Raw genomic sequence first — 55,304 nt, 5'->3', positions numbered from 1 at the left:
GCGACCCCAAGGTGTCGCGGCGTATCTACGAGCTCTCCCGCGAGGTCATCGAGTTCCAACGGGCGGCGCGGCCGTTACTGGACATCCTGGACGGCCTGGTCGCCGGCTTCGACAAGTACGGCACCAGCGAAGAACTACAGCGCTACCTGCGCGACGTCGCCGACCACGCCACCATCGTCGCCGAGCGGGTGGACGGGTTTCGCCAGATGCTCGGTTCGATCCTCACCGTCAACGCCACCCTGGTCAGCCAGGCCCAGAACGAGGAGATGAAGCACCTCACCGAGGCCAGCTATGCGCAGAGCGAGGAGGTCAAGAAGATCTCGTCATGGGCCGCAATATTATTCGCCCCGACGGTGGTCGGCGGCGTCTACGGAATGAACTTCGACGCGATGCCCGAGCTGCACTGGAAATTGGGCTACCCGATGGCCGTGGCACTGATGGTGGGCGTCAGCGTCGTCCTCTACACGCTCTTCAAGCGCCGCGGCTGGTTGTGAAACAGCCTGTGTCGTCCGCGTATCCGCCGCACCCCCGGGCATAGGGTCTGGCACGGACGCGGTGTCCACGAGGAGAGCGAGGCGTTGGGCGATGGCAGAGCACGAATTCGACCTGGTGGTCATCGGAGGCGGCCCCACAGGGGAGAACGTGGCCGACCGCGCGGTCGCGGGAGGACTGTCGGTGGCCCTGGTCGAGGCCGGGCTCGTGGGCGGGGAGTGCTCCTACTGGGCGTGCATCCCCAGCAAGACGCTGTTGCGCCCGGCCGCAGCCCTGGGCCAGGCCAAGGCGGTGCAGGGCAGCGCCCAGGCGGTCACCGGCGTCATCGACGCCCGTGCCGTCCTGCGGCGCCGCGACGAGATGGTCGCCGGCTTCGACGACTCCGGACAGGCCGACTGGTTGAAGGGGGCGGGGGTGACCCTGGTGCGTGGACGGGGACGCATCACCGCGCCGCGCATCGTGGAGGCCACCGGCCCCGACGGCGCGACCGTGACGCTCACCGCACGCCTGGCCGTCGCAGTGTGCACGGGGTCCGTGCCGGTCCTGCCCCCGATCCCAGGGTTGGCCCAGGCGCAGCCCTGGACCAACCGGGAGGCTACGGCGGCGGAGTCGGTGCCAGACAGCCTCGTCGTGGTGGGGGGCGGCGTCGTCGCCTGCGAACTCGCCTGGGCCTGGCGCTCCCTTGGCGCGCGGGTGCACCAACTGGTGCGCGGGCCGCGGCTTCTCGCCGGCAACGAGCCGTTCGCCGGCGAACTGGTGGCCGCCGCACTGCGTGAGGCGGGTGTGGACCTACGCATGGAGACCGAAACGGTCGAGGTGTCGCGTGTCCCGGGCGGAGAACGCACCGTCCGTTTCACCACCGGCGGCCGTTCGGAGAGCGTGACCGCTGCGGAACTGCTGATGGCCACCGGGCGGCGTCCTGCCACCGACGGGCTCGGCCTGGAAGCGCTGGGCCTCGGCACAGCGGCGCTCGCCGACGTCGACGACGACTGCCGGGTCCGTGGAGTGGCCGGTGGCTGGCTGTACTCCGTGGGCGACGTCAACGGTCGGGCCGCTCTCACCCACATGGGCAAGTACCAGGCCAGGGCGGTGGGTGACACCATTGCGGCCCGTTCCCGGGGAGAGGCCGCCGAGCCCAGGCCCTGGACCAGGTGGGCGGCTACGGCCGACCACCGCGCGGTGCCCCAAGTGATCTTCACCGAACCGGAGGTCGCGGCGGTGGGTCTGACGGAGCACGCCGCACGAGAGGCCGGTCTGCGCGTGCGCGCGGTCGAGTACGACCTGGGGTCGGTGTCGGGGGCGACGTTGTTCGATCCCGGGTACAGGGGGCGCGCCAAGATGGTGGTGGACGAGGACCGTCAGGTCGTTGTCGGAGCCACTCTGGTCGGCCCCGGAGTGGGCGAACTCATCCACGCCGCGACCGTTGCCGTGGTGGGGGAAGTGCCTTTGGAGCGACTATGGCACGCCGTACCGTCGTTTCCCACGGTCAGCGAGGTCTGGTTGCGTCTGTTGGAGACGTACGGTCGGTGAAGCCGCGGCGGCAAAGCCGAGTGATTCGGGCGTTCGCGTCCGAGGGCGCTGCCCGGATCGATATCATCGGTGTATACGGGGGGAACTGCCGAAGCGTTGTCAAGGGAGGCGTAGCGGCATGTCCGGACAGAACCGGGAGTCCTTTCCGTGCGGTGAGGCGGTGGTGTTCTCCGTGCGCGGAGAAATCGACATCGCAAACGCCGCGCAGTTGTGCGCGAGTCTGCTGCACGCCACCGACCGGGACCGGTGCCAGTGCCTGGTGGTCGATCTCTCCACCGTCGCCTTCATGGACCTCAGCGGGGTGCGTGCCCTGATGGAGTGCTATCGGATCCTGACCGGGGAGGGGCGGCACATGGTGCTGGCCGAGCCCTCCGGTCCGGCCCAGCGGGTCCTGTACGCACTGCACCTGGAGCGGACCTTCGAGATCTACCCGATCGTGGAGGCCGCCCTCACCCACACCTCGCGCCAGCGCTACGAGGAAGGTCCGGTCACCGGAGTAACCGGGACGGACCAGTAGCCATGACGCAGGGGTGCCCCGGCCGTCCCCGAGGCACCCCCGCCACCGCCCGACGGTCCCGTCGGGTGCGGTCGACGGGAACCGTGAGCGGGAGCAGAACCGTCTATGCTCCCGACAGTTCGAGTTCCAGTACGTGCGAGACCAGTTCGATCATGACGCGTTTGACGGATTCGCGTTCGCGGGCGTCGCACAGCATCACCGGGACGCCGGAGTCCACGTCCAAGGCGATGCGCACGTCGCCCGGAAGGTGCGAGCGCACGCCGTTGAAACAGTTCACGGCGACGATGAACGGAACCTGGCGCTGTTCGAAGAAGTCGATGGTCTCGAAGCAGTCCTCCAGCCGGCGGGTGTCGGCGAGCACGATCGCGCCCAGCGCACCCTCGGCTAGTTCCTCCCACATGAACGAGAACCGCCGTTGTCCGGGAGTGCCGAACATGTAGATGACGGTGCGCTCGTCCAGGCTGATGCGGCCGAAGTCCAGGGCGACGGTGGTGGTGGTCTTGGCCTCGACCCCGAGAAGGTCGTCCACGCCGATGCTCTCGGCGGTGATGAGCTCCTCGGTGTGCAGGGACTCCACTTCGCTCAGGGCCGCCACCAGCGTGGTCTTTCCGGCGCCGAACCCACCGGCGACCAGGATTTTCAACGCGTCGGGGAGTACCCCGGCGGTGTCGGACATATCGTGTCGTCTCCTTCTCAGAGAGCGCGGATGCGGTCGATCACGGAACGCAGGGTCTGAGCGTCGGGCCGCTCGCGCTGCCAGGTCGACTCATGAACCATCACGTGCCCGCCGTCGAGAAGATCGGCGAGCAGGATGCGCAAGACGCCCAGCGGCAGGCGAACCCGGGCTGATATCTCGGCCACGGAGGCGGGCCGCGCGCACTCGACCAGGATCGCACGGTGTTCGGGCTCCAACTCCACCGCGCGGCGCATCATCGGAACCGCCACCACCTGAGAGGTCATGGCGAAATCCGACCGGGACGGTCGGGTGCGCCCGCCGGTCAGCGAGTAGGGCCTGATCAGTCGGCCCCCTCCGTCGCCGAAGCCGTCTCCGGGTGTGACGCTCAACCGTTCTCCCCGCCCGAAAATCCTGGTGCTGCCGGGCGACGGTTGCGCGGCAGCGCGGACAGGTGCGGGCCGACCTGGCGCACGAGCCGGTTGATCTCGTAGGCGACCAGGCCGACGTCGGCCTCGGCGTCGGAGACCAGGCTCAGGCACGCCCCGTTCCCGGCCGCGATCACGAAGAGAAAGGCGTTGTCCATCTCGACCACGGTCTGGCGGACCTCGTTGGCGGCGAGCTGGCGAGCGGCCCCGCGCGCCAGGCTGGAGAAGCCCGAGGCGATGGCGCTGATGCGCTCGGCCCGTTCCTGCCCGGTGTGGCTGGAAGCGGACAGCAGCAGGCCGTCGGACGAGAGCAGGACCGCTTCGCGTGCACCGGGCAGCCGCTCCACCAGCTCGTTGAGCAGCCAGTCCAGTTGTGCCGTGGTCGGAGCGGTGGTTGTGGGATCGGTCATCGGCCCTCCGTGGTGTGGTGGTCGCTTCCGCTGCCGGTGCGCCCGTGCCGGGTGCCCTGTTGGAAGGAACTCATCATGGCCCGGATCTCCTCCAGCGACCGCTCTCGCGCCGGCGGGTGGGGGCGCACGGGTGCGCGCTCCACCACGGGGTCCGGCTGCGGAGCGGGGGCTGAATCCGGGGTGCCTTTGGTGCCGCGGACCCTGCGGGGCAAGCCCTTGTAGGTGGATTCCGCGGTCGTGCGCGGTGCCGGGGCGCTTCGGCGCGGTGCGGGGGTTGCCGGGCGCGCAGGCATGAGCGCCGTCGGCGCGGGGGGCGGCGGTCCGGTGGGGGACTCGGTCAGGCGGGCCGGCAGCGCAGGTGCGGCGGTGGCCGTACCCGGCTCGGCGATGACCTCGGGGGGAAGCACCACGATGGCCTGCGTCCCGTTGTAGGGGGAGGGGCGCAGCGTCACCTTCAGGCGGTGGCGTTGGGCCAGGGTCGCGATCACGATCAGTCCCAGGCGGGAGTCCTCGCGCATGTCGGCCAGGCTGAACCCCTCCGAGGTGCCTTTCAGGAGCTCGTTCGCCTCGGTGTAGCCCTCGGCGGTCATGCCCAGCCCGCGGTCCTCGACCTCCAGGGAGTAGTAGCCGTTGGACAATGCCTCGGCGCGCACCATCACCGGGGTGTGCGGAGGGGAGAAGACGGTTGCGTTGTCCAGAAGCTCTGCCAGCAGGCGCACCACGTCCGCGGCTACCGGCCCCCGCAGCGCGGCCTCGGTGGTGGTCAGCAGTTTGACCCGGGCGTACGCCTCGATCTCGCTGGAGGCCGCGCGCACCGCGTGCCCCAGGGGGAGCGGTTCCTCGCTGCGCCGGACCAGGGTGCGGTCGTCGGTGAGCAGCATCAGGTTGTCGGCGTTGCGGCGCATCTGGGTGCTCAGGTGGTCGATCTTGAACAGCGACTCAAGTACCGCGGGCTGGGTCTCTGACTGCTCCAGGGTGTCCAGCAGGCCCAGTTGGCGGTGCAGCAGGGTCTGGGCGCGGCGTGCGACATTGCGGAAGACGTTGCGCACGCCCGCGCGAAGCCGGGCCTCTTCGGCCGCTGACTCCACCGCGGCCCGCTGCGCCAGGTTGAATGCCTCGGTCACCTGGCCGATCTCGTCCCGGGGGCCTGTGCTGAGCATCGGGGCGTCGGCGACGATGTCCACCTGCTCGCCCGCTCTGAGCCGCCGGGTGATGTCGGGAAGCCGGGTGTGGGCGTAGTCCAGGGTGGCGTCGCGCAGAGTGTTCAGCCGCTGTCCCAGGGCCCGGACCACGCGCAGGGAGAACAGCAGCGAGGCCACGACCACGGCCAGCGCCATCGTGCTGACGGCGACGACGCCGATCATGAGTTCGACGGACGCCTGGCGGCCCTGCTCCAGGACCGCGTCGGTCTGGTCGCGCTCCACCCGCTGGAAGTCCAGGTCCACCGATACCCGGGCGTTCTTCCACACCTGGCTGTTGACGGGCAGTCCTGTCTGGAGGGGACCGCCGGTGATCACGTCGTTCTCCAGTTCGCGCACGGTTCGGTAGAAGGCCGTGCCGGTCACCTCGTCGTATGCCGCGCGTTCCTGCGGGCTGAGTTCGGGGGCGATCTGGGTGTAGAGGTAGCGCTGTGCCCCGACCGCGCGGGAGAAGTCGGCGTGGTCGGTGATGGTGAAGGAGTCCGCGGTCACCGCGTGGACGATCAGGGCGTCCTCCTGCGAGAGCAGTTCGCGGGCGCGCATCAGCGAGGTCAGACTGCGAGCCTGCTGGGACAGCGCGGGGTCGGAGATCTCCACCTGCACGTCCCAGATGAGCAGCCCGGCCTCGATCGCCATGTCGAAGGGGTGGCTGCCGCCGGCGCGGCTCGGGGCGATGGCGTCCATCGCGGCACGGTGCAATGGGAGCGACGCGAGGTAGTCCTCGAACGTCTCGATCCGGCTGTGCGCGGTGGAGGGCAGCGCACGATCGGGGACCCGTCCCAGCGCGCCGGCGAAGTCGTCGATGGTCTGGTCCGTTCGGTCACGGGCCTCCTGCACACCCGCGCGGTAGTCGACGCGTCCGGTCCGGTCACCGGCGATGTACTCCATGGTGGCGCGCCGTTCGGCCTGGAGATCGGTGATGACGCTGAGCACCGGCATGCCGATGGTGTCGGTGAAGGCCGCGCTCCGTCGGAGGTCGACCATGTCGCCCACCAGGACGCTGGTGATGGCGATCCACAGGGCAAGCAGGGCGGTGCTCGGGATGAGCGCCAGCGCTACGAGGCGTGCGCGGATCGACCGGCGCTGCTCTTTCTTCATGGGCTCGCTCTTGGACGTATGGGCGGGGGGATTCGGGCGGGACGAAACGGCGTCGGCCAGCGACGTCTGCTGGCCGGCCCGGTGCGGCTGCAGGAAAAACCGAGCTAACCGCGCCAGAGCCGATATAGCAACCCTTAACGGCAGCAAGGGTGCACGTGATCGGCCGTATCCCGGTCGATCGGGCCACCAGAATGTACTGTTTCATTGCTAAATGTTGCCAAATGTCATGGTTGGCGAAATCGTCCCCACTAAGTTCTCCAAGCCGTTGCCAAAATGCGATGACCGCCATGGGATCGTGTCAACGCACCGGCCGTACCCGGCCGTAACCCCTGGCCCGGTACCCAGCCGGAGCGGGTGTGCCTCCCCTGGCCGCGCAGAAAACGGAATGGTAAGCGCCATGCGAAACCGATCTGACCGACCCGTCGCGCTCTGGAAGCCGACCGCAGCCGCACTGAGCGGACTGCTGCTCCTGAGTGCCTGCGGTGCGCCCCCGGCGCCCTCGGGGGACGGCGCCGACCGCGGGGAGGCGGCCGGCGCGACCTCGGCGGCCGACCTCGGCGGCCTGGAGGGGCTGATCGAAGCCGCTCAGGAGGAGGGCGAGCTCAACGTCATCGCACTGCCGCCGGACTGGGCCAACTACGGCGAGATGATCTCCACCTTCGAAGAGAAGTACGACATCACCGTCAACTCCGCCGCCTCCGACGCCACCAGCCAGGAGGAGATCAACGCCGCCGAGCAGAACGCCGGCACCGACCGCGCCCCCGACGTGTTCGACCTCGGCCAAGCCGTCGCCCTGGCAAACGCCGACAAGCACTTCGCCCCCTACCAGGTCGAGACCTGGGACGACATCGACGACTCGATCAAGCACCCCGAGGGCAAGTACGTCGGCGACTACACGGGATTCATGTCCGTGGGCTACAACGCCGACGAGGTCCCCGCCCCCACCAGCCTCGACGACCTGCTGGGCGAGGAGTACCGGGGCAAGGTCGCGTTGAACGGCGACCCCACCCAGGCGGGCGCTGCCTTCTCCGGGGTGGTCATGGCCGCCCTGGGCAACGGGGGCAGCGTCGACGACATCGCCCCGGGCGTGGAGTTCTTCGCCGAACTCAAGGAAGCCGGCAACTTCCTGCCGGTGGACCCGACTCCGGCCACCATCGCCTCGGGCGAGACCCCCGTGGTCATCGACTGGGACTACACCAACGCCCAGCAGACCCTCGACCTCGAAGGCCAGGTCGACTGGCAGGTGTTCGTGCCCGAGGACGCAGTGGTGAGCTCCTACTACTACCAGGCCGTCAACCTCGACGCCCCCCACCCGGCCGCCGCCCGGCTGTGGCAGGAGTTCGTGTTCTCCGACGAGGGCCAGAACATCTACCTCAACGGCTTCGCCCGCCCCGCGCGCGCCGAGGCGATGGAGTCCGCGGGAACCATCGACACCGATGCCTTCGGCCGCCTGCCCGCCAGCGACGGGGAGCCCGTCTCCCTGACCCAGGAGCAAAGCGACGCGGCCGCCGAGTACCTGACACAGAACTGGGCCGACGCGGTGGCCTGACCGGCCCAGCCGCTCCCCTCCAGGTAGGGTTCCGGGGCCGGAACCACCGTCCGCGCCCCGGATCCCGCTCCCACCAGTCAGGAAAAACACGCCTACGCCATGACCCCCGAGACAGATCTCGCCGCAGAGGCCCCCACGCCAACGGCCCCCGCCCCGCCCCGACCGCACCGCTCCCGTGCCGTGCTGCGCTGCGCACTCGACCACGCAGGCGCGCTGCCCTTCTTCGCCTTCATCGCGGTCTTCCTTCTCTGGCCGACGCTCATCGTCGTCTCCGGTGCCTTCACTGACAGCAACGGCGCCTTCTCCCTGGACAACCTCACCGCCATCACCGGCCCCCGCTTTATGGACGCCTTCGGCCGCTCCATCTGGTTGTCCCTGGTCACCGCGCTGCTCGGTGCGGTTCTGGGCGCCCTGTTGGCCTGGGCCGTCTCAGCCGCCGGCCGCTCGGGCGGCGACGGTGTCACCCGCCGCCTCGTCACCGCACTGTCCAGCGTGCTCGCCCAGTTCGGCGGCGTCATGCTCGCCTTCGCGTTCCTGGCGACGGTGGGCCTCAACGGCTGGTTGACCATCATGCTGCGCGACGCCTTCGGACTGGACCTCTTCGCCGGCGGCAACTGGCTCTACGACATGCCCGGCCTGATCCTGGTCTACTGCTACTTCCAGATCCCGCTGATGTTCATCGTGTTCCTGCCCGCCATGGACGGACTGCGCGTGCAGTGGGGCGAGGCCAACGCGAGCCTGGGCGGCACCGGTTGGCACTATTGGCGCCACATCGCCGGCCCGATCCTCGCCCCCGCCTTCGCGGGCTCGGCGCTGCTGCTCTTCGCCAATTCCTTCTCCTCCTACGCCACGGCCGCGGCCCTGGTCTCCCAGGGCGATCCGATCGTCCCGCTGCAGATCCGCAACGTCCTCACCAGTGAGGTCTCCCTCGGCCAAGAGGGAGTGGGCTACGCGCTCGCCTTCGGCATGGTGGTCGTGGTCGCCGTGGTGATGTCCCTGTACGCCCTGCTGCAAAGGCGGACCTCCCGATGGCTGCGCTGACCCCCGCCGAGGCCGCCGTGCCCGATCCCAGGCCGAGCCGTCGCCGCCGAGCGGGCGGACCGGCCGCGCTGCGCTGGGCGGTCCTGTTCGTGGTCGGCGCCTATTTGTTGTTCCCGCTGCTGGCGATGCTGGAGTTCTCGACCCGCGGGGCACAAGGACGCACCGCCGACGCCTGGCTGGCCATCGGCCAGGACCGCGCGCTGGTGGACGCCATCTGGGTGTCGCTGCGCCTGGCAGCGCTCACCGTCTTCGGGATGCTGGTCCTGTTGCTGCCCACCATGGTGTGGGTGCAGTTGCGGCTGCCGCGCCTGCGCCGCGTCCTGGAGTTCGTCTGCCTGTTGCCGCTGACCATCCCGGCCATCGTCATCGTGGTGGGACTGTCCCCGATCTATGCCTGGGTCGGCTACCTCCTGGGCGACTCGCCCCTGAACCTGGCCCTGGTCTATGTGGTGCTGGTGCTGCCCTACTCCTATCGGGCGCTGGACGCGGGACTGCGCTCCATCGACCTCAAGACGCTGGCCGAGGCGGCGCTCAGCCTGGGGGCCTCCTGGTGGTCGGTGATCCTGCGGGTGGTGGTGCCCAACGTACGAGCCGCCATCCTCTCCGCGGCGCTCATCTCGGTCGCGCTGGTCCTGGGAGAGTTCACGATCGCCTCCCTGCTCAACTACGACACCCTGCAGGTCAGGGTTTTCGAGATCGGTAAGCGCAGCGCGAGCCTGTCCGTGGCGGTCTCGCTGGCCGCGCTGATGTTCGGGTTCGTCCTGCTGGCGCTGCTGTCCTTCGTGGGGCAGCGGCGCGGGTCGCGGCAGGGATCGTGACCGTGACGACGGAAGAGAAGACGCACATGACGACGACCCCCGATGCGGCCAAGCACCTCAACGCCCAGGGTGTGCGCGTACACCTGGCCGAGCTGACCCGTACCTTCGGCTCCGTGCGCGCCCTCGACGGGCTCGACCTGGAGCTGTCGCCCGGCGAGCTGGTGGCCCTGCTCGGCCCTTCGGGCTGCGGCAAGACCACCGCCCTGCGCGTGCTCGCCGGACTGGAGCAGGTGGACTCCGGCCGGGTCCTGGTGGACGGCACCGACATCACGCACCGTCCCGCCAACAAGCGCGACATGGGTATGGTCTTCCAGGCGTACAGCCTGTTCCCCAACATGACCGCGCTGGACAATGTGGCCTTCGGGCTGCGGCTGCGCGGCAGGGCCACCGCGCAGCGGCGGACCCGGGCTGGAGAACTGCTGGAACTGGTGGGGTTGGGGTCGCACACCGCGCACTATCCGCACCAGCTCTCCGGCGGCCAGCAGCAGCGGGTGGCGATCGCCCGGGCCCTGGCCATCGAACCGCAGGTGTTGCTGCTGGACGAACCGTTGTCGGCGCTGGACGCCAAGGTCCGCGCCCAGTTGCGCGACGAGATCCGGCGCATCCAACTGGAGGTCGGCATCACCACCCTCTTCGTCACACACGACCAGGAGGAGGCGCTGGCCATGGCCGACCGGGTCGGTGTGATGCGTGCGGGGCGCCTGGAGCAGATAGCCGACCCCGCCACCATCTACGCCCGCCCCTCCAGCGAGTTCGTCGCCGACTTCGTGGGGCTCACCAACAAGGTCCCCGGCCATGCCGTCGACGGCCACGCCGAGGTGCTGGGGGCCAGGGTTCCGTTGTTGGAGGGGTCGGCGCAGGGGGACGTCACCGTTTTGCTGCGCCCTGAGGCACTTGAGGTGACCCCGGACGAGGCCGGTGCCGCCCGGGTGGTGGCCGCCAGCTTCCTGGGGTCGTTGGCCCGGGTCCAGGTGCGACTCGCCGACGACCAGGTGGTGATCGCACAGGTCGCCAGCTCCAGCATCGGTGACCTCACCCCGGGCACGGCCGTCACGGTGACCCCGCGCCCCCATCCGGTGCTCGCCGCCGGCGCCTGAGGGGCGGTCCGGGGCCGTGCGGCGAGCAGAAGACGCCCGACGAACGGCCCCGGACCAGGCGGTGTTCTTGGTGGAGAGCGGGGCCTGATCCCTGCGTGCGAAGAGACCCGCCGAGTGCACCGAACACGCCCTTGTGCGTGCGACCGCAGCGCAAGCCCTGCCTCCGCGAGGTCCGGATCGCGCGCCGTTGCCCCGGTGAGCCGAGGAAACTCTTTTTGCTCGGCCACGGGCAACGTGTCCTATGCGTCGCGGCGTGCCTGGACGGCGAACGCCGCGCCCAGGGCCACCGCCGGCCATGCCGCGGCCAGCAGCGCTGCCGCCCAGGGCGCCAGGTACAACGGGGACCCCTCTGGCAGGCCGCCGACCAGGCTGTCGACCGCGGTGGTGGGCAGATAGCGCAGCACGTTCTCCTGGGCCCACTGCGGCAGCAGGGCGCCGAAGACCATCGGTGCCCACATCAGGGCCAGGGCAGTGGTGATCGCGCCGGCCGTGCTGCGCAGCAGCACGCCCAGCGCCAGCAGCACGCTGAACCCGGTACCGGTCAGCAGTGTCAGTGCGAGAAGGACGAAGGTCGAGCGCAGCGACCACAGTTTGGCTCACTCGGGGCGAACCGCCGCGACCGCTCGCGGCGGGGCCGTAGGAGACGGGGTGCTGGGAACGGGAACGGTTGTGGTCATGACTGGCCTGCTCCTTCGGGATCGCGGGCGGTGGCCAGGGCGTCGCCGTAGCGCTTGGTGAGTCCGCTTGCTTCGATCATCAGAATCCTCTCGTCCCGTTCGCTTAAAAAAGTGATATCACAATGCTAGGCTTAAGGCATCACTTCGCGAACGGAAGGAATTTTCAGGTGCACACCAAAGAAGGCACTGTCACCGGGGTCGAGATGCCCACCCCCCAGGTCAGAGAGAAGCTCGCCGACGGCCGCGCCGGGCTCCCCGTCTTCGGCCTCGCCCTGCTCCTGTTCCTGGCCGGTCTCGGAGTGGGGGCCTGGGGAATCTTCGGCCTCCAGGGCGTGCTGCCGACCGTGCTCACGGTCGTGGGCGGTTCACTGCTCGTCATCATCGGCCTCGTGGTCTGTGCCGGTCTGACGGTCGTCGCCCCCAACGAGGCCCGTGTGCTGCAGTTCCTGGGCCGCTACACCGGCACCATCCGTACCGACGGTCTGCGCTGGGTCAACCCGCTGACCACGCGGCACCCCATCTCCACCCGCATCCGCAACCACGAGACCACCGTCATGAAGGTCAACGACTCCGGCGGTAGCCCCATCGAGATCGCCGCCGTCGTGGTCTGGCAGGTCAAGGACACCGCGAGGGCCATGTTCGAGGTGGACGACTTCGTCAGGTTCGTCAGCATCCAGACCGAGGCGGCCGTGCGCCACATCGCCAACAACTACCCCTACGACACCCACGAAGAGGCAGCCCGGTTGTCCCTGCGCGACAACGCCGACGAGATCACCGAGAAGCTGTCGGAGGAGATCGCCGAGCGCGTCGATTCGGCCGGCGTCAAGATCATCGAGTCGCGCTTCACCCACCTGGCCTACGCCCCCGAGATCGCCCAGTCCATGCTCCAGCGCCAGCAGGCCGGTGCCATCGTGGCCGCTCGCAAGTACATCGTCGAAGGCGCGGTGGGCATGGTGGATTTGGCGCTCCAGCGCCTCGCGGAAGAGGATGTGGTGGAACTGGACGAGGAGCGGAAGGCGGCGATGGTGAGCAACCTGTTGGTCGTGTTGTGCGCGGACCGTGCCACCCAGCCGGTCGTGAACACCGGGTCGCTCTACTCGTGACGGTGATCGTGGCGTGAGTGAACGCAAGAAGATCCTGCTCCGGCTGGACCCGGCGGTGCACGACGCGCTGACCCGCTGGGCCGGTGACGAACTGCGCAGTACCAACGCGCAGATCGAGTTCTTGCTGCGCAGGGCGCTGGACGGGGCCGGACGGATGCCCAAGAAGACCGGCGAGATCCCGCGTCGGGGGCGGCCGCGCAAGCCTTCCGCCGACGACGGGTGACCGTCTGCCGATCGTGTCGAGGGGGCGCTCCCCGCCGTTCCAACGGCCCGGAGCGACCCCTCGACTGTGCGTCGGGCGAGGTGGCTGCCGGCCGCGGGCCCAACCGGCCTCGTCGCGCAGACGCTTCTTCAGTCGTTTGCCCGTGGCGTTGCTCGGCCGATCCTCGGCACTGACCCGCACGTGACCGGGGACCTTGAACGCGACCAGCCGGCCGACCAGAAAGGCGCGCAGCGTCTTCGCGTCCAGTTCCGATCCAGCGACCGTGCGCACCACCGCGCCCACCTCCGCGTGGGGGACGCCCAGCAACCATGAACGACTTCGCGGCGCCGCCCGTCCCTGGCCGGCCCAGGCCATCCATGGCCGCGGCCCCCTCGGTTCCCGAACGCCGCGCCCCGGCTTCTGCTCAGGACGCCGCCCGCAGTCTCCGCAAGGGTTCGGCGAGCTCGGCGGTGAAGAAGTCGAAGAACCCGTCCGGATCGGGGCCGGCGTTGACCAGCGCCAGGTTGTCGAACCCCGCGTCGGCGAACTGGCGTGCCACCGCCAGATGACTCGCCGGATCGGGTCCGTAGCCGAAGGTCGCGCGCATGTCCTCTTCGCGGATGTGGGCGGTGGCGGCCTCGAAGTTGACCGGGTTGGGAAGCTCGGACTGCACCTTCCAGCCGGTCAGCCCGAAGCGGAATTTCTCGTGTGCCGACTGGAGCGCACTCGCCTCGTCGGGCGCCCAGGACAGCGGGACCTCGCCGTAGGCCGCTCCGGAGCCTCCGGCATCGGAGTAGGCACCGACCAGTTCGGGTTTGGGTTCGGTGGTGAAGATCCCGTCGCCGAACTCGGCGGCGATCCGCGCCGATGCGGGGCCGCTGATCGCCACGATGATGGGTGGTGCCGTCTCGGGAAGGTCGAACACACGGGCGTCCTCCAGAGAGAGGTGCTCGCCCTCGAAGGAGTGGTAGCCCCCCGACCACAGCAGCCGGATGATTTCCAGTGACTCCCGCAGCATCGCGTGGCGGTGGTGGACGGCCGGCCATCCCCGGCCCACCACGTGCTCGTTCAGCCGTTCCCCCGCTCCCACGCCCAACACGAATCGGCCGCCGCTGAGCAGCGCGGTCGTGGCCGCCGCCTGCGCCACCACCGCGGGGTGGTACCGGATGAAGGGGCACGTCACCCCGGTGGCCAGCTCGATGCCTTCGGTGCGGGTGGCAGCGGCCGCCAGGATCGACCAGGCGTAGCCGGAGTGCCCATGGCTGTAGAGCCAGGGGTGGAAGTGGTCGCTGATCTCGACGAAGTCGAATCCGGCCACTTCGGCCCGGATGGTCTGGCGCACCATTTCCTGTGGCGAGTACGCCTCGGCGAAGAGCTTGTACCCGATTCTCATGTGCGTCGTTCCCCTCGTCCGGTGTACGGATCAAGGGGCCGCTGCCCAGACCGGAGGGGGCATGCACATCGCTCTGCTCCGGTGAGGCGTCCGTCCGGTCGAACCGTGGCGTCATCGCGCCGCCGGTCGGGGTGCATGCGCCCCTGAGAAACAGATTCCGGGGTTCGTGGGCCGTTGGGCCGGGTCGGGGTAGGCCCGAGCCCCACCCAGCGGCCCACGGGGATCTGACCGCTCTTGTCGGCTACTCCGAGGGCTGGGGCAACTCGGGGCAGTCGATGCTGGGGTTGAGGCCGACGTAGTTCAAGGGACCGGCCAGCACGGTCACCAGGGTGCTGCCGATCGTGGCGCAGTTCTGCTCGGATTCGTTGAAGTACCCGCGCTGCACCGCCGCGAGCACCCCGATGAGCAGCCAGACGACGATGATTACCGGAAGTACCGTTCTGCTGCGCACTGCTGCCTCCAGGGGGCAACGGCCGTACGGACGGCCTGTTCATGGTCGCGGTAGCACTACCCCGACCAGGGCAGGAGATTCCACTGAAACGTCCGCGTTCATCCGCTTCGCTCCGTGAACAGGGATCCGTGTCGCGTTCCGGGCTGCCGCCCGGTGGCCGGTGCAGGTCGCCGCGCTGAAAAGCCTTGTGCGCAGGCGATGCGGAAGGGGGGCGTTACCGAACCGGAATGCAAAAACCCCGCGGATGTGCGTAGGCCGCCGACACGCCGGGTAGCGGGCTGCCGCCGTACCAATCACACGACCCCCGAATCACCGATCCCCTCGGAGGACTCCATGTTCGCCATTGCAGCCGCAGTTCTCTTCGGTCTCGCCCTGCTGTTCGAGATCGCCATCGGTTCCGTCGCCGAGATCATCACCCCCACCAGCCTGGCGCTTGCCGGGCTGCTCTGCGTCGCGCTGCACCTCTCCGGAATCGCCACTGCGCTGCCGCGCGGTCGGCGCCGCTGAGGTGGCCCGGTCCGATCAGTGATCAACGCCCAGCCCCGGTCTCCGGGCCGGGGACGGGCGTGTCCTTGATCTCCACGACTCCGGAAGTCTTTTGCGCGACGCCCGTGGCGTTGCCCGGTCGCCCCGGCGGTATGGTCCCGCCTTCGTTCTTCGCGGTGTCGGACGAGTGGAAAAGGGTACCGTTGCCAGAGATTTCATCATTATTGGCCGTGTTGCCGGCTCGGTGATCATGAAATCGTCGGTTGGGGGCCGGTTCCTTTTCCAGCTGTTGTGCTGGGAACCGAGCGGAGGGCGACAGACAACCCGGGGTGGAGAACGTGGACTGGAGCGACCTCGATGACGAGGAGATGTTGGCAGCCGCGTACGCACTCATCGACGAAGAGAAGCCGGGCTCCGGCCTGCTCGCACTGCTCGATGCCTTGGCGAGTCCCCAGGACAGCCCGAAAAACGGTCCGCCCGGGCACTGAGCCCGAGGCGGCGGCCTCCCGTCTCCGCTCGGGCAGCCGCCGGGCGGCGCGATCAGTCGCCGGCGTCCTGGTCGGGCAGGCAGGCCGGCTTCCGGCGCGGTTGACTCGTGATGATGGCCAGGGCATGGCGTACCGGCCTGGCCGTCTCGGGGGGCAGCGCGCCGAACGCGGTGGCCGTCAGGGCCGACGCGATCTCCCTGACCTTGGTGTTGGTGCGTTGGGACGCGGTGGACAGGATCGTCCACGCACGCTCTGAATCGCAGGAGCGCACCGCCATGATCACGCCTATCGCCTGGTCGATGACCGCACGCGACTCCAGCGCGTGCGTGAGATTACGTACCTTCTCCTCCAGTTCCTGGTTGCGGTGGACGAGTGCTTCGGGGAGCACGTACTGCGGTTTCGAGTCAACGGTCATGGAGTCCTCCACAAGCCCGGAGGGAGCATCCGACTGGTCGCAGATGCGGCATCCCTCGCGGCATGGCGGGTTCCGGGGGTGTCGTGAATCTGAATGCCCTCTTTACGTTCGGCCACACGTTGCGGCCCGAACGTGTGTTCCCGGGCACCGTGATGAGCTGGCAGATCACCGGACCTCGGTTTCTCGCTGACGGCTCGTGTCCCGCAGCGGCCGGTTTGCGACATGCCTAAAACCATGGCGCGCACCACACCGGATTGTGAAAGGGGAGAGGGCCCATGCCCTGAACGGGCATGGGCCCCGGCGGCGAGCTGTTTTTTCAACCCGGCCCAGCCCGGCGGGCGCGATGCGCGCGCTCGGACGCTCCACGATTCGCCGCCTACCCAGCGTCGCCACGCATACTCGCGTCTGCTCAGCCGAGATGACCAGGGCACATGAAACCGGGGAAAAAGTCCTCCGGAATCCTTTTCTGGCGATGGGTGACACGAGGGACACGCCGTCGGGACTTACAATCGGCAGGTCGCCATGGCCGTCGCCCCGATGAGCCCCACCGCGCCCAAAAACAGGTGCCTCGGTGTCGCAACGGGATCGGACGCAGGAGCGCGACACGCCGTCAACGAGGGTCCCGTGCGCATCTGCCCCGGGACGAGGAGACCGGAGCATGACCCAGAACACGACCGACGACACGACCGGATTTGCTGACCTTGGATTGGGGCCGGAGCTGCTGCGTGCGCTTTCGGGTCTCGGTTACGAGGAGCCCACGCCCATTCAGCGGGAGGCGATCCCCTCACTGCTGGAGGGTCGTGACCTGCTCGGACAGGCCGCAACGGGGACGGGGAAGACGGCCGCGTTCGCTCTTCCGGTCCTCCAGAGGATGCCCGCGGGAGGGAAGGGCAAGGAGCCCACGGCCCTGGTGCTCGTCCCCACCCGAGAGCTGGCCGTCCAGGTCTCGGAGGCATTGCACCGCTATGGACGCGACCTCGGTGCACGCGTCCTCCCCATCTACGGGGGGCAGCCCATCGGACGCCAGTTGCGGGCCCTGGAACGCGGTGTCGACGTCGTCGTCGCCACGCCCGGCCGCGCACTCGACCACATCGGTCGTGGAACGCTGCCCATGGACGCGCTCCAGATGGTCATCCTCGACGAGGCCGACGAGATGCTGGACATGGGATTCGCCGAGGACATCGAGTCGATCCTCCAGGAGACCCCCGAAGACCGCCAGACGGTGCTCTTCTCGGCGACGATGCCCGCGCGCATCAACGTGATCGCCCGTCGCCATCTGCAGGACCCGGTCCGCATCCAGATCGCGCGCGACACCCCCGCACCGGGGGAGGAGCCGCTGGTGCGCCAGAGCGCCTACGTGGTTCCGCGGGCCCACAAGCCGGCGGCGCTGGGACGCGTGCTGGACGTGGAAGCCCCCACCGCCGCACTGGTCTTCTGTCGCACCCGCGAGGAGGTCGACCAGCTGACCGAGACCCTCAACGCCCGCGGCTACCGGGCCGAGGCCCTGCACGGCGGGATGAACCAGGAGCAGCGCGACCGCGTGATGGGGCGGATGCGCAATGGGACGGCCGACCTGCTCATCGCCACCGATGTCGCCGCGCGCGGTCTCGACATCGAGCACCTCACCCACGTGGTGAACTACAACGTGCCCTCGGCGACCGAGTCCTACGTGCACCGGATCGGCCGCGTGGGTCGCGCCGGGCGCGAGGGTGTGGCCATCACTCTCGTCGAGCCGCGCGAGCACCGCATGCTCAAGACCATCGGGCGTGCGACCAAGCGTCAGATCACGGTCGAGAAGATGCCCAGCATCGCCGACCTGCGGGCTCGGCGGCTCGAACTGACCCGGGCCGCGCTCCAGGAAAGCCTCCTGGAGGACAACCTGGACCGGTTCCGCGGCGTGGTCGAGACGCTCGCCGAGGAGTTCGACGTCATGGAGATCGCGCTCGCCGCGGTGAAACTGGCGCACGAGTCCAGTGGCGCGGCCGCCGACGAGGAGGAGATCCCCGAGATCACCATGCGTCCGGAGCGTGACCGTGACGGGCGTGGGGACCGGCGCGAGACATCCGGACGCGGACCGCGGCGGGGGCGCGCGCCTTCGGGCGGGATGACGCGTCTGTTCGTCGGGATCGGCCGCAGTTCCAGGGTTCGGCCCCAGGACCTGGTCGGAGCCATCGCCGGGGAGTCGGGGCTCAGCGGCCGCGACATCGGTGCGATCGAGATCGCCGACCGGTTCTCCCTGGTGGAGGTCCCCGAGGCGTCCGCCGAGGACGTCATCGAGGCCCTGCGCGGCAGCACCGTCAAGGGGAAGAAGACGGTCGTGCGCCGCGAGCGCTACGAAGCGCGCTGACCTTTGCCCGAACCGCCCCTCGATTTCGGTCGGGGGGCGGTTTCTGCTTTCCCGAGCGGTTTAACCGGAGCTGTGCGGTCAGTCTCCCGGAGAGGGGCCCGTCGAGCGCCTCCGGGGTGGGGCCGGTCATCGCGCCGTACTCCGGCAGTCGCGCGAGCACGAGGTTCTTCGATCGTGTCGGCAAGAAAAGAACGAGGAGACCATTTCCGTGACTGAGACGACCCAGGCCCCGGTACTGCGCTCGCTGCTCTCACCGGCCCGTTACGTGCAGGGCCGCGGGGCATTGGGCGAGTTGGGGCGCTACGTCGCCCAGATCGGATCCACACCGCTGATCCTCACCGACGACGTGGTGCGGAAGTTGACCGAGTCGACCGTCACCGAGTCGTTCGAACGGGCCGGCCTGCCGGTGGTGTTCGAGATCTTCGGCGGAGTGCCCACCGCCGCGGAGGCGGAGCGGATCGCGGAACTGATCCGCGGACAGGGCGCCGATGTGGTCATCGGGCTGGGCGGCGGCGCTGCCATCGACACCGCCAAGGCCGCGGGCGACAACGCCGGGGTGCGCTGGGTCAGTGTTCCCACGGCGGCCTCCACCGACGCCCCGACCTCCGCTCTCTCGGTGGTCTACACCGAGGACGGAGCGTTCGATTCCTACCGGTTCTATTCGCGCAACCCGGACCTCGTCCTCGTCGACACCGGCTTTATCGCCAAAGCTCCGGTGCGGTTCCTCATCGCGGGGGTCGGCGACGCCCTGGCGACCTGGATCGAGGCCCGCGCCGTGCAACGTTCCGCTGCCACCACGATGGCGGGCGGCAGCGCGACGCATGCGGGCACGGCACTGGCCCGGCTCTCCTGGGACATCCTCTGGGAGCACGCCCTGCCGGCGATCGACGCGGTGCGCAACGACCTGGTGACGCCCTCGGTCGAGGCGGTCGTCGAAGCCAACACGCTGCTGTCGGGGCTCGGATTCGAGTCGGGCGGTCTGGCCGCCGCACACGCGGTCCACGACGGGCTGACCGCGGTCGCCCAGACGCACGGCCTCGCCCACGGCGAAAAGGTCAACATCGGTTCGATCTGCCAACTGATCCTGGAGGGCGCCGACACCAGCGAGATCAGGGAGTTCGTCGCGTTCACCATGCGGGTCGGGCTGCCGACCAGCCTGACCGAGGTGGGGCTGGGCGACGCCGACGACGACACGCTGCGCGAGGTCGTGCGTGCCGCGATCGTGCCTGAGGAGACGATCCACAATCTCGCGTTCCCCGTTTCCGAGGACGCGTTGCTGGACGCCCTCAAGGCGGTCGAGGTCCTGGGCCGTTCGGTCCGCTCCGAGGCGGGGCTGCCCGCTCCGGAGGCACCGAACAGGCACTGAACGGCGGTCGGGTGAGGCGGGAGCCGGGTTGCTGCGCGGCGTTTCGTTCACTGCGGCCTCCTATGGGTAGCGGGGGGCCATGACTCGACACGACGACCCGCCCATCACCCCCGACCCTCCGCTTCCCCCGGGCTTTCCCGAGGTCCCCGAAATCGACTTCTCCAAGCCGGCAGAGGAGACCGAGGAGCCGGAGCAGAAGTCCCGTCCCGGCCAGGACGAGCGCCCCGACACCGAAGCCGACACCGAGCCTCCCGACTAGCGGTGGACGGCGCGCACCGCCGCCGGAGCGAATCGGCCTGGGGCTGACCGGCCCGGTCCCGCCGACCCATTGGATCGGCGGGACCGGGTATCGGCGCACCGCCGTGCAGGGCGGGACCGTTCTCGGCCCGTACCGTACGAAGAGGCGGCGAGTACGGGCCGCGGTCGGGCATGGCCTTCGTCGCACCGACCGATGGTCCGCTTCCAGGAGTCCGATCCGGTGGGGCTAGCCCGATCGGGTCCCGTCCCACAGCGCGCCTTCCACGGATTCCGCGGTCCGCAGCAGGGACAACCCATCGGCGAACGTCGGCAGATCCGGGTCGTCGCGTCCACTGCGCAGACTCTCGGCGACGGCTGTCAGCAGCCCGCCCAAGGGCGGCACGCCACTGCCGGCGGTCGTTCGGGAGGCCCCCGCGGGGAAGAGCTCCGTGGGCTCTGCCGTATCGTGTCGCGCACCCCGCAGCGTCACCGGAAAATGCCCGGTGTGCCCGGCCGCGCTGGCGTGCAGCATTCCCTCGTCGCCGTAGGCCTCAAGACTCCAGCCACTGCCGTGCCAGGCCACCCACGAGGTGTGCAGCGAGAACACGCCCCCTTGCGGCAACCGTCCGGTCACCGCCGCGGAGTCGACGCTGTCGGCACGCAGCCGGCCCTCGGGCATCGGCCAGGAAGTCCGCGACGTGACCGCGTGCCCGCTCACTGTTTCCGTCGTCCCGAAGACCCAATTGATCAAGTCGAGGGTGTGCAGGCCGTGAACGCGCAACGATCCCGCTCCGGTTGCTGAGTCGGCACACCACAGAGAACCTGGTGCCGCCGCGGGGCGGGTGAAAGTGGGATAGAAGGCGGTGGCGCGGACGTTGGCCACCCGACCGATCCAGCCCTGTGCCACCAGGCGGCGCAAGGTGCGCAGCCCCGGGGAGAACCGCGACTGCATGTTCACGAAGGCGCGGACCCCGGCGTCGTGGACCGCCGCCGACATCTCTTCGGCTTCCCGGGAGTGCACGGCCAGGGGAGCCTCGCACAGAACGTGCCGTCCGGCCGCCGCGGCGGCACGCACCATCGGCGCGTGCAGGCTGGGCCTGGTCACCACGTCGACCAGTTCCACACGGTCGTCCGCGCATAGTTCCCGGTAGTCGCCGTAGGCCCGTTCGATCCCGAACCGGGCAGCCGCGGCTTCGGCGGAGGAGGCGTGGCTGGTCGCCAGGGCGACCACCTCGAACTCGGGCAGTGCGGTGTAAGCGGGCAGGTGCGCGACGGAGCCGTAACCGGCGCCGATCACCCCGACCCGGATCGGTTCACGTACGGACACGGCGAGCTCCTCGGCTGGATTCTCAGAACTGTTTTGCGACCTCGGTGGCGAACAACTCCATGGCGGCCAGGACCTTCGCCTGCCCGGGGCCGGTGGGATGACGAAAGATCAGGAGAAAGTCCTGCACGCCCGCGGTGTCCTGGAAGCCCCTGATGGACTCGGCGCACTCGTCGGGGGTTCCGAAGATGATCCGGTCGCGCACCGCGTCGTCGATGGTGATGTCGGAGGCCGAACGCACCCCGGGCATGTCGCCGATGGCCCCGTACTCCCAGAGCGTGCGCACCATTGCCAGGGCCGTGTCGCCGAAGTCGCGCATTCCTTCCTCGCGGCTGCGCGCGGGCCAGCAGAACCGCACCGCGCTGACGTGGCCCTCCTTGTCGTTTAGAGCGGCCTCGTCGCGATAGGCCGAGGCCATCTGCGCCATGGTGTCCACCGACATCAGGGCGTTGCTGATCCAGCCGTCGCCCAGGCGCGCGGCGCGACGCAGCCCACCAGGGGTCCACGCCCCCAGGTGGAGGGGCGCGTGGGCCTGAAGGGGCTTGGGAATGACCGACACGTCGTCGAACGTGTAGTGCTCGCCGGAGAAGGAGAAACGCTCGTTCGTCCACGCCGACCGGACGATCCGCGCCGTCTCGTCCAGGCGTCCCGCGCGCTCGGTGAAGGGGACCCCCACGGTGGTGAAGTCCTCCTCCAGATAGCCCGCGCCCAGGCCGAGGAACAGTCGTCCGCCGGAAATCTGGTCGAGCATCGCGGCGTCCTGGGCGAGTTCCACCGGGTTGTACAGCGGGCCCAGCGCCACGCTGGTCCCCACTCGCACCCGCTCTGTGCGCGCTGCGATCGCGTACGCCATGGGGAGGGCGGAACCGAAGTACTCGGTGGAGTGCTTGTGCTCGGTGGTCAGAGCGGCGTCGAAGCCGAGTCGGTCGGCCGCCGTGGCCTGCTCCAGTACCTCCTGTCCCACGCGGTAGGGGTCACCGGAAACGACACCCTGCGTGAATACGACTCCGAATCCCATGCTGCTCCCTTTTCGATTTTTCTGCGACAACTTCGCCCCGGGGCGAGCGCAGAGGCAAACGTATACCCAGAGCAGAGGGGGGAAACAACAATCGTTCGTCACAGCTGCGTTTCAAACACCGGAAAATGGCTGTACTAGGATGGCGGACAAGCGTGCCGGCCCATCTCGACAACGCTCCTCTTCCCATCCGGGCCCGCGGTCACGGCAGGGCGCGCAGCGCACGCCCGAGCGCAGGCATGCCCTATCCACACGTAGATTTCAGGAGGCGCAGCATCAGCGCATCGATACCACCGGGGTGGAAGTTCACCGGAGGGGAAGCGCCGTTCTGGCATCCGCCAGAAGTTGATCTGCGAAAGCCCAGTCCAGCGCGCATGTATGACTACTACCTGGGGGGAAAGGACAATTTTCGGGTCGATCGCGAGGCTGCCCGGGAAATTCTCCGGGACGTTCCCGAATTGTTCCAGACGGCCCGGGAGAATCGCTCTTTTCTGCGTCGCGCAGTGCGTGATCTGGCAAAATCGGGAATCGACCAGTTCGTCGATATCGGTGCCGGTCTCCCCACCCAGGGCAATGTCCACGAGGTCGCGGAACGCTACGTCCCCTGCTCCCGCGTGGTCTACGTCGACAACGACCCCACCGTCCTCTCGCACGCCCGGGCACTCCTGGCCCGCGAACGCAAGACTTTGGTGATCAAGGCCGATGCCCGAAGCCCCGATCTCCTGGACCGCGTCCGCCAGCTGCGTCTGATCGACTTCACCCGTCCGGTCGCCGTCCTGCTCGTGGCGGTCCTGCACTTCATCTCCGACGACGAGGATCCGGCCGCCATCATCGGCCGCCTGCGCTCAGTGCTGGCCCCGGGCAGCCACGTCGTCATCGCGCACGGCACCCGCAGCGCCGGCGGCGTGGCCGTCGATGCGATGACCAACACCTACCGCCGTGCCACCGCGCCGGTCTACCTGCGTTATCCGGAGCAGATCGAGGACTTCTTCGCGGGGTTCACCCTCATCGATCCCGGGGCCAGTTATCTGCCCTGGTGGCGCCCCGATCCCGAGAGCGACCTCTCGGACGCCACTCGCTGGCACTTCGGTGGTGTCGCCCGCCTCGACTCCTGACCCTGGAGGACGACGGCCTTCAGGGTCAGGAGCCGAGGGCGGGGGAAACCGCAGGGGCGGACCTCAGAAGCGCCAGCGTGTCTGGCTGGACTCCGTCCCCTTGCCGAAGCCCAGAACCTTGGTGGGGGAGACCCCGTACACCAGGGCTTCCCCGCCCCCCGGGTGGTGGAAGGCGCCGTCGCGGACCTCGAAACTCCAGGCGGTCCCGTATTTGGCGACGTAGAGGCCGGCCAAGCGCTTCAGCAGGTCGTGGTCCTTTGTCCGTACCGCGTCGCCCTCGACCACGAGGTCCAGGCCAGAGGCGAGGGTGTTGTGGCCGGTGGTGAGGATGCAATGCGGATTGCGCGCCAGGTTCTGCGCTTTGCGCTCCTCTGCTCCGGTGCAGAAGTACAGCGCGTCCGCCAGCCAGACCGCCAGCAGCGGAGTGACGTGGGGGCGCCCGTCGGGGCGCACCGTGGACAGCCAGAACACCTCCGCGCTCTCCAGGAGCCCGCGCGCGTGCGCCCACTGTACGGGGGCCGCGCCCTCGCTGCTGTAACGAGCGTCGATCTCTCCGGTCGGGTTCTTGCCCGCCATGGTTTGCCTCCTCAAGGTTCCGGGGCGGAACCGTTGAGAAGTGTGACTTCCCTGCCCCGTGAAACTCATCGCGACGATCGGGTGCGAAGCGGATGTGCAGGACGTGCAAAGTGCCCAACCCCACCTCGTTGCGGGGGTCCCGCCGGGAATGGAATCCGCATGTCGAAGGTTCGAGAAGATAGTTGAAATTGGAACTAAAGCCGGAGGGCGAGAGATGCAGTTCGGGATCTTCACCGTGGGCGATGTGACGTCCGACCCGACCACCAAAACGGTGCCGACCGAAGCCGAGCGGATCAAGGCGATGGTGACGATCGCGGAGAAGGCGGAGGAGGTCGGCCTCGACGTCTTCGCCTCGGGCGAGCACCACAACCGCCCCTTCGTGCCCTCCTCGCCCACGACCATGCTGGGGTACATCGCCGCCCGCACCAGCCGCATCATCCTCTCGACCGCGACCACCCTCATCACCACGAATGACCCGGTCAAGATCGCCGAGGACTACGCGATGCTGCAGCACCTGGCCGACGGCCGGGTCGACCTGATGATGGGGCGCGGCAACACCGGGCCCGTCTACCCCTGGTTCGGCAAGGACATCCGCCAGGGCATCCCGCTGGCCGTGGAGAACTACCAACTGCTGCGCCGCCTGTGGCGCGAGGACGTCGTCGACTGGGAGGGCCGGTTCCGCACGCCCCTGGAGTCCTTCACCTCCACGCCTCGCCCCCTGGACGGTGTCCCCCCGTTCGTCTGGCACGGTTCCATCCGCAGCCCCGAGATCGCCGAACAGGCGGCCTATTACGGCGACGGATTCTTCGCGAACCACATCTTCTGGCCCACGAACCACTTCCAGCGGCTCATCGACCTCTACCGCAGGCGTTTCGAGCACTACGGGCACGGTTCCGCCGACCAGGCCATCGTCGGACTCGGCGGCCAGGTGTTCATGCGCAAGCGTTCCCAGGACGCCGTGGCGGAGTTTCGCCCCTACTTCGACAACGCCCCGGTCTACGGCAACGGTCCGTCACTGGAGGAGTTCACGGAAGGCACCCCGCTCACGGTGGGAAGCCCCCAGGAAGTCATCGACAAGACCCTGACCTTCCGCGAGAAATTCGGCGACTACCAGCGCCAGCTGTTCCTGATGGATCACGCCGGGCTGCCGCTCAAGACGGTCCTGGAACAGCTGGACCTACTGGGTGAAGAGGTCGTCCCGGTACTGCGCGCCGAGTTCGACCGGTTGCGCCCCGCGCACGTCCCCGAGGCACCGACGCACGCCGGCCTGCGCGCGGCGGCCACCGGCACGCTCGAAGAGGGCACCGACCTCGTCGAGGCCGCACGATGACCGCCCGCAGGGTCGTCGTGGTCACGGCCGGGTTGAGCACCCCTTCCTCCACCCGGCTGCTGGCCGACCGGCTCGCCGCATCGGCCGTGCGCTCCCTTCGGGAACAGGGGCACCAGGCCACCGTCGAAACGGTGGAGCTGCGCGACCACGCCCGTGACCTCGCCGACCGGATGCTCACCGGTTTTGCTTCCCCGGGGCTCGCGGAGGTCGTCGACGGTATCGCCGACGCAGACGGGGTAATCGCGGTGACCCCGATCTTCAACGCCTCCTACAGCGGACTGTTCAAGACGTTCTTCGACGCGGTGGAGCCGGACGCACTGACCGACACACCGGTCCTGATCGCAGCGACCGGAGGCACGGCCCGCCATTCGTTGGCCCTTGAGCACGCCGTGCGTCCCTTGTTCGGCTACCTGAGGTCGGTGGTGGCCCCCACCGCCGTCTTCGCCGCCGCCGAGGACTGGGGATCGGGCGGAGACGGTCGGCTCGGTGTCCGTATCGATCGGGCAGCCGACCAGTTCGCCGCCCTGGTGGGGAGCCGCAGCAGGGCCGAACCGCGCGACCCCTTCGACGACCCGGTCCCCTTCGCGACGCTGTTGTCGGGGGAGTAGGCCGGTGTCGTGGCCCTAGCCGTCGGTGTCGCCGGGGACCGCGGTAGGGGCGGCATCGGGAGGTTCCGGCGGGAGGCGCCGCGCCGGCCTGTCGTCTCCGGCCGGCTCTCCGGTGCGCCCCGGTGGATCACCGGGCCGGCTGCCCGGGGTCCCGCGCGCGGCGGCCCGTGCCATGGCGGTCGCCAGCGCTGTGAGGGCCGTCGTGCGGTCACCGCCGCAGACAGGAACCGCGGCGGTCGGCGCGGCCGGGAGCGAATCCGGTGGCTGGGGAGCGGATGTCTCGCGGTGCACCCGCCACACGAAGAACCCCCACACGGTCAGGGACAGTGCCCCGAACGCCCCGAACAGAACAGCGGTGGCCAGCAGCGAGTCCGGGACGGTTTTGCCGGCCGCCTCGTCGGGGTGCATGAGCAGCAGGTAGACGAAGACCAGGGTTGCAGGGAGATAAACGGCCGCCCAGGAGGTCCGTCGCCACGACCACAGTCGGTAGCCGTCGAGGAAGCGCATGGGGAGCAGGCCGAACACCACCGTCTGGATCCCCACCAGAAAGATTGCCAGCAGGGACTTCTCCAGGAGCAGGGCTCCGAACGAGTTGCTGCCGGCGTCGTCCACCAGGGCTGCGACCGAGTTCCACATCAGGTAGGCAAGCACGCTCGTGCCCAGTACGCACACCGCCGCCAGCAGGGTGGCACGCCCCTCGTAGGCCCTGATGCGGTTCGCGCCGGTTGCGGGGGCGTCGCCGACGGCGGCCCCGCGCTGGGACACGGCGACGAACCCCCCGACCAGGCCGTAGAAGTAGCCCGGATCGAACTGGGCCAGGTAGGAGGTCAGCGAGCAGACCGCGACCACGATCAGCGCGAAAGGGGCGACGTCGAACCGGCCCTCGACCCCCGACCAGCGGTGGTCGGCGACCTCGGCCGCGCAGGAGTACACGAGTGTCGTGACCAGGACCGCGACCACCAGGCCCAGGAAGTCCAGCAAGGGGGTGCCCTCGGGGGGCGGTTCCCAACCGAGCAGCACCGGGAATCCCGCCGAGATGAGGCAGAACGTCAGGAAAGCCGCCCCGCTGGACAGTGAGAAACGTGCCTTGCCCCGGCCCTGCCGCCCCGGCCCGCGCACGAGCCGGCCCAGGCGCTGCCACCAGGAACCGATCCGCCCGCGGTTGCCTTCCAATGACTTGTTGAAGACATCGGAAGGGAACCCGATCAGCAGCCACGCGGCTCCGCCCGCCGCAGCGGCCACGGCAACGGCGATCGCGATCGTGCGCGGATCGGTGGACAGTTCGTCGAGCCGGGGAACACCGTCGGCACCTGTCCCGGGCAGGGGAGCCGGCTCCACCGCGGCGGCGAAACCGTTGACGACCGGCACGACGACCCAGGCGGGATAAGGGGCGTCGCGGATCAGGCTCAGCAGGTGCAGGCCGGGCTCGGCGTCGTCGGGCATCGCGATCCGCACATCTCCCGGCGACCCCGTGATCTCGACGGGTTCCCCGTCGATCTCGGCACTCACCTCGTCCAGGGTCGGCGCGCTCTCCCCGGTCATCATGTTGTCCTGGGTCCACAGCCGCAGCAGGACCTGCCCGTCGGAGACCACCGGATCGAATTCCTCGGCGGAGAAGAAGACCCCGATGGGCGGAAAGTCCGTGGCCAGAACGGAATAGGAGACCTCGGCGGCAATCTCCCAGGCGCCCTCTGGGGCCAGGCACTCCACGACCGCTGTGACCTCGCCGAAAAAGTCGGTACTGCTGAAGGTGACGACCAGGTCGGTGGCACTGGCGTAGAAGACGTCGGCCGGGACCGGCACCGATGGCCGGCCGGCCGGGTCCTGCTGGGTGATGCTCAGCCGCACGCCGCGGCTGCCCGCACTGCTCGGCCCCTGAACACCCCGGGGAAGCGCGCATGCCTCGGCGTCGCGCAGCGCGATCGAGTAGGGATCGCCGGAATGGCCGAAGAACTCGTGAAAGGTCGCCCCCCGGGCGTCGGGGGGAGCCAGGGACGGTCGCAGGGAAGCCTCGACACCGCTCTGATCGTCGAGGATGCCTCCGGCGGATGTCCGCGCCCCACCCTGACCGGTGCGGGGTTCCTCGGCTCCGTGCTCCGCCGGTGCGGCCCACGCCGTCGCCCCGCCGGCGCTCAGCAGGAGGAGAACGAGGAGGGTCCCGATACCGGTCAGCAACCGGGACGCGGCATCGCGTGTCCTCGAAACAACGTGTGCCGTCCGCGGGGCACTCCATCCCGCGGACGGCGTCGATAAGCACTGCCGGACCGCACCACGGTCGGATGCGCTTTCGGATCCGTCGTCGGTGGATCGGCTGCTGTTCAGCGCATGGGCCATGGGGGCTCCCCGTCCTGCCTAATCCTCGCTCTGGTTTTATTATGCGCTGGAGGTGTCGGAGTTCTGTGAAGAATTGTTTTTATTCTTTACCAGGGAGAAAGAAGAAACATGAAACGGTCATTCGTCGAACACGGGCTCACATGACCGGCTCGGTTAGTCCGTCCAGTGTCCGTACTCGATCGCCTGGGCCAGGGATATCACACGTCCGCCCATCTCCACCTCGATCTTCTCCAGGGCCTCCCACAGGACAAGATCGTGTTTGTCGGGGGTGATCCCCTCCTCGAGCATGCTGTCGCGGTGCTGGTGCACCGCTAGCGCGAGATTGCACAGCCCCAGCCGATGGCGATCGTGATTGCGGGCCTGGTGGGTCTCGTGGTTGTTTCTCTTAGCCGTTTTCAGTCGCTGCATCCGGGCTTCGACCAGGCGTTTGAATCCGTTGCGCCGGCGTTTTCGCGATTCGTAGTCGCTTCGGGCCCCGAAGAACCGGCTCCGCGCCTCGGGGCCCTCGGCCAGGCACTCGGCCTTGAGGCGGTCGAGTTCGACGCGTTCGGTGTTGGCGTGCAGTGCGATGGTCTGCAGGAGATCCACCAGTACCGCGCGGGTCCGCGGGTAGAGCTTGATTCCGCTGAGCAGTTCCCACAGTTCCTCGTGCTCGTCACCGAGATTTCCCGAGACGATGGCCTTGAACTCCTGGTGGTTCATCGCTTCAAGTTCGGCGAGGCTGAAAACAGGGGCCGGGGTCATTGCGGTGAACACCTTTCAATCGCTAAGCTCCAGCGATCTTAACGACGCGCCATCACAAGTAAGGCGACAAGCCCCTGGGTGACCGATCTTGGCCACTCCTTTTTTCGCGTTTGTCAGAAACCCCGAGAAAAAGTCACCCATTTTCATCGAGTTTTCCACTGCCGGGCCCGGGGAGACTTCTGGGGTCTTTGTGTTCTCTTGGGGTGGGAGTGCGTTTCTTGGCGCGTTTGGCAGCCGTTTGAAGAACGCCCACCGCGACCGTGCCGGACAGGCCGCGAAAATCAGCTCCCGGTGGCGGCTCTGGCCAGTGTGCGAACTCTGTCCTGTAGCCAGTCCAGGTGGTGTTCGCTTTCGGGCTTCATGAGCACGCTGCGCAGAACCCGTGCGCTGTCGGCGTCGGCGCCCACCCCCGGGTGCCGCTCCAGCATGTCCGAACGGCCGGCGGTGAGCGTCGACAGGAAGACCGGGTCCTCCTCGGCCATGCCGGCCTTCAGCACAGCTGCGCTGGCCGCGTCGATCCCCGCCATAGTTGGGTGCTCCACAGTAGGGAAATAGGTCACGATGTCCAATTGCGGACGTTGGTAGAGGGTCAGCTCTGGTGCGGCGGAGACGCGTTCGGCCCAGCCGCGCGCCGCTCGGAGGTTGGCCGACAGCACCGCGCCCAGGCCCTGCGGGGTCAAGGGGAACAGTTGTTGCGTCAGCCATAGCGCCGCCGCTGCCGCCCCCGCCCGCGAGCACTCCAGACTGATCTCGCCGAGGTGGAGTTCGTCGGAGGTGAAGTATGTATAGGGCGAGTCGTGCCGGTAGAACCGTCCGACCGAGGGGTCGCGAAACAGTACCGCCCCGCACCCGTACGGCTGCAGGCCGTGCTTGTGCGGGTCCACGACGACAGAGTCGCACTCGGCGATCGCGTGCCAGGGCTCCGGCGCCAGTCCCTCGGCCCCGGCCCCCGCGAGCAGGGTGTAGAACCCCCCGTAGGCCGCGTCCACATGGACGCGGACCCCGTGCTCCCGGGCTGTCGCCACGGCCTCGTCCACGGGGTCGATCGCGCCCAGCCCGGTTGTTCCCGCAGTCACCACGACGGTACCGATCTCGCCGGTGGCCAGCGCCGCGTTCAGCGCGGCCGGGTCCATACGACCGAACCGGTCGGTGGCCACCGACCGGGTTGCCACACCCAACAGGTGGCACATCCGGGCGTGCGTGTAGTGGCTCTCCGCACTGAAGGCGACGGCTTTGCCCGGATGGATCTCCCGCGCCACGAACAGCGCTTCCAGGTTGGCGATGGTGCCGCCCGAGGTGAGGTGGCCCAGATGGGTGTCGAACCCGAACATTCCTGCCAGCTCCGCGACCGCCTCCCGTTCCATCTCAGCGGTGGGCGGCCCGCCGTCGAGCGCATGGTTGTTCGGGTTGATCAACATGGCCGCGAGGTAGCCGACGACGGCCACCGGGTGCGGGGGCTTGAGCATCTGGCCCGCGTAGCGCGGATGGAAGAAGGGATAGTTCCCGGTGAGCCGGTCGGTCAGCTCCGCCAGGCGGTCACCCAGGACATCGAGATCCACGTCGAGAGAAGGATGCTGGTTGTATCGGCCCCACTCGGCCTGCCAGTCGGCAACCGCGTCGATCGCCCGACTCGTCCAGTGGCCCATCTCCACGACGACTCCTTTAAGCGTTCGCGCCGGTTCGGTCCGAAACGCGCTGCGAGGGGGCGCAAGGCCGTGCCCTGTCGACCACCCGCGACAGCCTACTCGGCTCCATCGGGCCGCGCGGGAAACCTCCGGAGTCTTGCGGTTGATGAGTCGGCGCGCGGCCCCCGGGAGGGCTCCGTCAGCGACCCGACGGGTCGGGCCCGGTGGCCCTGGACAGCAGCGAAAGGCGTCGCTCGGCGAAGACAGCCAGTACCTCCACCGAGCGCGCACCCTCCTGCTCGGGCCGGTCGCCGCGCATCCGAAGACTCGTCGGCAGGGCGTCACCACCGAACCGCGCACAGACGCGACTGTGCGCGCGGTGCAGGTCGGTTACCGACGCGGTGAAACGCCGGTAGACGTCCGCGCCCCCGGGGATTTCGGCCGCCACGGCGTGCAGGCCGCCGAACTGTCGGATCAGATACCGGTGGTCGCGTCCCTGAAGGCCGCTGAACCCGGGAGCGGTGAACGGGGGTTCCATGCTGGGCCGCACCACCTCGGCGTATCCTGCTGCCGAAAAGTCCCCGGCATAGTGCATGGAGGCCGCTGACGCCCTGTTCAGGACGATCGCCAGTTCCAATGCGTCGCGCATCCCGGTTCCGTCGCCCCGTGCGCTGCGCAGGCAGGAGAGCGCGACGGTCAACGCCTGGACGAGCACGAAGAACAGGCGGTGGCCGACGTGCCACCGCCGCAGCACGGCTGGACCGTCCGGGGCAACGGGTGGGGGTGGGGGCGGGCCGGTGGGCACTGTCGTGACCGGCGCGGTGCGGGCTGCGAAGCCGACGACAGCGGTCGAACCGTCGAGCAGGGCCCGCCACCGTTGCGCGCGCAGCCTGCTCCCGCACGCCTCGACGTCGTCGAGCAGATCACAGTAGGCCGTGAACAGTCCGACCAGGAACACCCGTCCGGGATCCCCGCCGACGCGTTCGACGCCGAAGTGCACGTCGTACGCGGCGGCCTCGCGTTCCCGGCGCCCCGTCGCTTTCGTCGGTGCGGCGTCGACCGCAGAGCCCAGCCGGGCACGCGTGGCCCGGCGCTCCTGCGCGGTCATTCCGATGGGGCACAGATCGGTCACGGTGCGCAGTGCTCCACTCATCTCCGCGCGGTGCCGCGGCAGCCGTTCGGGCAAGGGCAACTGCAACGGGGGGTTCTGCTGGGCCACGGGAGTCGGTTCCTTATCAGTCGACGGGTGGGCGTCGAGGTCGAGAGGCCCGCGAGCGTGCCGAGAAGCGGTCCGGCCGTTCTTGCCGAACGTTCCCGGGAAGGACGGTGCTCGTAGCGCGGCCCCGGAAAGCCGTTCGGCAACGGTGCGCTGACGAACGGCGAACGGTCGTACCACCAGATTTCGTCGATCGCGCGGCGAAGAACGGACGTTCCCCGCCCGTGGTCGGTTTCCTGGAGGGGGAGGCAGGCAATCGACCCTCGCTTCTTGCCGCCACGTAGCACCCGGTGGCCGGCTGTTGGCCCGCGGTGGAGCCGGGCGCCCGCTAGGTCGTAGGGAGGACGAGGAGCACGGGGAGAAAAGGCCGCACCGATGGACGACTGCTTCCGTGACCAGCCCGACCACCGAATATTTTACCTAGAGTAATCAAATGGGTGCACTGTGAATTGGTGAAATCGTGGCCGAGGGTGTTTCCGGGCCTGCTCGTCCGCTTGTGGCCAGGACCACCGAGCGAGGTCAACTTTTGGCGAGAGTTGACCGGAAGTCGAGTTGTTTTCCCTGGTCAGAGGGCTAGCGTTTCGAGTGTGCGGCCGGATGCCCGTCGTCCGGGCGCGCGCCCGGATCGAGTAGGCCGGCGACAATGCTGTTGAACCGCGTGAGGAGCGAGGACCATGACGATGACGCACGAAGTGCATCGCGGGCACGAGCATCGCCACGGGGAGGGATGCGGGCACGTGGCCGTGCCACACGGCGACCACACCGACTACATCCACGACGGGCATCTGCACCGCGTCCACGAGGACCACACCGACGAGTGCGAGAACACCACCGAGCATCGCTCCCACGCGGCCCACGAGCATCGCCACGGGGAGGGATGCGGGCACGTGGCCGTGCCACACGGCGACCACACCGACTACATCCACGACGGACACCGCCACGCGGTCCACAACGACCACTGGGACGAGCACTAGACCCCGCGAGCCCGCAGGTGTGCGCCTGCCGCCTCGGCGGGCAGGCACCCTGTCACCGGGCGCACTGGGCGCACTGGGCCGACGACCCGCGGGGCCGTTGTGGCCCGGTGCCCGCTACGAACGGTCCGCACGGATGCCGGCACACAGCGGGTGACACGGATCGCGGGTGTCCTCCGCGCCCTTCGTCCTCGGTGAGGGGACGGGGGCGGCACGCCCTCGGCGTGCCGCCCCCGGGAAGCCGGCCGGGTCAGCGGGGCACCGGACTTCCCGCCGGGAGCAGGTCTCGGGCCGCCGACGTCCCCAACCCCGTGGGTTGCCAGGAGAAGTCCGACACCACGCCGTCCTCGCGGTTGTGCTGGAGTCCGGCCTCGGTGTAGCGCCCGACCTTCCGGTGCCACTCCAGGATTCCCGACATCCATTCCTTGAGGTCGTCGGCGTGCCGGATGATCAGCGCGCGTCCCGCCTCGTCGAGGTCGAACTGCTCGAACAGGCTCGGCAGGTCGTTGGCGAGGATGTGCTCGAACTCGCGCATCCGCGCGGTCATCAGGTCAGCCACGACGTCGCGTGCCGTCATCCGGTCCACGCCGAGGAAGTTCTCCACCACCACGACGATGTTGTGGATCTCGCCCTCGTACTCGACCTCCTTCTGGTAGGAGAAGAGGTCGTTGGTGAAGCAGGCATAGTCCTGCGCCGCGGTGTCCAATTCGTGCAGAACCCGGGTCTGGTAGATCTCCGGTGGCACGTCGTCGGAGTGGGCCAGCCGGGCCAGGCTCATCGTCATGTCCGAGCCGAACGTCTTGCGGCGCATCTCGATGTAGTCCACCGGGTCGGGGACGCGGTTCAGCGCCTGGTTCTCCAGTTCCCACACCCAGCTGGAGGTCATGTCCTCGACGGCCGTGCGGAACTGCTGCCGGGAGGAGTCGGTCATCGGCCCCGCCGTACGCCGCCACAGGTCCGCGAGGCCCCGCTCGACCGGGTTGGTGGGCTCGGGCGTCTGGCCCGCGTCCAGGGGCATGAAGGCCGAAAGCCGTTGATTGCACAGCTTCGCAGCGGCCACGTTGCGCGCTGCACCGAACACCAAGGGGAAGTAGTCGTCGCCGTAGGTGCCCCACGCCAACCAGTCCGATGACAGGTTGAGCTGGTCGATTCCCGCATCGGCGTGGATCATCCCCGCGCAGTAGGCGAAGTCGAAGTCGAGGAAGCGCCGCTCGTCCCACACTCCGCTCTTCTCCACTCCCGGAAGGGAGTCGAACATGCCCATCTCCCGGGCCCAGCCGACCGCGTAGGCGCGGGACGCGTCGATGTGCGGGCTCTTGCGGATCGGATAGGGCATGTAGAAGTCGGGCAGCGGCAGGTGCCCCACCGGTGGGAACAGTGGCGGTGCCTGCTGCCTGGACCTGTGCCGCAGGCCGATCCCCAAGGCCGCGGGGGAGAACGCGATCCTGCTCGCCGACGTACCCAGGCCGGTCGGTCCGCCGAGCGGCCCCCCGATCGACCCGCCGGGACTGGTGATCGCCCGCTCGTTCATGTACCGACTGGACCGGGCGTGCCACTCGTGCCCACCGGACTGCCAGTCCTGGAGCCCCTTGACGTAGGCGGCCACCCCGAACTGGTCGTGCGGGAGCACCGAGTACTCGGCGAAGAGAGCCGGAAGTTCTCCCAGAGCGGTGTTCTCGAACTGTACGAGCCGAGAGGTCAGCAGGTCGTTGACCAGTTCTGCGGCCTCCTGGGTGGAGCAGTCGAAGAACCGCTCGAAGACCAGGACCGCGTTGGAGTTCTCGCCTTCCTCCTCGACCTCGCGCTGGTAGGAGAACAGGTCGTTGCGCAGGTGCACCGCGTCGGAGAAGGTGTCGGACAGGACGCCCATCGGCCGGGTCCCGGCGATGGGGGCGGGGACCTCGGCGCCGACGGCGACCTCGACCAGGTTGGCCGACCACGGTGCCCCGCCGACCCTGCGCCGCATCTGCACGTACTCGATCGGGTTGGCGATCCGCTCCCGGTTGATGTTGTCCAGTTCCCACATGGACTCCACCATCAGATTGTGCGTACTGGTGATGAAGCGTCGCCGCCAGTCGTTCGACATCAGCGGGACCGTGCGCCGCCACAGGTCGTCCAGTCCTGCCTCGGCCGGATTCGCCGGCTCGGGGGACTCCTGGCCCTCCTCGGTCATGAACAGTTCGAGACGGTCGAGGTAGGCGCGGGCACCGGTCAGGTCCCGGGAGTACTTGAACTTCTCCAGGAAGTCGTCGTCGAAGAAGAACACCCAGACGTACCAGTCGGTGATCAGGTCCAGCATGGTGCCGTCGCAGTCGGGGTGGGTGTAGGCGCACAGCAGCGCGTAGTCCATCGCCGCCAGCGCGGCCTCGTCCCAGACGACGCCGCCGCCGGGAGTGGGCGCGTCGAGCATGCCCATCTGCCGGGCCCACTCCATGCTGTGCGTACGGGAACGCTCCAGGTTCGGGTTGATCGTGGCCGGGTGCGGCAGATAGAAGTCGGGAAGTGTGAAGGCTTCCATGGGCGTGCCCACTCTCATCAGCAGACCGAAAACGGTTGTACTCTCCGGAATTTATCGGTCGGTGCGAGGGACACGAGGCGGTTTTTTGAAATTCCGGACCGATGGGGTCGTGCTGCGGAGTCCGTCACGGGATGATCGGCAATAGCGGCCGACAGGAAAACGGCGCAGGGAGCAGGAAATTCCAGAGGCAGCGGCCGGGATGTCCCGATGTGCGACAGGGGGAGTAATGAGAGTCACTCGCTCGGCATCGTCGGCCCTGGTCGCCGTAGGGTTGTGCAGTGAAGTCGCATGGTTCTTCTTGGCTGGACGCGGTTCGATTGTCCCCCTTTCGGTCGGGCCGATTGTCGGGGCGGCCGCGTTGGCAGGGCGCGGCAGTCGTCGATGATTCGCCTTATTTCTCGCCCTTGTAACTTTTGTCGTAATTGGCAGTGGTAATCGATTTTTGTCGCGGAACATCCGCAATGAGAAATCGTCGGTTTGGGCAGGAGGCGGTGCTCCGCCCGGTGTTGCGTTCGGGCGCCGGGCAAGCGCGTCCCAAACGCAGGGGAGGCTGCCCACGGTGTCGGGATCGCAGTGCGGCGTGGTGGCGGCGTGAAGTGGCGCACGCCCGGAATCGGCGTATCGCACGGGATCGGTGTGCCCCGCGCCTGCCGGCAGCGGCCGCCCTCGGTGCTGGTTCGCGTCCCTCGCCGCGAGTGAAATCGCTGTGACCTGCTAATTCCCTCTCGGATTGTTGGTCGTGGGACTTCGGGGACAGGCGCCCCGCTGTGCCGAAGGGGCCGTGCCCGGCTTCGGGGCGGAGTATTCCCCGGCCGTCGTCTCGTCCCCCGACCGACCTGAGGGCAGTCGATTCGCACCCCCCGGTGTATACAAGCACGCATTTCGTCCGCTATTGATGGACTGTTTGCCCACGCGGGAGCAGGTCGGGGGGTTCGGCCACACCGCTGGAAGTCCTCGGCACGTGCCGTGTTCGACCGCCTTGACGCAGCGGGCACGCAACGCTCACGGGGGCAGTACCGCGCCCTGGCACCGATTCCCCTCGACCGCCTTTCGCCCCCACGAGACGTTTGGACCGCCGTGATGAACACCGCACGCACCCGTGACCACGCACTGGCCGCACTGCACGGCCTCGCCATCGGCGACGCCCTGGGAATGCCCACCCAACTGCTGTCGCGCTCCGACATCGCCAACCGTTTCGGTGTGATCGAAGGGTTCGAGGACGGTCCCGCCGACCACCCCATCGCGCCTGGACTGCGCGCCGGGACCATCACCGACGACACCGAGCAGGCGCTGCTGGTGGCGCGCCTGCTCCTCGAAGGCGACGGGCATATCGACCCCGACCGTTTCGCCACCGAGCTCACCCTGTGGGAGAAGGAGATGGCGGCCAAGGGCTCCGCCGACCTCCTCGGCCCCTCGACCAAGAGCGCCATCAGCGCCATCGCCGAGGGCAAGTCCCCCCAGGAGACCGGTCGCACCGGAACCACCAACGGGGCGGCCATGCGCATCGCCCCGGTGGGTGTGGCCACCCCGCACGAGCCCCTCGACCTCCTGCTCGACCGAGTGGTCGAGGCCGGTCTGGTCACCCACAACACGGGCCTGGGCATCGCCTCCGCCGCGGCCGTCGCGGCCGCGGTGAGCGCGGGGATCGCCGGTGCCACCCCGCAGGAGGCGCTGGACGCCGGCCAGCACGCGGCCAAGGTGGGCGCGACGCGCGGGCACTGGATCGCCGGCGGTGACATGGCGGCCCGCATCGGTTGGGCCCGCACCCACGTCATCGGTCGGGGCGAAGCCGAGGTGCTCGACTTCACCTACGACGTGGTGGGCACCAGTGTGGCCTCCCAGGAGTCCGTCGTCGCGGTCTTCGCACTCGCCCAGCACTGCGTCGACGACCCGTGGAAGGCGGTCCGCCTGGCGGCGGCCCTCGGCGGCGACACCGACACCGTGGCCGCGATCCTCGGTGCGATTCTGGGGGCCTGCCACGGAACGGCCGCCTTCCCCGCCGAGGCGGCGGCGACCGTGCGCGACGTCAACGGCATCGACTTCGAGTCGCTGACCGACGAACTGCTGGCCCTGCGCGCACGCTGACCCCTCGCCCCGCCGCGACGGGGTGCTCCGGCCGGAGCACCCCGTCGACCAGCCCACTTCCGGCGACCGTCGATCCGGTCGCCGGACGAACCCAAGGAGAGCCGCCCCGTGAGCCGCCTCATCCACTGCGGGTCGGTGGTCGCCGACCTCGTCATGACCGTCCCGGCCCTTCCCCCCGCGGGCGGTGACGTGCTCGCCACGTCCACGAGTACCTCACCGGGCGGAGGATTCAACGTCATCGCTGCCGCCGCCCGAAGCGGGATGGAGGTCCTCTACGCCGGTGCGCACGGAACGGGCCGCAACGGTGACATGGCGAGGCACGCGCTGGCCGAAGAGGGGGTGGAGGTGGTCCACCCGCCGCTTCCCGACCTGGACACCGGTTTCTGCGTGGCCCTCGTCGACTCCGACGCCGAACGCACCTTCATCAGCAGCCTCGGCGCCGAAGGGCACCTGGCCTACGCGCAACTGGCGCAGGCGCCCGTGGAAGCGGGCGACTTCGTCTACGTGGCCGGGTACTCGCTCATGTCCGGTCCACGGGTCGGGGACCTGGTCCGCTGGATCGAGGAACTTCCCGACTCGGTACGACTGGTCTTCGACCCGGCGCCGGTGGTGGCCGAGATCGACCCCGCGATCCTGGCACGCGTGTTCGCCCGGGTCGACGTTCTCAGCCTGAACGCGCGGGAGGCCGAACTGGTCACCGGTCTGTCGCGTCCGGAGGAGGCCGCAGCGGACCTGGTGCGCCGGGGGCGGCAGGGGAGCCTGGTCGTGCTGCGCGACTCCGCGCGCGGGTGCCTCCTGGCCGAATCCGGCGGCGATCCGGTTCGCGTTGCGGGCTTCGCCGTGGCGGCGGTCGACACCAATGGCGCCGGCGATGCGCACACCGGGGCGTTCGTCGCGGCGCTCGCCGCGGGACGGAGCCCGCACCAGGCGGCCCGCTGGGCCAACGCGGCGGCGGCCATCGCCGTCACCCGGCTCGGCCCCGCGACGGCTCCCCGCTCCGCCGAACTGCGTGCGTTCCTGACGGATCAGACCGGCTGAGCGGCGTGGGCCCGACATAGAACGGGCCGGCCGCCCGGCCCGGGCGGGAAGGGGGTGCGCCCCCGATCCCACTCAGGCGGACGGCCGGCCCGGCCGGCGTGCGTCGGATCAGCCGCTGTTGCGCTCGGCCTGGAAGGTCTGCCAGTCCTTCTGGATCGCGGAGAGGTACTCGTCGACCGTGATCTTCTCGGCGAGCAGCTCCTGCGTCTTGACGCCCATCGTGTCGTACATGGTGTCGGTGGCGTAGTCCCAGTAGCCCACGAGCGCGTCGTCGCCCAGAACGGTCTGGGTGGCGGTGATGGTGTCCTCGGAGAGCGGGTCGAGATCGACGTTGCCCGGGTCGGACAGCGGGATGCGGCCGACCGAGGTCAGGTCCGCGGCGTGCTGCTCGTCCATCAGCATGCCCAGGAACGCCGCCGCGGGCAGGACGTTCGTGCTCTCGGCGTTGAGGTGCCAGGACAGCCCGGCCGAGCCCTGGGAGTTGTGCGCGCCGCTGTCGCCCTTGGGGGCGGGGATGAAGCCGATGTCGGCGGTGGCGCCCTCGACGAGGGGGGCGGCGTTCCAGTCGCCGGCGATGTAGAAGACCGCGTCACCCTCGCCGAAGCGGTTGGTGGCGTCCTCCTCGCTCATGCCGTTGTAGCCCTCCTGGAAGTAGCCTTCTTCCTCCCACTCCAGGAGCGTGTCGGCGGCCTTCAGGTTGGCCTCGCTGACGAAGTCCGCGCCTTCCAGACCGTTGATCCACTCGGTCATGGCCAGGGTCTCGCTCTCGGCGCCGGCGATGATGCCCAGCGCGTGGAAACCCGGGTACTGGGACTGGTTGCCCATGATGAGCGGCTGTTCGTCGGCGGCCTTGGCGGTCTCCAACGCTGCCTCGAACTCGGTGAACGTCTCCGGGGCCTCCAGGCCGAGCTCCTGGAGCTTGGTCCGGTTGTAGAAGACGCCGACGTTCTGGGTCACCGGGCTGATTCCGTACAGGCTGCCCGAACCGAAGGTGCGGCCGTCACTGGACCAGCGCAGCGGGCCCAGCAGCGAGGGGCTGTAGTCCTCGGTCCAGCCGTAGGCGTCGGCGATGTCGTCGAGGGGGCGCACCAGGCCGCCTTCGACCAGGACGCCGTCGACGGAGTAGCCCTGGTTGCCGTGGACGAGGTCGGGCGGGTTCTGGCCGCCGGACTGCAGCGTCGCCACGACGGTGCCGATCTGGTCGTCGAACGACTTGAACTGCGCGTCGACCGTTACGTTGGGGTACTCCGCCTCGAAGCGCGGGATGAGTTTGCCCATGGCGGACTCGTCGTTGGAGTCGAGCATCAGACGCAGCGTGACGTCACCGAGCTCGGCGATCTGCTCGGGGGTCACCGGCTCGGTGACCTCGTTCTCGTCGGAGAGCGTGGCGGGCCCACCGGCCTCGTCGCCTCCGGGGGTGCACGCGGTGACCACGAGAGAGGCGGCTACGAGCACCCCGACTCCAGCACGACCGAATCGTCTGTTTCGCGCGCTAAAGAGCGGATTCAGAGCCGTATCTGCAGTATTTTCCGTCATTCTCTACTTTTCCTCTAGGGGGAGGGCCGTCTCGCCAGCCTTGGTTCGCGTTGCGGTGACAGATCCTCGCAGCCGTTGAAAGCGGTCGTCCAGGAAGGGAAACCCACATCGCCCAAAGGAAGTTTAATTGTTACATTTTGAGCCCCTTGGACGGGTTCGCCCTGCCAGTTGCACATATCACACAAGATGGCGGGCGGATTTTCACATCACGAACTGATCGCATCCGTTGCTGTGGCGGTGGAATGCGCTTCCCATGCGTGCTTTGTGATGAGGCATGCGCATGGTCGTCCCGAGGTGTCCGGTTCGCGGTGAGCCATGGGGCATGTGGTTGAAAAAGCATCAATCTTCGCAAAGCGGACTATGGTTCTGAAACATCACTCAGGGGCTTTCCAGTAGGGTGCGCTTCAAGGCGCCGGACCTGTGCGGCGCGGGGGCTCCCATCGGCTTGTCCGTCCACAAACTTCCCCGTGCGCCGTGGTTTCCTGCGCCACCCCACCCGAAACCATCACGGTCGGTCGTGTGCCCGAGCTGCGTCGCGTGCCGTCCCCGTTCAAGCCCTCAGGAGCGGCGATGCCCGCTGTGACCACCAGGCCCGGTTCCCGGCGCCCCTCCGCAAGCGGCTCCGGCCGCGTCGCGCGCCGACCAGGCCGCCCGCGAAAGGACTGGCGGGCGCTGTTCTACGTACTGCCCGCCATGGTCTTCTTCGCGGTGTTCGTCCTCTACCCGCTCGGGCAGTCGGTCTGGCTGAGCCTGTGGAAGTGGAACGGCGTCACCGCGGCCACGTGGGTCGGTCCGCAGAACTACATCGACGTCCTGGGCGATCCGGTGATGCGCCTCGCGTTGCGCAACTCGCTGGTCTTCATCGTCTTCTACGCCGTCCTTCCCACGGCGGTCGGCCTCGTCCTCGCCGGTGTCATGGCGCGGATCCGCATCCACGGGCTCGCCTTCTTCCGGGCCGCGCTGTTCGTCCCCCAGATCCTCTCCGGGGTCGTCGTGGCCGTGGCCTGGCGCTACCTGTACGCCGCGGACGGTCCCCTCAACGGCTTCCTGGACCTCTTCGGGCTGGACGGCATCACCAGGGCCTGGCTCGGTGACTTCGCGACCGCACTGCCCAGCGTCGGCCTCATCGGTACCTGGGTCATGTTCGGACTGTGCATGGTGCTCTTCCTGGCCGGTGCCCAGCGCATCCCCACCGAGCTCTACGAGGCGGCCCGTATCGACGGCGCGGGGGCGGTGCGCGAGTTCTTCACCGTCACGCTCCCCGGCCTGCGCCGCGAGATCTCCTTCGGTCTGGTCCTGACCACGACCTACGCACTGCGCAACTTCGACGTCGTGTGGAACACCACGTCGGGGGGACCGGGCAACTCCACCATCATGCCCAGCGTGATCATCTACAAGGCGGCCTTCAACACGCGCGACTACGGCATCGCCGCCACCGTTTCGGTCCTGCTCACCCTGATGATCCTGATCCTGACCGCGCTCGTCCTCTTCCTTCTCCGAGACAGGGAGCCCGCCCGATGAGATCCCGTCGCGAGTCGGTGATCAGCCACCTCATCCTGGTGATCGGCACGATCATCGCGCTGTACCCGGCGTTGTCCATCCTGATCCTCGCGCTGAGCAAGCGCGGTGCCCGGCCCAGCGCGCTCGGGGTGCCGCGCAGCTTCACCCTGGACAACTTCGCCCGTGCCTGGTCGGGAGGCGGTTTCGACTCGGCGCTGCTCTCCAGCGCGACCGTCGCCTTCAGCGTCGTCGTCGTGACCGTGACCCTGTCGGTCCTCACCGGTTACGCGCTGGCCTGGCTCCGGGTCCCCATGGGCGCCACCATCCTGGGCGTCCTGCTCATCGGGCTGGTCCTGCCCTACGAAGGCGTGATCGTCCCCCTGCACTCCCTGATCAAGGACATGGGGCTGATCAACACCACCGCGGCGCTGATCCTGCCGCAGATCGGCCTGTCGGTGTCCCTGGGTGTCTTCTGGATGCACACCTATTTCCGCGGCATCCCCAAGTCGCTGCCCGAGGCGGCGTCCATCGACGGGGCCTCCCGTTTCCAGACCCTCACCAAGGTGCTGCTGCCCGCTGCGCTGCCCGGTGTCTCGGCCCTGGCGCTGATCGTGTTCCTCTACGCGTGGAACGACTTCCTGCTCGCCCTGGTGCTCGTACCCGACAACGTGGACGTGCGCACCGCCCCGCTCTCGCTGTCCTTCTTCGCGGGCAACGTCAAGGGCGCGGACATCGGCGTCACCGCGGCGGCGGCCGTGATCGTGGCGCTTCCACTGGTCATCGTGTACTTCTTCCTGCAGCGCAACTTCATCAACGGCCTGCTCGGCGGCGCCGTCAAGGAGTAGCCTTCCCCGCCCGCCCCGCGGGCGGACCACCCCGGCCGAGCCGGCGCGGCCCGCCCATCGGGGGCGGGCGTCGGTCTGTCCGGGGCGGGGCCACCGGGAGCGTTCGAGGTGGGTTTTCGCGCGGACGGGCCATTCCTGCACCGGATACGTCGCGGCGCCGGCCGCCCACCGCGACCACGACCCTCTTCATGTCCCGGGACAACAGCCGCCGGCCCCTGCGCGAGCGCGCTCCTCGACGAAAGCGCGTGGTCATGCCCTCCAGCGCTCTGCGCAGAGCGGCCTGCGCGTGCTCGACGGGGGCGCTGAGGGGAATGGAGCGGTTCGCCGGCACCCGCTGACGGTGTCGTGTCCGGTGCCCCGCACGACTGCTTCCAGGTCGAGGTGGCACTGCTGGCCGCTGCCGGTGCGCTCTCCACAAAGACACCCGCTCATCGGTGCGGCGTACGACTTTTTGGAGTGCGGCCCCGAGGGACGGGTGTGCCTTGCTGGGGCTGCTCACCCGCTTCTGAAAAAGAGCACGTCCAGCCGGTCCCGGGCACGAGCAAACCCCCTCCCGACACGCGAAAGGGGGGTGACCGAAACCTAGGGGGAGGGCTACAGGCGACCGGTTTTCACCTCGGCGAGGAAGGCGCCCCACGCCTCGACCGAAACCCCCACATGCCCAAGGCCCCGGTTCTGCGTGTCACGCACCAGCACGACGTCCGTGGTCTCCGCGACCTCGACGCAGTTTCCGCCGCTGGCGTTGCTGTAGCTGGACTTGTGCCACTTGGTGGCGTGCGCGTCCATGGTTCAGAAGCCTCCTTTGATGACGTCCGCGATGAACTCGCGTGACTTGTCGGGGGGAAGCGCCACACCGCGCAAGTCCCCGAACATGTGGGTGCAGTTGGCCACGTGGTCGGTGTCGTCCACGGGAGATCCGCCGATCGCGGTTTCCAGATACAGGATTTCACCGATCTCCGGCCCGCGCAGTAGCCGGAAGGCCCCGGAAAGTCCCGGATGCCGGTGTGTGGCGAACGGAACCACCTGAACCACCACGTACGAGTTCGCCGTGGCATCGAGCAGGTTCTGCAACTGCGCCGTCATGATCGCATGTCCGCCGACGGGGCGACGGACCGCCATCTCGTCCAGCACCACGAGTACGCGTGGAGGCTGCCCGCCGCCCAGGAGCGCTTTGCGCTTCATGCGGCTTTGGACCAGTTCTTCGATCTCCGCGTCGCTGTCCCCGGGGCGACCATCACGCAGGATCGTTCGCGCGTAACCCTCAACCTGCAAGAGTCCCGGAATCAGGATCGGATCGTACTCGTCGATCTCCGTGGCTTGCTTCTCCAATGCCAGAATGTCGCGGAACCAACTCGGAGATCCGTTGTTGGTGGTCAAAGATTCAAGAAGACGGCTGAGTTTTCCTCCTGTAGAGAGTGCCTTATCGATCTGTTGTGCATGATCCGCTTTGGCCCTTCGTGTGCCTCGCTCGATAGCGCTGAGCATCGCCGGTTCGATCGTCATCAACTTCGTGAGCTGACTCTGCGAAACCCCTGCTTGCTCGCGGTGGTAGCGAACTTGTTGCCCGAATCGCACCCACAACGGATTAATTTTTTTGTCCATTGGTCGAGATAAGCACAGGGTCTCTACGGCTGTCCACACAGACAACAGTATTAAGCCAGTTCAGTAGAAGTACTGGATTCGTTTCGGTCGCCGCTTCATGCTCAAGGAGTGCTCACTGGCAACTGTCCGAATATGGATGGTTGGTGCGCATAAAACACGTGCGGCCCTGGCCGGCGCTAACGACGCCGGGCAGGGCCTTAAGCCCCCACGACTGGAATGGTCAGGTGGAGACTCGATGAGCAAGGTTAGCGTCCCTTTGACACCTCAACACCTTTATGCGCGAACAGCGGGGCAGGTGCGTTTTTGTGTGCGGCGGGTGAATGGCCGGGTGGCGTAATGGCGGTGTGCGCGGCGGTGTTTCCCGGGGTTCCCGGCAGCGTGGCCGAGGTGCGGCGGTTTGTGGCCGCAGCCCTGGCTACCGCCCCTGAGGCGGTGGTTCCACCCGAGGTGGGTCAGACCGCTGAGTTGTTGGTCAGTGAGCTTGCGACCAACGCGATTTGCCACACCCACAGTGGTGATCCGGGTTCGTCGTATGGGGTGGAGGTGCGGGTGGATGCGGGCAGGGTGCGCGTGGAGGTGAAGAACCGCCATCCCCACGACGTGTTGGACCGTCCCCGCGTGCGCACGCCTGGAGCGGACGCCGAGCACGGACGCGGACTGTTCCTGGTCGCGGCGATGTCCACCGACTGGGGCGCTATGGCCCACACGCAGGGCGTGTTCTTCACCCTGGAATGGGTCCTCGGAGCACCCGAAACCGAGGCGTCGATCATGGCCCGGGCGCGACCACGCGAAGAGCGAGGAAGGCATTCGGTGAGCCGCCCCCGTCCAACGGCCGCACGTCACCGGAAGGGAACCCCGCCGCGTTTGTTGTCCCTGCTGGTGTTGGCGGGTGTGTTGGTGGTGGCGGCGGTGATGCCTGCCCGGCGGGCGGGTGGGTTGTGTGCCCACCATCCCCGTCATGTCGCGTCGTCTCCGGTTCCGGTGCGTCAGGCGCGGGTGGTGCCGCGTATCCCGGACTATCCGCGTTTCGCGGAGGTCGCGGAGTCGCATTCGGCTCTGTGGGAGGTGACCTACCGCTACGGCGAGGCCGCGCCTTATGCCGCGCGCAACCGCGTCACCGCCCACGTCGTGGCGGTGTCCGACATCGAACTACTGGACCACTGCCTGCACGTCTATGAGCCGCCCTCACCGCTGCGCGCCTACACCGCACCGCGCGTGCGTGCTCACGATCTCGGCGCCGAGCAGCGGGCCCTGGACGACCACCCCGGCCATCCGGACCGCCCCGGCCGGTGAGTGACCGGCCCTCAAGCGAGGGGCCGCGCGTTCGCTCACCCCGACACGCGGCCCCTCCCACCCCTCGACCACCAGGTGTGCGCCTGCCTCCTCGCGGCGGGTGCCGGTTCCACCCGAACGGACCCCTCACTCCCATGTCTTCCATTGACCCCACCCCCACCGACCCCGACCCGGATACGCCGCTGGAAAGCGTCCACGGCGGCCTGTTGATGAACCACCAGGTCGCCGTGCTGTTCGGGGTGGACGCCTCCACCGTGGCCCGCTGGGCCAACAAGGGCCTCATCACCTACGTGACCACCCCCGGGGGTGCGCGCCGCTACCCCGCAGCGCAGTTCCACGACCTGCTCCACGAAACCCCGCGCACCGGTCCGCTGGGTCACGCGGACTCTCTCGGTCGGAATGCTCCTGATGGGCGTTGACGTCTCCGGCGCACTCGTCGTCCAGCAACGCAACCTGGCATTGGATGAACCCCATGGCCAGATCCGCGCCTTCGCACCCTCGACCGTGCCCGCCCCTCTGCAAACCGCTACCTACGCCCGCACGGTCCTGACCGCTTCAGGACTGCTGCGCCCTGAGCATGTGGAAGAGGTCGTGGCGATCCGGATGCGTCGCCAACGCTTGTTGATCGACGCCGAACACCCCCGTACCTACGTGGTGACCGAGACGGCGCTGCGCTGCCCTATTGGTGGGGTGGAGACCATGACCGAACAACACCTGCTGCTCCTGGCGTTGGCCGAGTTGGCGCACGTCACCCTGCGCGTCCTGCCCGAGAGGCACGATCCTCCGGTGATCTGGTCGTGTGGGTTCACCATCACCGAGAACGCCACCACGGTGGAGGCCATCCCCTTCCCCCTGGCGTTGCCGATCAGAGACACCCGCCACTACCTCGCCCACTTCCAGGACCTCTTCCACGCCGCCCACCCCTACCAACTCTGAGGGGGGAGCGAGTGGGGTGTTGGTGCCCGCTCAAAACACGTGGTCAGGAAGTCGAGGCGATTCGATGCGGACGGTTTCCTTCCGCAATCGCTTCCGCCTTTCCCGCGCAGTGGGGTCGTCGCATCTGTTGGAGGTCCCTGCCGCGAAGCCCTGTTTGGCCGCATGTCGTGGGCGTAGTGCCTGGTGGGGGTGGGGGAGTCGGTGGTCTGACAGGGGGTGGGAGTGGGTGGATAATAGGGATGCTGGACGTCTCACCGAAGGTCTCATAATGGTAACGGCTCGCAAAGTGCCAGGTCATTAACTGTGAGCCCCGCGCACGCGGGGATGGACCGCCTCGACACGATCCTGCTCGCGGCGGGACGACGTGAGCCCCGCGCACGCGGGGATGGACCTCAGCTCTTCCAGCACGGCCATGGTCGCCAAGCCGTGAGCCCCGCGCACGCGGGGATGGACCGACGCGCGGGTTGAGGGTGAGCGTCGCGGCGTCGTGAGCCCCGCGCACGCGGGGATGGACCGCGCCTCCAGCCGAGTCGTGGCCATCGTGGTGTGTGAGCCCCGCGCACGCGGGGATGGACCGGGCCCACGGATCATTCGGTCGCCAAGTGGTGCGTGAGCCCCGCGCACGCGGGGATGGACCGGTCCGCGGTCTCGGCCTCGGTGATCACCCACGGTGAGCCCCGCGCACGCGGGGATGGACCGCAGTGCCCGACGTCCTCCACTCCCTCGATGACGTGAGCCCCGCGCACGCGGGGATGGACCGTCGAGGGGCAGGCGCACGGGCCCTCGGCCCAGGTGAGCCCCGCGCACGCGGGGATGGACCGCGCTGCTGGCGGTCGACGACGTGATCGTTCTCGTGAGCCCCGCGCACGCGGGGATGGACCGATGGGCCGGCCGGTGGTGTCGGTGCTGAGCAGGTGAGCCCCGCGCACGCGGGGATGGACCGCCCCGCGCGCGCCGCGCTCACCTGCGCGGCGTGAGCCCCGCGCACGCGGGGATGGACCGATCCACTGGCAGGAACGGGCGCTACTCGTGACGTGAGCCCCGCGCACGCGGGGATGGACCGCGGCGTGAGGAGATGCGGACCGAGTCAACGGAGTGAGCCCCGCGCACGCGGGGATGGACCGGCGGACACGTCCAGGGTGATGGAGCGGCCGCTGTGAGCCCCGCGCACGCGGGGATGGACCCACCTTGGGGTCGATGTCCACATACACGCACCGGTGAGCCCCGCGCACGCGGGGATGGACCGGAGCGCTCTTTCTTGAGCACCTTCGCCGGTATGTGAGCCCCGCGCACGCGGGGATGGACCTTTCGGTTTTGCCCGTTGGGTCCACGAAAACGCGTGAGCCCCGCGCACGCGGGGATGGACCTGCGAGGAGTGGCGGTATGGCGGCGGGGAGGTCGTGAGCCCCGCGCACGCGGGGATGGACCGCTCCTTCACGGGTGGTTTTTCGTGCCCGGCCAGTGAGCCCCGCGCACGCGGGGATGGACCGATGCAGCACCCGGAGTGGCGAGACACGGAGATGTGAGCCCCGCGCACGCGGGGATGGACCGTGGTTCAACAGTGTAGGCACCTGCGTTTTTGCGTGAGCCCCGCGCACGCGGGGATGGACCGAAGAAGAGCGCAGGAGGTCACTGCGTTCTTGTCCAGCGGATCGGGCCCGTGGGTGATCGTGCGTAGACTTCGCTTCGGGAATAGGAACAACTTCGAAGCCCCGCCAGTGGGATGGCGGGGCTTCGTTGTATCTAGCCCTTATCGGTCCCTACGGGGATCATGTAGGCCAATTCGTAGCGGTCGGGTGGGACTACGATGTCCGCCGTTTCCACAGGCCGGCTGTCGGTGTAGTAGGTCCGCTGGATCACCATCACCACGGCGCCTCGTCCGATTCCCAGTGCGTCGGCCTCCTGGGCTGTGGCGGAACGTGCGGTTACTATCTCGGCCGCCTGTACGACCGTCTGGCCGATCTGTGCCATCCGCTCGGTCACGCCGCGCCCCGCGTGAACGCCGTCTTCTGGGAGTACGACGGAGGTGCCCCGTGTGAGTTCCAGGGGTTCGTAGGAGGTGGAGAGCATGACCGGTTCGTCATCGCCGGTGAACGTGTAGCGGGTGCGCATGACGGAGGCCCCGGGCTCGATCGCCAGCCGTTCGGAGATTGCTTCAGGTGCCGGTACTTCGTCGGAATGGGACGTCCAGCCCGACCGGATCTGCTGGGCTGCCATGTCCGCGCGGAACGGGGACCCGCCCCTGGACTCGCGGTACCAGGATCGTGTCAATCGGCGCACCGGTGGTCGAGGTCGTACGTAGGCGCCTGATCCGGTCCTGGTGATTGCATAGCCGCTTGCGACCAGCTGCCCGACGGCATCTGCGGCGACCCGAGGGCCGACCTCGTACTCGTCGGCGATCTGCTGACGGGACGGCAGCCGATCACCCGGTTGGTAGACGCCGGTGATGATCCGTTGCCGAAGGTCGTCCGCAATGCGCTGGTAGGTCGGGCGGTTCATGAAGCTCCGGTCGGTAGCAAATCTCGGGGGGACTTCCCATCCCCATGTACGGAGTCCAGTGATGTGGTCTCGGCCATGAAAAGTCTGACTCGGACCACCCCCGTACACGTGGGGAACACTTTCGGCTCGCCCATTCACGACTGACGCTTGCTTGGAGCATCCCCGCGCACGCGAGGCTCACAGCGTCGACTGGCAGACGTTCACTGCTGACGAGCGCTTCCTGCGCACGGAGCTCATAGCAACTTTGGCGATTTCTCGCGATCAGCTTGACAAACCTGTACGTGCTAAAACAAGCTGCACGTACAGATTTTTAATCTGCACGTTCAGATTTAAAGGCAGGTCGGTATGGAACGGATCATCACTGTGGAGGCTTCGCCCTCTGCGCCACGTATGGTCCGCAGCGCGATTCGCGATGCCCTTGCTGCCCACCCCTCGCTCGATACCGCCGTCTTGGTCTCTTCTGAACTGGTCGCATCCGCGGTTCGGGTTTCTCATGGCGAAATCACCATCCACGTCATTGGTCCCGACCACGTACGTATCGAGGTCACCGATCAGCGCGGCACCAATCCTCGGACTCACGACTCCCTGACTGAGCCTGGTGCCCCTGACCCGCTTGGCCTGGTGTCGCTGCTCGCCTCCATCGGCTCCCACCGGCAGGTGAACGGAGACACCACCACCTGGGCCGACATCGGCCTGCCTCCTATTCCCGCGCGGTCTTCCCAACCGCATTCTTGACCGAGGACTACCTCATGCGTTTCTTTTCTCTGCTCGCGTTGGCGGGTGTGTTGTTGGTGGCGGCGGTGATGCCCGCCCGGCGAGCGGGCCGCCACTGCGTCGGCTCCTCTGGTGCCAGCACTGTTTCGGTCGAGCCGCAACCAGTTCCGCTGCGTCAGGCGCGGGTGGTGCCGCGTATTCCGGACTATCCGCGTTTCGCTGAGGTGGCGGAGTCGCATTCGGCTCTGTGGGAGGTGACCTACCGCTATGGCGAGGCCGCGCCTTATGCCGCGCGCAACCGGGTCACCGCCCACGTGCTCGCGGTCTCGGACGTGGAGTTGTTGGACCACTGCCTGCACGTCTACGAGCCGCCCTCACCCCTGCGGGCCTACACCGCACCCCGCGTACGCGCCCACGCCCCGGCGCAGTGCCCACCGGGCCGGTGAGGACAGTGGTCGCCCCCGACAGTGTTGCTTCGGCCTTGGCCCGGGTGCGGTGGGACTTCCCGGCCTGGACCATCACCCACACCCCCACCGCTGACCCCCAACGGGCGTGGAACGCACACCGGCGCGCACCCCTGACCCAGGCCGAACACGCACACGGGCGCAGGCGTCACCTGCACGCCCCCACCCTCGACGCCCTCCTCACCCAGCTGGGCGCCGAGCAACGCGCCCTGGACGACCACCCCGACTCCTCGGACCGCCCCGGCCGGTGACCAGCCGGCCCTCAAGCGAGGGGCCGCGCGTTCGCTCACCCCGACGCGCGGCCCCTCCCACCCCTCGACCACCAGGTGTGCGCCTGCCGTCCAAGGCGTGTGCTGATACTGCCCGAACGGACTCCTCACTCTCATGTCTTGCACCGACCCCACCCCCACCGGCCCGGATACGCCGCTGGAAGGCGTCCACGGCGCCCTGTTGATGAACCACCAGGTAGCGACCCTGTTCGGGGTGGACGCCTCCACCGTGGCCCGCTGGGCCAACAAGGGCCTCATCACCTACGTGAACACCCCAGGCGGAGCGCGCCGCTACCCCGCAGCGCAGTTCCACGACCTGCTCCACGAAACCCCGCGCACCCCCACCGCATCACTCAGCGGGGACACCTCCTGATGGGCGTTGACGTCTCCGGCGCGCTCGTCAAACACCAACGCAACCTCGCCTTGGACGAACCCCACGGCCAGATCCGCGCCTTCGCACCCTCCACCGTGCCCGCCCCTCTGCAAACCCCCTCCTACGCCCGCACGGTCCTGACCGCCTCAAGGTTGCTGCGCCCTGAGCACGTCGAAGAAATCATCCAGATCCGCATGCGCCGCCAGCGCTTGCTCATCGATGCCGAACACCCCCGCACCTACGTGGTGACCGAGACGGCGCTGCGCCGCCCTATCGGTGGGGTGGAGACCATGACCGAACAACACCTGCTGCTCCTGGCGTTGGCCGAGCTGGCCCACGTCACCCTGCGTGTCCTGCCCGAGAAGCAGGACCCCCCGGTGATCTGGTCGTGCGCCTTCACCATCACCGACAACGCCACCACCGTGGAAGCCATCCCCTTCCCCTTGGCGTTGCCGATCAGAGACACCCGCCACTACCTCGCCCACTTCCAGGACCTCCTCCACGCCGCCCACCCCTACCGGCTCTGAGCGAGTTCAGGGGAGCGGAAGGAGTGTCGTACCGGTTCAACGCAGGCGATCGACAAGTCGCGAAGGGCAATGCGGACGGTTTCCTTCCGCGATCGCTTCCGCCTTCCCCATGCGGTGGGAGGTGACCTGTTGGCCCAGGATGCTGTTACCAAGCCCTGCTTGGCCGCATGTCGCGGGCGTAGTGCCTGGTGGGGGTGGGGGAGTGGTTGGTCTGACAGGGGGCGGGAGCTAGTGGATAATAGGGGTGCTGGACGCCTCACCGAAAATCTCATAATGGTAACGGCTCGCAAAGTGCCAGGTCATTAACTGTGAGCCCCACGCATGTGGGGATGGACCGGGGCCCAGCCGCCGTCCGACCGGCGAGTCCGGGTGAGCCCCACGCATGTGGGGATGGACCGCCCTGCTGGAGGTTGGTTCGCCCGAGGGCGAGGTGAGCCCCACGCATGTGGGGATGGACCGACCTCGACGGGGTCGTCGCGGTCGCCAAGACCGTGAGCCCCACGCATGTGGGGATGGACCGTCGAATACGGCTCTTCGCTGGCAGACGCAGATGGTGAGCCCCACGCATGTGGGGATGGACCGTCGGCCCCGGGGCGCCGGCCGCCATGGCGGAAAGTGAGCCCCACGCATGTGGGGATGGACCACCACGTCAACTCTTCGCTGTGTTCTTTGAGTGGTGAGCCCCACGCATGTGGGGATGGACCGCCAACTAGCCCCGGGGGCCGTCCTGGCCTCCGGTGAGCCCCACGCATGTGGGGATGGACCGGCGTGGGCCGCGGTCGTGCCGCTGCGCCGTGCGGTGAGCCCCACGCATGTGGGGATGGACCGGTCTCGGGGCTTTGGAACGCGCTGGTCGGCGCGGTGAGCCCCACGCATGTGGGGATGGACCGATCACGGTTGGGTGGGCCGACTCGGGGTCGAAGTGAGCCCCACGCATGTGGGGATGGACCGTCGAGGAGGAGCAGGCGGGCGTCTCTCCCATCGTGAGCCCCACGCATGTGGGGATGGACCTCTGGAGTATTTCCACGAGCAGATCTCGCGAGCGTGAGCCCCACGCATGTGGGTATGGACCGGTGCCGGCGGGTACGGGTGCGGCGGTCGATACGTGAGCCCCACGCATGTGGGGATGGACCGGGTGCGGGATCGAGGTCATCCCCGGTGAGCGAGTGAGCCCCACGCATGTGGGGATGGACCGGCGCTCCGTGACCGGATCACGCACACCCGGTCGTGAGCCCCACGCATGTGGGGATGGACCTGACGCTTCCCGTGCGGTGAGCGGGGATTCGTGGTGAGCCCCACGCATGTGGGGATGGACCATTGCCGGTTCGTCACACCTCCGTCTCCGGTTTGTGAGCCCCACGCATGTGGGGATGGACCGCAAACGCGAGGAGACGGCGCTGGTCTGCCGAGGTCAACCCGCGCACGCGGGGACGGACCGCCAACGTCTCCCAGGCTTTCAGCGGTGTGCCGTCGTGCAGTCCCGCTGATGGGGAGGGGCTGCGCCGATGAACACGCGCCTGGTGGACACATCGTGTTTCGCGCGGACCTCTTCCCCGGGGCCGGGCGCCACCGCCTGCCGGCGGTGCACCACGATGCCCGCCGACCCGGCCCGCCACGACGTTGCCCGGTCCGTCCGTCCGAATCCGCCACCCCGGCGCGGTGGCCGCGACACGGTCAGGGCAGCGCGGTGAATCCGCCGAAGGCCCCCTGGTGGTACAGCAGGGGCGGCGGCGGATCAGCGTGCACCTGGCTGTGGGTCACCTCTCCCACGACCAGCCAGTGGTCGCCGATCAGCCGGGTCTCGTGCCGCGCGCACACCAGACGGACGGTGCCCCCGTCCAGCAGGGGGATGCCTCCCGCCCCGCGCGTCCAACGGGTCGGCGGGGCGAAACGGTCGGCGCCCTTGGCGGCGAAACGCGCCGCGAGATCCGCCTGCTCCTCGCCCAGCAGGTGGACGGCGAAGGAGTCGGCCAGGCGCAGCCTCGGCCAGGTGGTCGAGGACGTGGCCACGTAGAACGAGACCAGTGGAGGGGTGAGGCTGACGCTGGTGAAGGACGTGGCGGTGAGTCCGACGGGTTCGCCCGCGACATCGGCGGTCACGATCACGACGCCGGCGGGGTGGTGCCGCAGCGCTGCCCTGAACCGGGCCGTGTCGGGGCCCTGCTGGTTCCCGGAGGGCGGAGAGACGGTGTCGGTCTTGCTCATCGGGAACCTCCGAGGGGTAGGGGGACGGCGATCATGCGGTCGCCCCGCGCAGGCGCTGGCGGATCTGGGGGGCGACCCGCTGGACCCAGGGAGCGAGGACGGCGTCCAACTCCGAACCGTCCCCGGCCGCGATGCTGCCCTGGAGGACGGCGAGACCGGGAGTGGGCACCTCGGCACCCAACTCGACCAGCAGGGGGCGCAGGTGCACCTCGACGGCGAGGGTGTGGGCCGGTGAGCCCATGACCAGAAGGGGGAGGGCCGTCGTCCCGGTCAGCGCCCCGCTGGGCAGCAGGTCGAGGAAGACCTTGAGCAGGCCGGTGTAGGTCGCCTTGTAGGTGGGACTGGCCACGATCAGGACGTCGGCGGTCCCGACCCGGTGCAGCGCGTCGGCGACCTCGGGCGGCGGGCCGGGAACCAGCAGGTCCGGCCCCAGGACGGCCAGTTCGACGAGGTCGTGCCCACCGGGGAGGCCCAGGGCGGCGGCGACCCGATCGGCCGCGGCCAGGGCGGCGGATGCGGTACGGGAACCCGGTCGCGGGTTTCCCACGAGAACCGTGACGGACATGGTGAGCGCTCCTTGCTCAGGTGGCGGGGTCGGCGGTCAGGGACGGTCGGGCGAGGGGGACCCGTGGGTGTGCGGCGGGAGGGGCCGCGTCCGGGTGGTGCCACAGGCCGCGCTTGTGCAGCAGCGGCAGGACCCCCTCCCCGAACCAGTAGGACTCCTCCAGGTGCGGGTACCCGGAGAGGACGAATTCGGTGATGCCCAACCGGTGGTACTCCTCGATGCGGTCGGCCACCTCGCTGTGGCTGCCGACCAGGGCGGTGCCGGCGCCGCCGCGCGCCAGGCCGACGCCCGCCCACAGGTTGGGATAGACCTCCAGGTGGTCCCTGCTCCCGCCGTGCAGCGCCCGCATGCGGCGCTGCCCCTCGGATTCGCTGCGGGCCAGTCCGGCCTGGACCCCCGAAACGGTCGTGTCGTCGAGGCGGGAGAGGAGCCGGTCCGCCTCGCCCCACGCCTCGGCCGCCGTGTCACGGGTGATGACGTGCAGCCGGATGCCGTATTCCAGGGCGCGTCCGCGCCTGGCGGCGAGGGCGCGCACCCGGTCGATCTTGTCGGTCACGGGCCCGGGAGGTTCTCCCCAGGTCAGGTAGGTGTCGGCGCGCCGCGCCGCTACCTCCAACGCCGCAGGGGAGGAACCGCCGAAGTACACGGGTGGCCGCGCTACGGGCGGACGGTGCAGCGCCGCCTGCTCGACGGTGAGGTGGTCGCCGGCGAAGTCCACCGTTTCGCCCTCCCAGAGCCGCGTCGCGATCCGCAGGAACTCGTCGGTGCGTGCGTAGCGCGCGTCCTTGTCCAGGAAGTCGCCGTGGCCCCGCTGTTCCGCGCTCTCTCCACCCGTGACCACGTTGAGGAGGAGGCGTCCCTCGCTGAGGCGCTGGTAGGTCGCGGCCATCTGTGCGGCGAGGGTGGGGGAGAGCAGGCCCGGACGCAGGGCCACCAGGAACCTCAGCCGACGGGTCGCGCCGACCAGCATCGCGGTGCTGAGCCAGGCGTCCTCGCACCAGGCCCCGGTCGGGGTCAGGACGCCGGCGAAGCCCAACTGCTCGGCTGCTCGGGCCACCTGGGCCAGGTAGGCCAGCGTGGGTTCGCGCGTCTGCCACGCGGAGGCGACCTCCACCCCGTGGCCCCCGCCGACGATGCCCCGGCTGTCGCCCTGGGTGGGCAGGAACCAGTGGAACGTCAGTGTCATCGGAGGCTTCCGTTCTGCTTCGTGGCGACCCCCGTGGTCCGGAAGGGGCGGTCCGGTGCGCGCTCCCGTCTCGGCGCGCTGTGGACCGGGCGGCTGATGCAGGCCGGCCGCCGTACGGCCGGTCTGGCCGCCGGCGTGCCCTCTTTAGGGTGATTTCTTAAATTGACTTTGTCAACCTGTGTAGTAGGAAATTATGGTGGGGCGGGTGGACTGTCCTGCGGTTCGGGGGTGCCGGGTCGGGTAGGTTTGCCCGATCGTCGGCCGGAGGTGTCCT

At 68.6% G+C, this 55,304-nt stretch carries 53 protein-coding genes and 2 CRISPR repeat arrays (1 of these 55 only partly in view); of the genes, 30 read left to right on the top strand and 23 right to left on the bottom strand.

The genetic code is table 11. From position 1 onward, the window contains the following. From QSJ59_RS00535 to QSJ59_RS00525, 3 genes are all read left to right on the top strand, one after another. Window positions 1-494, top strand: partial view of a magnesium and cobalt transport protein CorA gene (locus QSJ59_RS00535; protein ID WP_285756645.1) — the 3' end only. It extends 673 nt beyond the left edge of the window; the window shows 494 of its 1,167 coding nt (coding positions 674-1,167); its start codon lies beyond the left edge, outside the window; it ends in the stop codon at window positions 492-494. 91 nt (window positions 495-585) lie between these two features. Continuing rightward, window positions 586-2,022 (top strand): dihydrolipoyl dehydrogenase family protein, encoded by a 1,437-nt coding sequence (locus QSJ59_RS00530; protein ID WP_285756644.1) that lies wholly within the window; start codon window positions 586-588, stop codon window positions 2,020-2,022. Window positions 2,023-2,140: 118 nt separating this feature from the next. Then, window positions 2,141-2,539 (top strand): STAS domain-containing protein, encoded by a 399-nt coding sequence (locus QSJ59_RS00525; RefSeq protein WP_285756643.1) that lies wholly within the window; start codon window positions 2,141-2,143, stop codon window positions 2,537-2,539. A 103-nt stretch (window positions 2,540-2,642) separates the two neighbouring features. Here the strand turns inward: QSJ59_RS00525 and QSJ59_RS00520 are convergent, their stop codons facing one another. Genes QSJ59_RS00520 through QSJ59_RS00505 form a run of 4 tightly spaced genes read right to left on the bottom strand, consistent with a single transcriptional unit; the run spans window position 2,643 to window position 6,347 of the window. Then, window positions 2,643-3,215: a GTP-binding protein gene (locus QSJ59_RS00520; RefSeq protein ID WP_285756642.1), complete on the bottom strand. Its 573-nt coding sequence runs from the start codon at window positions 3,213-3,215 to the stop codon at window positions 2,643-2,645. A gap of 17 nt (window positions 3,216-3,232) precedes the next feature. Next, a complete protein-coding gene (locus QSJ59_RS00515; RefSeq protein WP_285756641.1) occupies window positions 3,233-3,604 on the bottom strand; it encodes a DUF742 domain-containing protein in 372 nt (123 codons plus the stop codon). Beyond that, window positions 3,601-4,050 (bottom strand): roadblock/LC7 domain-containing protein, encoded by a 450-nt coding sequence (locus QSJ59_RS00510; protein ID WP_285756640.1) that lies wholly within the window; start codon window positions 4,048-4,050, stop codon window positions 3,601-3,603. Before QSJ59_RS00510 ends, QSJ59_RS00515 begins: the two co-directional genes overlap by 4 nt. Continuing rightward, on the bottom strand, window positions 4,047-6,347 hold the full coding sequence (locus QSJ59_RS00505; RefSeq protein ID WP_285756639.1) for a sensor histidine kinase: 2,301 nt from the start codon (window positions 6,345-6,347) through the stop codon (window positions 4,047-4,049). The genes QSJ59_RS00510 and QSJ59_RS00505 overlap by 4 nt, the downstream gene beginning before the upstream one ends. A gap of 397 nt (window positions 6,348-6,744) precedes the next feature. Between QSJ59_RS00505 and QSJ59_RS00500 the strand changes: the two genes are divergently transcribed. From QSJ59_RS00500 to QSJ59_RS00485, 4 genes are all read left to right on the top strand, one after another. Beyond that, entirely contained in the window at window positions 6,745-7,896 is a 1,152-nt protein-coding gene (locus QSJ59_RS00500) for an ABC transporter substrate-binding protein (protein ID WP_285756638.1), read from the top strand. Window positions 7,897-7,995: 99 nt separating this feature from the next. Beyond that, the gene (locus QSJ59_RS00495) at window positions 7,996-8,937 is read left to right on the top strand and encodes an ABC transporter permease (RefSeq protein ID WP_285756637.1); all 942 of its coding nucleotides are present in this window, start codon (window positions 7,996-7,998) and stop codon (window positions 8,935-8,937) included. Further along, window positions 8,925-9,755 (top strand): ABC transporter permease, encoded by an 831-nt coding sequence (locus QSJ59_RS00490; RefSeq protein ID WP_285756636.1) that lies wholly within the window; start codon window positions 8,925-8,927, stop codon window positions 9,753-9,755. The genes QSJ59_RS00495 and QSJ59_RS00490 overlap by 13 nt, the downstream gene beginning before the upstream one ends. 2 nt (window positions 9,756-9,757) lie before the next feature. Beyond that, window positions 9,758-10,852, top strand: coding sequence for an ABC transporter ATP-binding protein (locus QSJ59_RS00485; protein WP_285756635.1), 1,095 nt, complete (start codon window positions 9,758-9,760; stop codon window positions 10,850-10,852). Window positions 10,853-11,091: 239 nt separating this feature from the next. Here QSJ59_RS00485 and QSJ59_RS00480 read toward each other — a convergent pair whose 3' ends face one another. Then, window positions 11,092-11,376, bottom strand: coding sequence for a hypothetical protein (locus QSJ59_RS00480; RefSeq protein WP_349497176.1), 285 nt, complete (start codon window positions 11,374-11,376; stop codon window positions 11,092-11,094). A 356-nt stretch (window positions 11,377-11,732) separates the two neighbouring features. On the opposite strand from QSJ59_RS00480, the gene QSJ59_RS00475 reads away from it, so the two are divergent. Both QSJ59_RS00475 and QSJ59_RS00470 read left to right on the top strand, forming a co-directional pair. Then, window positions 11,733-12,632 (top strand): SPFH domain-containing protein, encoded by a 900-nt coding sequence (locus tag QSJ59_RS00475; protein WP_285757823.1) that lies wholly within the window; start codon window positions 11,733-11,735, stop codon window positions 12,630-12,632. Window positions 12,633-12,645: 13 nt separating this feature from the next. Beyond that, entirely contained in the window at window positions 12,646-12,855 is a 210-nt protein-coding gene (locus QSJ59_RS00470; protein WP_285756634.1) for a type II toxin-antitoxin system antitoxin, read from the top strand. Window positions 12,856-13,258: 403 nt separating this feature from the next. Here QSJ59_RS00470 and QSJ59_RS00465 read toward each other — a convergent pair whose 3' ends face one another. Then, window positions 13,259-14,227, bottom strand: coding sequence for a TIGR03557 family F420-dependent LLM class oxidoreductase (locus tag QSJ59_RS00465; protein WP_285756633.1), 969 nt, complete (start codon window positions 14,225-14,227; stop codon window positions 13,259-13,261). Window positions 14,228-14,468: 241 nt separating this feature from the next. Continuing rightward, window positions 14,469-14,678 (bottom strand): hypothetical protein, encoded by a 210-nt coding sequence (locus QSJ59_RS00460; RefSeq protein WP_285756632.1) that lies wholly within the window; start codon window positions 14,676-14,678, stop codon window positions 14,469-14,471. 333 nt (window positions 14,679-15,011) lie between these two features. On the opposite strand from QSJ59_RS00460, the gene QSJ59_RS00455 reads away from it, so the two are divergent. Both QSJ59_RS00455 and QSJ59_RS00450 read left to right on the top strand, forming a co-directional pair. After that, a complete protein-coding gene (locus tag QSJ59_RS00455; RefSeq protein WP_285756631.1) occupies window positions 15,012-15,185 on the top strand; it encodes a hypothetical protein in 174 nt (57 codons plus the stop codon). Window positions 15,186-15,493: 308 nt separating this feature from the next. Beyond that, on the top strand, window positions 15,494-15,652 hold the full coding sequence (locus tag QSJ59_RS00450) for a hypothetical protein (protein ID WP_285756630.1): 159 nt from the start codon (window positions 15,494-15,496) through the stop codon (window positions 15,650-15,652). Window positions 15,653-15,704: 52 nt separating this feature from the next. On the opposite strand, the gene QSJ59_RS00445 is transcribed toward QSJ59_RS00450, so the two are convergent. Beyond that, a complete protein-coding gene (locus QSJ59_RS00445) occupies window positions 15,705-16,067 on the bottom strand; it encodes an ANTAR domain-containing protein (RefSeq protein WP_285756629.1) in 363 nt (120 codons plus the stop codon). Window positions 16,068-16,725: 658 nt separating this feature from the next. On the opposite strand from QSJ59_RS00445, the gene QSJ59_RS00440 reads away from it, so the two are divergent. From QSJ59_RS00440 to QSJ59_RS00430, 3 genes are all read left to right on the top strand, one after another. Beyond that, the gene (locus QSJ59_RS00440; RefSeq protein ID WP_285756628.1) at window positions 16,726-18,414 is read left to right on the top strand and encodes a DEAD/DEAH box helicase; all 1,689 of its coding nucleotides are present in this window, start codon (window positions 16,726-16,728) and stop codon (window positions 18,412-18,414) included. A 208-nt stretch (window positions 18,415-18,622) separates the two neighbouring features. Further along, a complete protein-coding gene (locus QSJ59_RS00435) occupies window positions 18,623-19,780 on the top strand; it encodes a glycerol dehydrogenase (protein ID WP_285756627.1) in 1,158 nt (385 codons plus the stop codon). Between the two features lie 79 nt (window positions 19,781-19,859). Beyond that, on the top strand, window positions 19,860-20,039 hold the full coding sequence (locus QSJ59_RS00430; RefSeq protein WP_285756626.1) for a hypothetical protein: 180 nt from the start codon (window positions 19,860-19,862) through the stop codon (window positions 20,037-20,039). Between the two features lie 225 nt (window positions 20,040-20,264). Here the strand turns inward: QSJ59_RS00430 and QSJ59_RS00425 are convergent, their stop codons facing one another. After that, the gene (locus QSJ59_RS00425; protein ID WP_285756625.1) at window positions 20,265-21,344 is read right to left on the bottom strand and encodes a Gfo/Idh/MocA family protein; all 1,080 of its coding nucleotides are present in this window, start codon (window positions 21,342-21,344) and stop codon (window positions 20,265-20,267) included. Between the two features lie 22 nt (window positions 21,345-21,366). Further along, a complete protein-coding gene (locus QSJ59_RS00420; protein WP_285756624.1) occupies window positions 21,367-22,359 on the bottom strand; it encodes an LLM class flavin-dependent oxidoreductase in 993 nt (330 codons plus the stop codon). A 125-nt stretch (window positions 22,360-22,484) separates the two neighbouring features. On the opposite strand from QSJ59_RS00420, the gene QSJ59_RS00415 reads away from it, so the two are divergent. Further along, entirely contained in the window at window positions 22,485-23,471 is a 987-nt protein-coding gene (locus QSJ59_RS00415; RefSeq protein ID WP_349497175.1) for an SAM-dependent methyltransferase, read from the top strand. Between the two features lie 63 nt (window positions 23,472-23,534). Here the strand turns inward: QSJ59_RS00415 and QSJ59_RS00410 are convergent, their stop codons facing one another. Continuing rightward, window positions 23,535-24,047 (bottom strand): pyridoxamine 5'-phosphate oxidase family protein, encoded by a 513-nt coding sequence (locus QSJ59_RS00410; RefSeq protein WP_285756622.1) that lies wholly within the window; start codon window positions 24,045-24,047, stop codon window positions 23,535-23,537. 214 nt (window positions 24,048-24,261) lie between these two features. On the opposite strand from QSJ59_RS00410, the gene QSJ59_RS00405 reads away from it, so the two are divergent. Then, window positions 24,262-25,377: an LLM class flavin-dependent oxidoreductase gene (locus QSJ59_RS00405; RefSeq protein ID WP_285756621.1), complete on the top strand. Its 1,116-nt coding sequence runs from the start codon at window positions 24,262-24,264 to the stop codon at window positions 25,375-25,377. Next, window positions 25,374-25,985, top strand: a complete 612-nt coding sequence (locus QSJ59_RS00400) for an FMN reductase (RefSeq protein WP_285756620.1) — start codon at window positions 25,374-25,376, stop codon at window positions 25,983-25,985. Before QSJ59_RS00405 ends, QSJ59_RS00400 begins: the two co-directional genes overlap by 4 nt. A gap of 15 nt (window positions 25,986-26,000) precedes the next feature. Here the strand turns inward: QSJ59_RS00400 and QSJ59_RS00395 are convergent, their stop codons facing one another. From QSJ59_RS00395 to QSJ59_RS00380, 4 genes are all read right to left on the bottom strand, one after another. Further along, the gene (locus QSJ59_RS00395) at window positions 26,001-28,160 is read right to left on the bottom strand and encodes an FGLLP motif-containing membrane protein (RefSeq protein WP_285756619.1); all 2,160 of its coding nucleotides are present in this window, start codon (window positions 28,158-28,160) and stop codon (window positions 26,001-26,003) included. A gap of 312 nt (window positions 28,161-28,472) precedes the next feature. Beyond that, window positions 28,473-29,063, bottom strand: coding sequence for a hypothetical protein (locus QSJ59_RS00390; protein WP_285756618.1), 591 nt, complete (start codon window positions 29,061-29,063; stop codon window positions 28,473-28,475). A 281-nt stretch (window positions 29,064-29,344) separates the two neighbouring features. Continuing rightward, window positions 29,345-30,709 (bottom strand): pyridoxal phosphate-dependent decarboxylase family protein, encoded by a 1,365-nt coding sequence (locus tag QSJ59_RS00385; RefSeq protein ID WP_285757821.1) that lies wholly within the window; start codon window positions 30,707-30,709, stop codon window positions 29,345-29,347. A gap of 178 nt (window positions 30,710-30,887) precedes the next feature. Further along, on the bottom strand, window positions 30,888-31,907 hold the full coding sequence (locus QSJ59_RS00380) for a hypothetical protein (RefSeq protein ID WP_285756617.1): 1,020 nt from the start codon (window positions 31,905-31,907) through the stop codon (window positions 30,888-30,890). Window positions 31,908-32,578: 671 nt separating this feature from the next. Between QSJ59_RS00380 and QSJ59_RS00375 the strand changes: the two genes are divergently transcribed. After that, window positions 32,579-32,878: a hypothetical protein gene (locus tag QSJ59_RS00375; protein WP_285756616.1), complete on the top strand. Its 300-nt coding sequence runs from the start codon at window positions 32,579-32,581 to the stop codon at window positions 32,876-32,878. 247 nt (window positions 32,879-33,125) lie between these two features. On the opposite strand, the gene QSJ59_RS00370 is transcribed toward QSJ59_RS00375, so the two are convergent. After that, window positions 33,126-35,393 (bottom strand): terpene synthase family protein, encoded by a 2,268-nt coding sequence (locus tag QSJ59_RS00370; protein WP_285756615.1) that lies wholly within the window; start codon window positions 35,391-35,393, stop codon window positions 33,126-33,128. A gap of 1,080 nt (window positions 35,394-36,473) precedes the next feature. On the opposite strand from QSJ59_RS00370, the gene QSJ59_RS00365 reads away from it, so the two are divergent. Together QSJ59_RS00365 and QSJ59_RS00360 are read left to right on the top strand one after the other, a co-directional pair. Next, the gene (locus QSJ59_RS00365) at window positions 36,474-37,478 is read left to right on the top strand and encodes an ADP-ribosylglycohydrolase family protein (RefSeq protein ID WP_285756614.1); all 1,005 of its coding nucleotides are present in this window, start codon (window positions 36,474-36,476) and stop codon (window positions 37,476-37,478) included. Between the two features lie 108 nt (window positions 37,479-37,586). Next, window positions 37,587-38,516, top strand: coding sequence for a PfkB family carbohydrate kinase (locus tag QSJ59_RS00360; protein WP_285756613.1), 930 nt, complete (start codon window positions 37,587-37,589; stop codon window positions 38,514-38,516). Window positions 38,517-38,624: 108 nt separating this feature from the next. Here the strand turns inward: QSJ59_RS00360 and QSJ59_RS00355 are convergent, their stop codons facing one another. Continuing rightward, a complete protein-coding gene (locus QSJ59_RS00355) occupies window positions 38,625-39,971 on the bottom strand; it encodes an ABC transporter substrate-binding protein (RefSeq protein WP_285756612.1) in 1,347 nt (448 codons plus the stop codon). 651 nt (window positions 39,972-40,622) lie between these two features. Between QSJ59_RS00355 and QSJ59_RS00350 the strand changes: the two genes are divergently transcribed. Continuing rightward, entirely contained in the window at window positions 40,623-41,573 is a 951-nt protein-coding gene (locus tag QSJ59_RS00350; protein ID WP_285756611.1) for a carbohydrate ABC transporter permease, read from the top strand. Then, entirely contained in the window at window positions 41,570-42,397 is an 828-nt protein-coding gene (locus QSJ59_RS00345) for a carbohydrate ABC transporter permease (protein ID WP_285756610.1), read from the top strand. The genes QSJ59_RS00350 and QSJ59_RS00345 overlap by 4 nt, the downstream gene beginning before the upstream one ends. A gap of 594 nt (window positions 42,398-42,991) precedes the next feature. Here QSJ59_RS00345 and QSJ59_RS00340 read toward each other — a convergent pair. Together QSJ59_RS00340 and QSJ59_RS00335 are read right to left on the bottom strand one after the other, a co-directional pair. Next, a complete protein-coding gene (locus QSJ59_RS00340) occupies window positions 42,992-43,183 on the bottom strand; it encodes a DUF397 domain-containing protein (RefSeq protein ID WP_285756609.1) in 192 nt (63 codons plus the stop codon). Window positions 43,184-43,186: 3 nt separating this feature from the next. Next, on the bottom strand, window positions 43,187-43,999 hold the full coding sequence (locus QSJ59_RS00335; protein WP_285756608.1) for a helix-turn-helix domain-containing protein: 813 nt from the start codon (window positions 43,997-43,999) through the stop codon (window positions 43,187-43,189). Window positions 44,000-44,335: 336 nt separating this feature from the next. Between QSJ59_RS00335 and QSJ59_RS00330 the strand changes: the two genes are divergently transcribed. The 3 genes from QSJ59_RS00330 to QSJ59_RS00320 all read left to right on the top strand — a co-directional run bounded on the left by QSJ59_RS00330 (window position 44,336) and on the right by QSJ59_RS00320 (window position 46,228). Continuing rightward, complete coding sequence (locus QSJ59_RS00330) at window positions 44,336-45,292, top strand: ATP-binding protein (protein WP_285756607.1); 957 nt, start codon at window positions 44,336-44,338, stop codon at window positions 45,290-45,292. A gap of 134 nt (window positions 45,293-45,426) precedes the next feature. After that, window positions 45,427-45,711, top strand: a complete 285-nt coding sequence (locus QSJ59_RS00325; RefSeq protein WP_349497174.1) for a helix-turn-helix domain-containing protein — start codon at window positions 45,427-45,429, stop codon at window positions 45,709-45,711. Next, a complete protein-coding gene (locus QSJ59_RS00320; RefSeq protein WP_285756606.1) occupies window positions 45,701-46,228 on the top strand; it encodes a Scr1 family TA system antitoxin-like transcriptional regulator in 528 nt (175 codons plus the stop codon). The genes QSJ59_RS00325 and QSJ59_RS00320 overlap by 11 nt, the downstream gene beginning before the upstream one ends. Window positions 46,229-46,531: 303 nt before the next feature. Continuing rightward, a CRISPR array of direct repeats spans window positions 46,532-47,840; the repeat unit is 29 nt; unit sequence GTGAGCCCCGCGCACGCGGGGATGGACCG. A 131-nt stretch (window positions 47,841-47,971) separates the two neighbouring features. Here the strand turns inward: QSJ59_RS00320 and QSJ59_RS00315 are convergent. Continuing rightward, window positions 47,972-48,727 carry a GntR family transcriptional regulator gene (locus QSJ59_RS00315; protein WP_285756605.1) on the bottom strand — a complete coding sequence of 252 codons (756 nt, stop codon included), beginning with the start codon at window positions 48,725-48,727 and terminating at the stop codon, window positions 47,972-47,974. A 345-nt stretch (window positions 48,728-49,072) separates the two neighbouring features. On the opposite strand from QSJ59_RS00315, the gene QSJ59_RS00310 reads away from it, so the two are divergent. The 5 genes from QSJ59_RS00310 (at window position 49,073) to QSJ59_RS00290 (ending at window position 51,074) form a co-directional block, all read left to right on the top strand. Beyond that, window positions 49,073-49,462 (top strand): ATP-binding protein, encoded by a 390-nt coding sequence (locus QSJ59_RS00310; protein WP_285756604.1) that lies wholly within the window; start codon window positions 49,073-49,075, stop codon window positions 49,460-49,462. A gap of 14 nt (window positions 49,463-49,476) precedes the next feature. Continuing rightward, the gene (locus QSJ59_RS00305; RefSeq protein ID WP_285756603.1) at window positions 49,477-49,887 is read left to right on the top strand and encodes a hypothetical protein; all 411 of its coding nucleotides are present in this window, start codon (window positions 49,477-49,479) and stop codon (window positions 49,885-49,887) included. Beyond that, a complete protein-coding gene (locus QSJ59_RS00300; RefSeq protein ID WP_285756602.1) occupies window positions 49,884-50,156 on the top strand; it encodes a hypothetical protein in 273 nt (90 codons plus the stop codon). Before QSJ59_RS00305 ends, QSJ59_RS00300 begins: the two co-directional genes overlap by 4 nt. Window positions 50,157-50,289: 133 nt before the next feature. Next, on the top strand, window positions 50,290-50,547 hold the full coding sequence (locus QSJ59_RS00295) for a MerR family DNA-binding transcriptional regulator (protein ID WP_349497173.1): 258 nt from the start codon (window positions 50,290-50,292) through the stop codon (window positions 50,545-50,547). Continuing rightward, the gene (locus QSJ59_RS00290) at window positions 50,547-51,074 is read left to right on the top strand and encodes a Scr1 family TA system antitoxin-like transcriptional regulator (protein WP_285756601.1); all 528 of its coding nucleotides are present in this window, start codon (window positions 50,547-50,549) and stop codon (window positions 51,072-51,074) included. The genes QSJ59_RS00295 and QSJ59_RS00290 overlap by 1 nt, the downstream gene beginning before the upstream one ends. 308 nt (window positions 51,075-51,382) lie before the next feature. Further along, window positions 51,383-52,451: direct repeats of the CRISPR family, unit length 28 nt; unit sequence GTGAGCCCCACGCATGTGGGGATGGACC. 297 nt (window positions 52,452-52,748) lie between these two features. Here QSJ59_RS00290 and QSJ59_RS00285 read toward each other — a convergent pair. The 3 genes from QSJ59_RS00285 to QSJ59_RS00275 are packed head-to-tail and all read right to left on the bottom strand — an operon-like array spanning window position 52,749 to window position 55,030. Next, a complete protein-coding gene (locus QSJ59_RS00285; RefSeq protein WP_285756600.1) occupies window positions 52,749-53,279 on the bottom strand; it encodes a flavin reductase family protein in 531 nt (176 codons plus the stop codon). 31 nt (window positions 53,280-53,310) lie between these two features. Continuing rightward, window positions 53,311-53,844 (bottom strand): NAD(P)H-dependent oxidoreductase, encoded by a 534-nt coding sequence (locus QSJ59_RS00280; RefSeq protein WP_285756599.1) that lies wholly within the window; start codon window positions 53,842-53,844, stop codon window positions 53,311-53,313. 16 nt (window positions 53,845-53,860) lie between these two features. Next, the gene (locus QSJ59_RS00275; protein WP_285756598.1) at window positions 53,861-55,030 is read right to left on the bottom strand and encodes an LLM class flavin-dependent oxidoreductase; all 1,170 of its coding nucleotides are present in this window, start codon (window positions 55,028-55,030) and stop codon (window positions 53,861-53,863) included. Window positions 55,031-55,304: the final 274 nt, after the last annotated feature.

The sequence above is a fragment of the Nocardiopsis ansamitocini genome (genome assembly GCF_030268225.1).
In the GTDB taxonomy this organism is placed as follows: domain Bacteria; phylum Actinomycetota; class Actinomycetes; order Streptosporangiales; family Streptosporangiaceae; genus Nocardiopsis_D; species Nocardiopsis_D ansamitocini.
Note: the sequence above shows the minus strand (reverse complement) of the source record. Positions and strands in the feature narration are given on the sequence as shown.

Coding starts and splice junctions, on each gene's coding strand:
- QSJ59_RS00530 (WP_285756644.1), top strand. CDS start 586: ATGGCAGAGCACGAATTCGACCTGGTGGTCATCGGAGGCGGCCCCACA.
- QSJ59_RS00525 (WP_285756643.1), top strand. CDS start 2,141: ATGTCCGGACAGAACCGGGAGTCCTTTCCGTGCGGTGAGGCGGTGGTG.
- QSJ59_RS00520 (WP_285756642.1), bottom strand. CDS start 3,215: ATGTCCGACACCGCCGGGGTACTCCCCGACGCGTTGAAAATCCTGGTC.
- QSJ59_RS00510 (WP_285756640.1), bottom strand. CDS start 4,050: ATGACCGATCCCACAACCACCGCTCCGACCACGGCACAACTGGACTGG.
- QSJ59_RS00505 (WP_285756639.1), bottom strand. CDS start 6,347: ATGAAGAAAGAGCAGCGCCGGTCGATCCGCGCACGCCTCGTAGCGCTG.
- QSJ59_RS00500 (WP_285756638.1), top strand. CDS start 6,745: ATGCGAAACCGATCTGACCGACCCGTCGCGCTCTGGAAGCCGACCGCA.
- QSJ59_RS00495 (WP_285756637.1), top strand. CDS start 7,996: ATGACCCCCGAGACAGATCTCGCCGCAGAGGCCCCCACGCCAACGGCC.
- QSJ59_RS00490 (WP_285756636.1), top strand. CDS start 8,925: ATGGCTGCGCTGACCCCCGCCGAGGCCGCCGTGCCCGATCCCAGGCCG.
- QSJ59_RS00475 (WP_285757823.1), top strand. CDS start 11,733: ATGCCCACCCCCCAGGTCAGAGAGAAGCTCGCCGACGGCCGCGCCGGG.
- QSJ59_RS00465 (WP_285756633.1), bottom strand. CDS start 14,227: ATGAGAATCGGGTACAAGCTCTTCGCCGAGGCGTACTCGCCACAGGAA.
- QSJ59_RS00455 (WP_285756631.1), top strand. CDS start 15,012: ATGTTCGCCATTGCAGCCGCAGTTCTCTTCGGTCTCGCCCTGCTGTTC.
- QSJ59_RS00445 (WP_285756629.1), bottom strand. CDS start 16,067: ATGACCGTTGACTCGAAACCGCAGTACGTGCTCCCCGAAGCACTCGTC.
- QSJ59_RS00440 (WP_285756628.1), top strand. CDS start 16,726: ATGACCCAGAACACGACCGACGACACGACCGGATTTGCTGACCTTGGA.
- QSJ59_RS00430 (WP_285756626.1), top strand. CDS start 19,860: ATGACTCGACACGACGACCCGCCCATCACCCCCGACCCTCCGCTTCCC.
- QSJ59_RS00420 (WP_285756624.1), bottom strand. CDS start 22,359: ATGGGATTCGGAGTCGTATTCACGCAGGGTGTCGTTTCCGGTGACCCC.
- QSJ59_RS00415 (WP_349497175.1), top strand. CDS start 22,485: ATGGCTGTACTAGGATGGCGGACAAGCGTGCCGGCCCATCTCGACAAC.
- QSJ59_RS00410 (WP_285756622.1), bottom strand. CDS start 24,047: ATGGCGGGCAAGAACCCGACCGGAGAGATCGACGCTCGTTACAGCAGC.
- QSJ59_RS00405 (WP_285756621.1), top strand. CDS start 24,262: ATGCAGTTCGGGATCTTCACCGTGGGCGATGTGACGTCCGACCCGACC.
- QSJ59_RS00400 (WP_285756620.1), top strand. CDS start 25,374: ATGACCGCCCGCAGGGTCGTCGTGGTCACGGCCGGGTTGAGCACCCCT.
- QSJ59_RS00390 (WP_285756618.1), bottom strand. CDS start 29,063: ATGACCCCGGCCCCTGTTTTCAGCCTCGCCGAACTTGAAGCGATGAAC.
- QSJ59_RS00385 (WP_285757821.1), bottom strand. CDS start 30,709: ATGGGCCACTGGACGAGTCGGGCGATCGACGCGGTTGCCGACTGGCAG.
- QSJ59_RS00375 (WP_285756616.1), top strand. CDS start 32,579: ATGACGATGACGCACGAAGTGCATCGCGGGCACGAGCATCGCCACGGG.
- QSJ59_RS00370 (WP_285756615.1), bottom strand. CDS start 35,393: ATGGAAGCCTTCACACTTCCCGACTTCTATCTGCCGCACCCGGCCACG.
- QSJ59_RS00365 (WP_285756614.1), top strand. CDS start 36,474: ATGAACACCGCACGCACCCGTGACCACGCACTGGCCGCACTGCACGGC.
- QSJ59_RS00350 (WP_285756611.1), top strand. CDS start 40,623: ATGCCCGCTGTGACCACCAGGCCCGGTTCCCGGCGCCCCTCCGCAAGC.
- QSJ59_RS00345 (WP_285756610.1), top strand. CDS start 41,570: ATGAGATCCCGTCGCGAGTCGGTGATCAGCCACCTCATCCTGGTGATC.
- QSJ59_RS00340 (WP_285756609.1), bottom strand. CDS start 43,183: ATGGACGCGCACGCCACCAAGTGGCACAAGTCCAGCTACAGCAACGCC.
- QSJ59_RS00335 (WP_285756608.1), bottom strand. CDS start 43,999: ATGGACAAAAAAATTAATCCGTTGTGGGTGCGATTCGGGCAACAAGTT.
- QSJ59_RS00330 (WP_285756607.1), top strand. CDS start 44,336: ATGGCGGTGTGCGCGGCGGTGTTTCCCGGGGTTCCCGGCAGCGTGGCC.
- QSJ59_RS00325 (WP_349497174.1), top strand. CDS start 45,427: ATGTCTTCCATTGACCCCACCCCCACCGACCCCGACCCGGATACGCCG.
- QSJ59_RS00320 (WP_285756606.1), top strand. CDS start 45,701: ATGGGCGTTGACGTCTCCGGCGCACTCGTCGTCCAGCAACGCAACCTG.
- QSJ59_RS00315 (WP_285756605.1), bottom strand. CDS start 48,727: ATGAACCGCCCGACCTACCAGCGCATTGCGGACGACCTTCGGCAACGG.
- QSJ59_RS00310 (WP_285756604.1), top strand. CDS start 49,073: ATGGAACGGATCATCACTGTGGAGGCTTCGCCCTCTGCGCCACGTATG.
- QSJ59_RS00305 (WP_285756603.1), top strand. CDS start 49,477: ATGCGTTTCTTTTCTCTGCTCGCGTTGGCGGGTGTGTTGTTGGTGGCG.
- QSJ59_RS00295 (WP_349497173.1), top strand. CDS start 50,290: ATGTCTTGCACCGACCCCACCCCCACCGGCCCGGATACGCCGCTGGAA.
- QSJ59_RS00290 (WP_285756601.1), top strand. CDS start 50,547: ATGGGCGTTGACGTCTCCGGCGCGCTCGTCAAACACCAACGCAACCTC.
- QSJ59_RS00285 (WP_285756600.1), bottom strand. CDS start 53,279: ATGAGCAAGACCGACACCGTCTCTCCGCCCTCCGGGAACCAGCAGGGC.
- QSJ59_RS00280 (WP_285756599.1), bottom strand. CDS start 53,844: ATGTCCGTCACGGTTCTCGTGGGAAACCCGCGACCGGGTTCCCGTACC.
- QSJ59_RS00275 (WP_285756598.1), bottom strand. CDS start 55,030: ATGACACTGACGTTCCACTGGTTCCTGCCCACCCAGGGCGACAGCCGG.